Source organism: Microbacterium sp. LBN7, from assembly GCF_045690345.1.
Classification (GTDB): Bacteria; Actinomycetota; Actinomycetes; order Actinomycetales; family Microbacteriaceae; genus Microbacterium.
Genome location: NZ_CP147856.1, coordinates 3887312 through 3944612 on the forward strand (window position 1 = coordinate 3887312; position 57301 = coordinate 3944612).

The window sequence follows — 57301 nt, forward strand, 5'->3', positions numbered from 1 at the left end:
CAGGGTCCTGTGGGCGTCCGAAAATCGGGAACTTCATCATGCACTCCTCGTGTCGCCGCGGTCAGGCCAACGTACCGTGCCGACACGGAAGCCCGCCCCAGCGAGGCTGGGACGGGCTTCCGAGACGGTCTGCGAGGTGTCAGACGCCGAAGTACAGCTCGTACTCGAACGGGTGCGGGCGCTGGGCCATCGGCAGGATCTCGTTCTCGTACTTGTACGAGATCCAGGTCTCGATGAGCTCCTTGGTGAACACGCCGCCCTCGAGGAGGAACTGGTGGTCCTCCGCCAGTGCGTCGAGCGAGTCCAGCAGGGAGTTCGGGACCTGCGGGATGCCCTTGGCCTCCTCGGGGGGAAGCTCGTAGAGGTCCTTGTCGACCGGCTCGTGCGGCTCGATGCGGTTCTTGATGCCGTCGAGGCCCGCCATCAGCTGTGCGGCGAACGCGAGGTACGGGTTGCCGGAGGCGTCGGGTGCGCGGAACTCGATGCGCTTGGCCTTCGGGTTCGAGCCCGTGATCGGGATGCGGATCGCAGCGGAGCGGTTGCCGGCCGAGTAGACCAGGTTGACCGGAGCCTCGAAGCCCTTGACCAGACGGTGGTAGCTGTTCAGGGTCGGGTTCGTGAAGGCGAGGAGCGCCGGCGCGTGGGCCAGGATGCCGCCGATGTACCAGCGCGCGATGTCGCTGAGCTGTCCGTAGCCGGCCTCGTCGTAGAACAGCGGCTTGCCGCCATCCCACAGCGACTGGTGCGTGTGCATGCCGGAGCCGTTGTCGCCGTAGAGCGGCTTGGGCATGAAGGTCGCGACCTTGCCCCACTCGTCAGCCGTGTTCTTGACGATGTACTTGAACTTCAGGATGTCGTCCGCCGCGTGGACCATCGTGTCGAAGCGGTAGTTGATCTCCTGCTGGCCCGCGGTGCCGACCTCGTGGTGCGAGCGCTCCAGGATGAAGCCCGCCTCGATCAGCTTGAGCGTGATGTCGTCGCGCAGGTCTGCCGTCTTGTCGACGGGGGAGACGGGGAAGTAGCCGCCCTTGTACGGGGTCTTGTTGGCGAGGTTCCCGCCCTCTTCCTCGCGGCCGGTGTTCCACGCGGCCTCCTCGGAGTCGACCTTGTAGAAGCTCTCACCGGCGGTGACCGAGTAGCGGACGTCGTCGAAGATGTAGAACTCGGCCTCGGGGGCGAAGTAGGCCGTGTCGGCGATGCCGGTGGACGCGAGGTACTTCTCGGCCTTCTTGGCGACCTGACGCGGGTCCTTCGAGTAGATCTCACCGGTGCGCGGGTTGTAGATGTCGAAGATCATCACGAGGGTGCTCGCCTCGCGGAAGGGGTCGATGTACGCCGTCGTGACATCGGGGATGAGCTGCATGTCGGACTCGTGGATGCTCGCGAAACCGCGGATCGAGGAGCCGTCGAAGAGCTGGCCCTCCGTGAAGAACGCCTCGTCGACCGTCGCCGCAGGAATGTTGAAGTGCTGCTGCACACCCGGGAGATCGGTGAAACGGATGTCAAGGAACTTGACGTCGTTCTCCTTGATGTAGCTCAGAACCTCGGACGAATCTTTGAACATGTACGACTCCTGGATTGCGGATCGATGGCTTCACGGCCATTGTGCACAGTACGGCTGGGGCGTTTCCCCGGGGTGTCCGTATTGTTTCGGGCATGTTACAGGGGTCGCCTAGGCTGGAGCAGTGACGGATGCTGTGAACACGTACCCCGGTGAACGACTCGGACTGCCGACCTCGGGGCCAGGAAGCGTGGCCAGAGTCGGTCGCCGCATCGGTGCTCTCGCCATCGACTACGCCGCGGCGACGATCATCGCGACGGCCTTCCTCGGGTTCGACCAGTTCGCGCTGCCGACCGAGGCAGGGCTCTCTCAGTTCGCGCCGATGATGGTGTTCGCGCTCCTGCAGATCCTCTTCATCCCGACCGCCGGCGGCAGCCCGGGCCACCGGATCCTCGGCATGCGCGTCGTGCGCCTGGACGGCGCCTGGGTCGGCCTGTGGCGACCGATCGTGCGCACCCTGCTGCTGATCGTGGTCGTGCCGGCCGTGATCTGGGACGCGGATCAGCGCGGCCTGCACGACAAGGCGATCGGGACGGTCCTGATCCGCGCCTGAGTGCGCGTCAGATCCGGCCGCGGTTGCGGCGTCGTGCCTCTCGCGGCGCCCGGCCACCGAGGAACGAGCGCGCGGGGTCCACGATGTACCCGCGGCGCAGGGCCTCGCGCCCGATCAGCATCCGGAAGCCCATCTCGTCGCGATTGCTGAGCGTGACCTCCGCGAGCACCTCCCGATCGACGAGACGCACGAGGAGCTTCACGACCAGGCGCTCCTGCGCGTGTCCGGAAGAGCTTCGCACCGCGCGCCGGTCGTGGACGGGAGTCTCGACGACGACGGCATCCTCCTGGCTGTCCTGCCAGGGCTTGACGCGGAATCGGACCCAGTCCTCGCCCTCGCGCTCGAACTCGTCGACGTCGAACGCGTGCAGCGAGGATGTGCGGGCGCCGGTGTCGATCTTGGCTTTGAGCCAGTCGACTCCCAGATCCGGAAGGCTCACCCACTCGCGCCACCCCGTAAGGGTGTTTGAATGGGTAGACCTACTCACCTGATACATCCTGGCAGGAAATCCCCGTGAAGATCGCAGTGCTCTCCCGTGCGCCGCAGGCGTACTCCACCCAGCGACTGCGTGCGGCCGCGCTTCAGCGCGGTCACAACGTCAAGGTGCTCAACACGCTGCGCTTCGCGATCGACCTGACGGCAGATGAACCCGACCTGCACTACCGGGGGCGTCAGCTCAGCGACTACGATGCGATCCTGCCCCGCATCGGCAACTCGATCACCTACTTCGGCACGGCTGTCGTGCGGCAGTTCGAGCAGATGGACGTCTACACGCCGAACACGGCCAACGGCATCTCGAGTGCGCGGGACAAGCTGCGCGCCAACCAGATCCTCTCCCGTCACAACATCGCGATGCCGCCGACGGCCTTCGTCCGCAACCGCGCCGACGTGCGCCCTGCCATCGAGCGCGTCGGCGGTGCGCCGGTCGTGATCAAGCTGCTCGAGGGCACGCAGGGGATCGGCGTCATCCTCGCACCGCAGGTGAAGGTCGCCGAGGCGATCATCGAGACGCTGCACTCCACGAAGCAGAACGTGCTCATCCAGAAGTTCATCTCCGAGAGCCGCGGCCGCGACATCCGCGCGCTCGTCGTCGGCGACCGGGTCGTCGCGGCCATGCGGCGCTCCGCGGCCGGCGATGAGTTCCGCTCGAACGTGCACCGCGGCGGATCGGTCGCGGCGATCGAACTCGACCCGGTGTACGAGCGCGCGGCGGTGCGATCGGCACAGATCATGGGTCTGCGCGTCGCGGGTGTCGACATGCTCGAAGGGGAGGACGGGCCTCTCGTGATGGAGGTCAACTCCTCACCGGGCCTGCAGGGCATCGAGAGCGCCACCAAGCTCGACGTCGCGGGAGCGATCATCGACTACATCGCCGGCCAGGTCGCGTTCCCTGAGATCGATGTGCGGCAGCGGCTGACGGTCTCCACGGGCTACGGCGTGGCCGAGCTGATGGTCCACGGCGCTGTCGACCTCGTGGGGAAGACCCTCGGCGAGGCGGGCCTCTGGGAGCGCGACATCACCGTTCTCACGCTGCACCGTGGCGTCAGCGTGATCCCGAACCCGCGCAAGCACGTCGTCCTCGAGGCCGAGGACCGGCTCTTCTGCTTCGGCAAGCTGGACGAGATGCGCTCCATGGTCCCGGAGCGGCGTCGTCGCCGCGCCAAGGTGCGCCGCCTGCCCCGCCAGCCGCTCTCGGAGTGAACGAAAGCGCGGCCGCTCCTCGGAATGAGGGCGGCCGCGCTCGTCGTGGCGGATGCCGCGGGATCAGCGCGGACGCTGAGCGCGGACCTTCGTGGGGTCGATGCCCTTCGGGATCGGCAGCGACGACAGCGACTGCGAGACGGAGTCGATGCGTCGGATGACCGCGGCCATGGTGGTCTTGTCGATCGCCTTGGGGAGCTTCTTGATGGTCTTCGAGAGGTCCGCGATGGCGACCTCGTCCTCGCCGTGGCCGACGTACAGGACCGTGACGGGCACGCCGTGCGCGACGCGCTGCGCCTTGCTGCGCTCCTCGTTGATGAGACGGGTCAGCCGTCCACGGGCACCTTCGCCGACGACGACGATGCCGCCGCGGCCGATGGTGCGGTAGACCGCCTCCTGCGTCTTGGGGTTGATCCCGACGGGCGTCTCCGATGCCTGCCAGCTGCGGCCGAGGCTGGTGCTGAGAACGTGTCCCGTCGCACCGGGCATGCCGTCGATCTTCGAGTACATCGCCGACGTCGACAGCCGGGTCATCAGGAAGAGCGACCCGAGCACACCCAGCATCAGACCGGTGATGCCCCACAGCACGAGCGTCCAGATCTGGAACGGGGGGATCAGGTACCCGGCGACGAGGCCGAGGAGCACGCCGATGAGAAGGATGCCCACCTGGAGCCACGGAAGCCACGGGTAGACCTCACGGGTGAACCGGAAGAGGGACTTGATCTGGGAGAAGAACCCAGGACGCTTCTCGGGTTCGGGAGCACGCTTTGCCATGGGGACCAGCCTACCGAGTTCGCGGATGCCGTGATGCCGAGTTCGCGCCCAGCGGAGCGGGCTCCGGGCGACTGGTTCTGCACATTCGCCGAGCGCCATGAATTCCTCCACATCGTCCTCGATCGCCACCGCGTCGATCGCTGGTCCGCTCTGATGGGGACATGGCAGACGTCGAGATCGAAGACCGGGGCACCGCGCTCCTCCCGGGTGCGCATCGGGTGGTCCGGGCTCTCGATCCGACAGAAGGACCGTTCTCCGGCGTACTGGTCACTCGTGGGGACGCAGTGGCCGTGCGGGTGGATGCCACCGCTCTCGCCGGATGGCTGGGGTGGCGCTTCGCGGGAGCGGAGCATGTCGCGGGTCCGGTCGACGTCATCCGGCGTGCCGACGGACACGACGCGCTGCTGCCATGGTGCACCGACCGGGTGCTGGGGTTCCTGGTCCGCCGCGCGGCCGCCGGCTCCGCGTTGTCGTCGGGGGAGTGCAGCACGCTCGTGGTGAGCCTGCTGCGAGGACTCGACGAGCTCGGAGAAGGTGCCGCCGGGGTGCAGACGGGGGTGTGGTGGCTGACCGACGGCGGCCGCCCCATCCTCGTCCTCGGCCAGGGAGAGGACCCGCGGTCAGGAGCCGCGGAGATCATCGAGCGCCTCACGGAGCACTCCGGAGACAAGGCGCTGACCCGCGTCCTCGGCGGGGTGCAGCAGGGGCTCGTCAAAGCGCTTCCGCAGCCGCGCGTGCCGCGGCGGCTGCTGGAGGAGTGGGAGAAGGAGCTGCTTGCCATCGCGGCACCCCGTCCGATCGGCCGGGAGTCGCATGCCCCGGAGCGTGCACGCGACGTCGCTCGCACCGCTGTCGACGTCGACCGGTCCCTGACGCCTGTTCGCGGGATGAGGAGAGGCGGACTGCGGTCGCGTTCGTCGAGTGAGCGGCGGGAGAGGTCGCCCTTCGCTGTCGGGTTCGGCATGCTGCGGTCGATCGCATCCGGCATCCGCGCGCGTCTCGAGGGGCGGACCGGTGACTCCGCGGTCCGGCGGACGGCGGCGGAATCTGACGCCCCACGCTCGTCGTCTCGGCGGCGCGCGTTGATCGTCGCCGGCGGTGCGGCGGCCGTCGTGCTCGCCGGCGGCTTGCTCTGGCCGACAGGCGATGCGGCGGAATCGGCGGATGCCGCCAGGCGCACAGCTCCGCCGGTGTGGACATCCGACGACGCGACGGAGAGTCCGGGGCCGGGAGACGCGGGATCGGATGCGGCGGCCTCTCCGTCTCCGCCCGCAGACGACGGCGGACCCGAGGCGGCCGCCATCGCTCTGCTGGCGTTGGTCGCGGAGTGCCACACGACCGAGGACCGGGTCTGCGCAGACGCCGTCGCGGAGGGATCCGTCGGCGTGGTCGACGTGCTCGGCGACCGAGGAGAGGGCACGCCGACGGTCGAACTGGTGGACGAGTACGGCGACGTCGCCGTGGTGCGGCTCGGTCTTGCCGGCGGTCGTCCGGATGACGGTGCCGCCGACGCGACGACGGCGCCCGAGCAGATGCTGGTGCTCGAGCGCCAGAAAGAAAGATGGCTGGTCCGCGACGTCTACGGCGTCGCGGACCAGCCAGAGTGATGCGGAGTGTCAGGCTCCGAGCTGTGCGGCGAACTGCGCCGCCTCGAGACGAGCCTTCACCGCGCCGAGGAAGCGTGCGGCATCGGCGCCATCGATGATCCGGTGATCGTACGACAGTGCGAGGTAGACGTACGAGCGGACCGCGATCGCGTCAGCGCCGCCGACCTTCACCAGACCCGGGCGCTTGACGACCGTGCCGGTTCCGAGGATGGCCGACTGCGGGAGGAACACGACGGGCGTGTCGAACAGCGCGCCACGCGAGCCCGTGTTCGTCAGCGTGAAGGTGCCGCCCGCGAGCTCGTCCGGCTTCAGTTTGTTGTCACGCGTGCGCGCGGCGAGATCGGCGATCTCGTGTGCGATCTGCGCGATGTTCTTCGACGCCGCGTCACGGAGCACCGGCGTGAGCAGTCCGCGCTCGGTGTCGACCGCGATCGACACGTTCTCGCTCGCGGGGTAGACGATGTTCTCGCCGTCGACCGTCGCGTTCACGATGGGGAAGGCCTGCAGGGCCTCAGCGGTCGCGAGAGCGAAGAACGGGAGGAAGGACAGCTTGTCGCCGGTCTTCTCCAGGAAGGAGGCCTTCACGCTGTCGCGGTAGTCCGCGAGGGCCGTGACATCGACCTCGACGACCGTCGTCAGCTGCGCCGTCTGCTGCATGGACTCCACCGCGCGCTTCGCGAGGACCTTGCGCAGGCGAGACATCGGCTGCGTGGTTCCGCGCAGCGGCGAGACCTCGAGCGGTGCCGGAGCGGCAGCTGCCGGAGCGGCCGCGGCCGGGGCAGCAGCGGTCTCTGCCGCCTTCAGAACGTCTTCCTTGCGGATGCGACCGCCGACGCCGGTGCCGGTGACCGACGCCAGGTCGACGCCCTGCTGGGAGGCCAGGCGGCGAACCAGCGGCGTGACGTAGAGGTTGTCGTTCTCGGTCGGCAGGCTGAGCTTCGGCGCGTCAGGCTCGGCTGCCGGAGCAGCGGGTGCGGATGCGGCGGCAGGTGCCGGCTCAGCGGGTGCCGCAGCGGGTGCGGGAGCGACCGGTGCCGGCGCGGCCTCGGCTGCGGGGGCCTGAGCCACCGGTGCCTCAGCGGCAGGAGCAGCCGGTGCCTCAGCAGCCGGCGCCGGAGCGGCGGGTGCAGCACCCGAACCGACGCGAGCGAGAACGGCGCCGACGGCGACGGTCTCGTCTTCGGCGGCGACGATCTCCTGCAGCACGCCGGCGACCGGCGAGGGGATCTCGGTGTCGACCTTGTCCGTCGAGATCTCGAGGAGGGCCTCATCGACCTCGACGGTGTCGCCGACCTGCTTCAGCCAGCGCGTCACGGTGCCCTCGGTCACGCTCTCGCCGAGTTCGGGGAGGACGATGTCCTTCGCGTCGCCGGAGGGTGCAGCGGCAGGCGCGGCCTCTGCAGCGGGAGCAGGCTCGGCTGCCGGTGCCGCCTCGGCGACGGGAGCCTCAGCTGCCGGAGCGGCTTCCGCAGGTGCGGCTTCTGCTTCCGCGGGAGCGGCTTCGGTCGGAGCATCCGCGGCCGGGGCCGCAGCGCTGCCGTCGCCGATGCGCGCAAGCAGGGCGCCGACCTCGACGGTCTCGTCCTCGGCCACGAGGATCTCCTCGATCACACCGCTGACGGGGGACGGGATCTCGGTGTCGACCTTGTCGGTCGAGATCTCGAGCAGGCCCTCATCCGCCTGAACGGTGTCGCCCACCTGCTTGAGCCAGCGGGTGACCGTACCCTCTGTGACGCTCTCACCGAGAGCGGGGAGGACCACGGATGTGCTCATGACTGAGTCTCCTTCAAGAAGTTGTATGACGCGTATCTAGCTTAGTGACTCGGGCACCGGTTGGTGCTCAGAGGGCGTGCAGCGGCTTTCCGGCCAGTGCGAGGAAGGCTTCGCCGAGGGCTTCGCTCTGCGTGGGGTGCGCATGGATCAGCGGAGCGATGTCCTCCGGGTGCGCTTCCCAGGCGACGGCGAGCTGCCCCTCGGTGATGAGCTCGCCGACACGGTCGCCGAGCAGGTGGACGCCGACGACGGGCCCGTCCTTGAGGCGGACGATCTTGACCAGTCCGCTGGTCCCGATGATCTCGCTCTTGCCGTTGCCGGCGAGGTTGTACTCGTAGGCGACGACCGCGTCAGCGCCGTGCTCGGCGATCGCGGCATCCTCGGTCACACCGACGGAGGCGACCTCGGGGCTCGAGTAGGTGACCTTGGGGATCTGGGAGTCGGGGATGTTGACCGGCGAGAGACCGGCGATGCGCTCGGCGACGGCGATGCCCTGCTGGAAGCCGCGATGGGCGAGCTGGAGACCGGGGACGATGTCCCCCACGGCCCAGACGCCGGGAACGCCGGTGCGAAGATCCTGGTCGACGGTCACGAACCCGCGGTCGAGCTTCACGCCGGCCTCCTCGAACCCGAGGTCCGCGGTGACAGGTCCGCGTCCGACGGCCACGAGAAGGTAGTCGGCGGTGAACTCCTTGCCGTCTTCCAGCGTGACCGTGACCGAGGTCTCGTCCTGCGAGGCGGTCTGGAAGCGCACGCCGAGCGAGTACTGGATCCCGCGGCGGCGGAAGGCGCGCTCGAGACCCTTGCTGAGGGCGATGTCCTCGTTCGGGACGAGGTGCGGCAGCGCCTCGATGATCGTGACCTCGGTGCCGAAGGAGCGCCAGACGCTGGCGAACTCCACGCCGATCACGCCGCCGCCGAGGACGAGGACCCGCTCCGGGATGACGTCGAGAGCGAGAGCCTGCTCGCTCGTGAGGATGCGGCCGCCGATCTCGAGGCCGGGCAGCGATCGGCTGTACGAGCCGGTGGCGAGGATGACGTCGCTGCCGACGTACACGTCATCGCCGACGCTGATGCTGCGGTCCGCGTTGAGGCGGCCGAGTCCGGCCACGGTGGTGATGCCACGCGCCTTGACGAGCCCCTCGAGGCCCTTGAACTTCTTTGCGACGATGCCCTCGCGGTACGCGCGGACGCCTGCCGGGTCGATGCCCTCCAGCGTCGCCGTCACGCCGACGTGTGCCGCGTCCCGCACGTGCTCCGCCACCTCGGCCGCGTGCAGCAGCGCCTTCGTCGGGATGCAGCCGCGGTGCAGGCAGGTGCCGCCGACCTTGTCCTTCTCGATGAGGGCGACCGACTTGCCGAGTTCGCTGGCTCGGAGCGCCGCGGCGTAGCCGCCGCTTCCGCCGCCCAGGACGACGATGTCGAAGGTGTGGGTTGTCATGTGTCATGCCTCCTTGTGGGATGCTGCGGCCAGCGCGATGATCGTTCGGACCATCGCTCCGGTGGGGCCCTTCTCGGTGAAGCCGTATGCGGCGCCGGCGTGCTCGCCGGAACCCGCGATGTCGAGGTGCACCCAGGGGATGCGGGGTGCGTCCTCCGCGTCCGAGGTGCGCCCGACGAAGCGGCGCAGGAAGAGCCCGGCGTACGAGGCTCCGCCCATGCGATCGCTCATGTTCACGTTCTGGAGGTCGGCGATCGGAGACTCCATCGAGTCCTCCATGTACGACGGCAGCGGCATGTGCCAGGCGAGCTCATCGGCCTGCTCGGCCGCGGCGAGGAGCTCGGCGACCGTGTCGTCATCGCCGAACACTCCGGTGTGGCGGTGGCCGAGTGCCGCGACGATGGCGCCGGTGAGCGTGGCCACGTCGACGATCACGTCCGGGTGCTCGCGGCTCGCCGCGACGAGTCCGTCGGCGAGGACGAGCCGGCCCTCGGCGTCGGTGTTGAGCACCTCGACCGTCGTGCCGTCGAGGATGCGGACGACGTCGCCGGGGCGGAGAGCGCGACCGGACGGCATGTTGTCGGTGATCGCGAGCCACGCCGTGACCCGGACCGGGAGTGCCAGCGTCGCGATCGCGCGGAGGGCGGCGAGGCTCGTGGCAGCGCCCGCCATGTCGAACTTCATCCCTACCATCGAGGCCGCGGGCTTCAGGGAGAGTCCGCCGGTGTCGAACGTGATGCCCTTGCCCACGAGGGCGATATGGCGTGTCGCCTCGGCGGGGGAGTAGTCGAGTCGGACCAGGCGCGGCGGGCGGTCTGAGCCCTGCGCGACGCCCAGGATGCCGCCGAAGCCCTGCTCAGCGAGCGCGGTCTCGTCGAGGATCTCGACCGAGACGTCGAGGTCGGCGACGCTGTCCGCTGCGCTCTGGGCGAGCTGCGCGGGACTCTGCCACTCGGCAGGCACGTTCACGAGGTCCTTGATCAGCGCCACGGCCTCGCCGGTCGCCTGCGCCTTCGCGATCGACGCGTCGTCGATGTCGGCGTGCAGCAGGACCGCAGCAGCGCGGGACTTGCCCTTCTCGGACCGGTAGGTGTCGAAGCGGTACCCGCCGAGCACGGCGCCCTCGGCGGCCGCGGCGGCGAACGGCTCGAGTCCTGCGGCGAGTCCGACAGCCACGTTCTCGAAGCCGGTGAGCGAGCGCAACGCGGCACCGACGGCGTTGCGCACCGCGGTGTCGCTCGAGGCGGCGCCCGTTCCGACCACGGCGAACGGCAGCGATGTGACCTCGGGTGCGTACACGCGCGCGTAGGAGGAAGCGGATCCGGTGAACCCGATTCCGGCGAGCGCGTCGGCGAGGCCGGGGTAGGCAGCCAGCGACTCGGCCGATTCGGAGAGATCGGGGACGACGAGCACTGCGGCATCTGCAGCGCTTCCGGGGAACTGATCGGTGGTGTGCGAGAGCACGGGAAGCGTCATGCCTCCATCCTAGGATCCTCGCCGCTGCCCGGGTGCGCGGGGCCCGTCCGCGTGTTCGCTCTCAGCATGATGAGCCCAGCCCGGGCATCCGGACCTGCTCGTAGCATGGAGGCATGCCCTTCTCCGGTGAGATCCACGAACGCGTCGCGAATGCGCCGGCGGTGCCCCACGGCCTGCCCCTGGTCGTCCTCCTGACCGGGTTCACCGACGCCGGGAGCGCGGTGTCCGGTCTCATCGACCACCTGCGCGAGACCGCGTCGCCGGAGCCCGTCGTCGTCTTCGACAACGACGCGCTCCTCGACTACCGTGCGCGCCGTCCGGTGATCTCGTTCGATCAGGACCATCTCACGGAGTTCCGTCCGTCCCGGCTCGAGCTCTCGCTCGCGACCGACGCGCTCGGTCAGCCCTTCCTGCTGCTCGCGGGCTACGAGCCGGACTTCGCCTGGAACGCCTTCGCGGAGACGGTCCTCGACCTCGCCGCCGAGTTCGAGGTGTCCGGACTCAACTGGGTGCACTCGATCGCGATGCCGGTTCCGCACACGCGTCCGATCGGGACCACCGTCAGCGGCAATCGTCGTGAGCTCACGGTCGCGCACTCCGTCTGGCGCCCGCGCACGCAGGTCCCGGCGACCGCCGGTCACCTCCTGGAGTTCCGCTTCGTCGAGAGCGGACACCGCGCCGTCGGCTTCGTGCTGCTGGTCCCGCACTACCTCGCCGAGACGGAGAACCCGGATGCCGTGATCGCCGCCGCGGACAAGCTGATGGCGTCCACCGGACTCGTCTTCCTGGTCGACGCCGTGCAGGATCGCCGGGAGGACTACTTCACCCGCGTCGACGAGCAGGTCGCGGGGAACGAGGAGCTGCAGCAGATGGTGCACAACCTCGAGCGGCGCTACGACGCCTACATGGCGGGTCGCAACCCGGACGACGACACGTACGACGAGGGCGGGTTCAGCGAACGCGATCTGCCGAGCGCCGACGAGCTGGCGGCCGAATTGGAGCGCTATCTGGCGTCTCGTCCCTCCGGAGACGACGACAAGCCCGGTCGCGGCTGAGACGAATCGGCGTGAACTTCGCCGGAATGCATCCGCATCGCCACACGTATGCGATACTAGGACTCTGACCCGTTGTCAATCGGCGTTTTCGAACGCCGGACTTGACAAGGGTCTTACTAGTGTCCGAAATGTCCCGGGGCGGTCCCGCAGCCCCGTGAAAGGCGAAACGTGACTCCTGCCACGACGAAGAAAACACGGACGACGAAGAAGGCCGAAGAGACCGCCGTCGACGCCGAGGTCGAGGTCGACGCTCCTGAGAAGCCCGCGCCGCTGAGCGCAGCGAAGCGTGCGGCTGCCAAGCGCGCCCCCGTGAAGAAGAAGAAGTCGGATGACGTCGTCGAAGAAGACGAGGCTCCCGCTGTCGGCGCTGCCGAGGACGGCGACGACGAGGACGACGACTCCAAGCCGAAGTTCACCGAGCCGCTGCCGACCGGCGCGATCGTCATCTCGTCGAACGACGACGAGGACGTCCCGGTCTACTCGACGCAGATCACCGGTGCGACCGCCGACCCGGTCAAGGACTACCTGAAGCAGATCGGAAAGGTCGCGCTGCTGAACGCGGCCGAAGAGGTCGAGCTCGCGATGCGGATCGAAGCGGGCCTCTTCGCCGAGGAGAAGCTCTCGGCGATGACCGCAGCGGAGAAGACCGGTCAGCTCGGGCTCGACCTGCAGTGGGTCGCCCGCGACGGCCAGCGCGCCAAGAGCCACCTGCTCGGCGCCAACCTCCGCCTCGTGGTCTCGCTCGCGAAGCGCTACACCGGCCGCGGCATGCAGTTCCTGGACCTGATCCAGGAGGGCAACCTCGGTCTCATCCGCGCGGTCGAGAAGTTCGACTACACCAAGGGCTTCAAGTTCTCGACCTACGCCACCTGGTGGATCCGTCAGGCGATCACGCGCGCCATGGCCGACCAGGCCCGCACCATCCGCATCCCGGTGCACATGGTCGAGGTCATCAACAAGCTCGCCCGCGTGCAGCGGCAGATGCTGCAGGACCTCGGTCGCGAACCCACTCCGGAAGAGCTCAGCCGCGAGCTGGACATGACGCCGGAGAAGGTCGTGGAGGTGCAGAAGTACGGCCGCGAGCCGATCTCGCTGCACACCCCGCTCGGCGAGGACGGCGACAGCGAGTTCGGCGACCTCATCGAGGACACCGAGGCGGTCGTCCCGGCTGACGCCGTGGGCTTCACCATGCTGCAGCGTCAGCTCGAGCAGCTGCTCGACTCGCTGTCCGAGCGCGAGGCCGGCGTGATCCGGATGCGCTTCGGCCTCGGCGACGGCCAGCCCAAGACGCTCGACCAGATCGGCGACACCTTCGGCGTGACCCGCGAGCGGATCCGTCAGATCGAGTCGAAGACGATGGCGAAGCTGCGGCATCCGAGCCGTTCGCAGTCGCTGCGGGACTACCTCGAGTGATGCAGGCGAACGAGGGCAAGGCGCTGGAGACCAGCGTCGATGGAAAGAGCTTCGCGCGGATTCCGCTGCGCACCCGTGTCGTCATGCCGAATGACGACCTCGACGCCGTCATCACGGAGTACGCGAAGGACGCGGTGCGTCCTGGCGACCTGCTCTTCGTGACGGAGAAGATCGTCGCCATCACTCAGGGCCGGTCGTACCGTCTCGACGAGATCAAGCCGCGCAAGCTCGCGCTCTTCCTGTCGAAGTACGTGACCCGCACGCCGTACGGCATCGGACTCGGCATGCCCGAGACGATGGAGATGGCGCTGCGCGAGTGCGGCACGCCGCGCATCCTGGTCGCCTCGGCGGTCGCCGCCGTGACCAAGGCGTTCGGTCGTCGCGGAGACTTCTACCGGATCGCGGGCGACAAGGCCAGGGCGATCGACGGTCCGACCAGCCACACGATCCCGCCGTACAACGAGGCGGTCGTGCTCGGTCCGAAGGATCCGCGCGGTGTCGCGGCGCACCTGAAGGCGCTGCTCGGCGGCGATCTCGAGGTGGCCGTGGTCGACATCAACGACCTCGGCGGCAACATCCTCGGGTCCACGCTCGACAGGAACGGCGAGCGCCGTCTCGTCAAGATCCTCGGAGACAACCCGCTCGGACAGGGCCGCGAGTCCACGCCACTCGGGATCGTCCGCGAGGTCTGATCCCTTCGACACACTCAGGGACTCGTCGATCGAGGCAGGACCCGTCGACCGAGGCAGGACCCACCCATGCAGGAGGCCCGGATGCTCGGCATCCGGGCCTTCTGCGTTCCTGCGGCAGACATTCCCGACGAACCCGGAAGCTAGGCTGGAACGCGTGTGTGAGACGACTTCCAGCGCCCTGCCGCGTGCCGTGATCTCCCGCTCGGCACTCGCGGCCGCGGCATCCGCTGCGGTCCGCGCGGGCGGACGGACGGCCGACCTGCGGCGGGATGCGTGGGGACACGGGGTGCTGTCGGTGGCGCAGGCGGTCGCCGCCGCCGGCGCCGACCGGGTGCTCGTCGACTCGCAGGGCGAGGTCGACGCGCTGCGCCCCGAGGGGATCGACGCCGTGACGTCGGGGGCTGCGGACCTCGATCCTCATCTGCTCTACGGACTTCCCGACGATGCCGGGACCTCGACGCTGCAACCGGTCATGCGGCTCACCGGTCGGATCCTGTCCACCAAGCGCCTGCGCGAAGGCGACGCCGTGTCCTACGGCTACACGTATCGCGCGCCGGCGGACACCACGGTGGCGCTCGTGACCGGCGGGTACGCGCAGGGCATCGTCCGCGCGCTCGGGAATCAGGCGCACGTCGATGTCGAGGGCATCGCCCGCCCGATCGTCGGTCGTGTCGCGATGGACGTGTGCGTCATCGACCTCGAAGGGCACGACGTCGCGTCCGGCACCGAGGTCACGTACTTCGGCGGAACCGGATCGGCGGCGTCCGCGCTGAGCCGATGGGCGCAGATCACCGCGATGTCCGTCGCCGAGCTCGTCACTGTCGCCGGTGCCCACGCCGCTCGGGGGTGGGAGGCGTGACCCGCCCGGAGCTGCGGATCAGCAGCGCGGCGTTCCGCGCGAACATCGAAGCCGTCCGAGCCCGCATCGAGCCGTCGACGCTCATGCTGGTCCTGAAGGACGACGCCTACGGGCACGGCTTGCGCTGGGCCGTCGAGACCGCCGTGCAGACCGGCGTCCGGTGGTTCGGCAGCTACGACATCCGCAGCGGTCTGGAGGTGCGTCGCATCGCCGGCGGCGACGTGCGCATCTTCGCCTGGGCGACGTCGACGGATGACGAGATCGACGAGGCGCTGGCGCACGACATCGACCTCGGCGTCGGCACGACGGAGTACCTGGAGCGCGTCATCGCCCGTGCCGCCGTCCTCGGCGCATCCGCGCGTGTGCACCTCAAGATCGACACCGGACTGCATCGCAACGGCGTGCTCCCGGAGGAGTGGCCCGCCGCGGTCGCGGAAGCACGCGCGGCGGAGCGGCTCGGGCATCTCGAACTCCTCGGCGTGTGGAGCCACATCGCCGAGGCGAGCGACGCGGAGGACGACGAGGCGCAGGCCGTCTTCCTGGATGCCGTTCGCATCGCCGGCGAGTCCGGAGCCGCACCGGCGCTCCTTCACCTCACGGCATCGGCCGCGTCGTGGTGGCGTCCGGAGCTTCGCGGAAGCGTGTCGCGCATCGGGGCGTTCTGCTACGGCATCCGCTCCGCGGACGGGCCCGATCTCGATGGCGTCCGGCCGGTCGCATCGCTGAGCGCGCTCGTCGAGGATGTCGTCGAGGACACCGCGGTGATCGCGATCGGGAGCTTCGACGGTCTGCCGTCCACGCTGTCCGGGATGCCGGTCGGCACGCCGGGCGGCACGCGCACCCTCCGCGTGATCGGTCAGACGACATCGGTCGTCGACGGGTGGCCGGGGATGCGCGTCGGCGACGAGGTCATGCTGTTCGGCGCGGGGGAGTCCGGTGAGGTCAGCGCGACCACCCTGGCGGAGCGGATCGACACCGTCGGCGAGGAGATCCTCACCCGGTTGACCCCTCGCGTGCGCCGTATCGTCCGGGAATGAGAAAGACTCCGGACCGCGCGAACGCGCGACCCGGAGTCGGAAGTCGGCCGGAGCCGGTGAGCAGCCTGCGTCAGACGGTCTCGACGAGGCGAGCGCTCTCGTCGTGCCAGCTGGTGGCGATGCTGCGGAGCTTCTCTTCGTACTTGCGGCCGTGGTGGGCGCAGAACAGGAGCTCGGATCCGTTGACCTCTGCGGCGATGTAGGCCTGAGCGCCGCATGAATCGCAGCGATCCATGGCGGTCAGGCGGAACTCGATGGCGGAAGCCTCACGTTCGGTCGTTGCATTCATCTCGGTGCCTCCTCGGGTGTCGGCCTCGCTGTGGGTCGTGCTCAATACAACCACGCTGCACCTGTGGGCATGCCCGGATCACGGCGTGTTTCGCTCAGCGCGTACGCGATCCGCGCGGGGTGGATCCCGCTGGGGAGTGTCTGCCGGCCGAAGCGGGGCGGCGAGAATAGACTCGGAGATTGTGACCGCCGAGTATTCCGCCCATCATCTCCAGGTGCTTGAGGGGCTCGAGGCTGTCCGCAAGCGCCCAGGCATGTACATCGGGTCGAACGGATCGCCCGGGCTCATGCACTGCCTCTGGGAAGTCATCGACAACTCCGTCGACGAAGCCGTCGCCGGCAACGGCGACAAGATCGACATCATCCTGCACGACGACGGCAGCGTCGAGGTCCACGACAAGGGTCGAGGCATCCCGGTCGACATCGAGCCGCGCACCGGTCTGAGCGGTGTCGAGGTGGTCTTCACCAAGCTGCACGCCGGCGGGAAGTTCGGCGGCGGCTCGTACGCGGCGTCGGGCGGTCTGCACGGAGTCGGAGCCTCCGTCGTGAACGCGCTCTCCGAGCGGCTCGACGTCGAGGTGGACCGCGGTGGCAAGGTCTACGCGATGTCGTTCCATCGCGGCGAACCCGGGATCTTCACCGACACGGGCGAGAAGCGGCCCGACGCCCCCTTCCGTCCCTTCGAGGACAAGAGCGAGCTGCGCGTCATCGGCAAGGCTCCCCGGGGCGTGACCGGCACCCGGATCAGGTATTGGGCCGACCGGCAGATCTTCACGAAGGATGCCGCCTTCCAGCTGAAGGACCTCGAGACGCGCGCCCGTCAGACGGCGTTCCTCGTGCCCGGACTCGAGATCCTGGTCCGCGACGACCGCGATCGCGGACCCCAGACGGCCTCGGCATCCGCAGAAGGCGTGCTGGCCGCCGTCGTCGACGAGGTGCCGCGCGAGATCTCCTACCGCTACGAGGGCGGCATCTCCGAGTTCGTCGACTATCTCGCGACCGATCCTCCTGTCACCGACAACTGGCGCATCCAGGGGGAGGGCACCTTCAAGGAGACCGTCCCCGTGCTGCAGGCCGACGGCCACATGATCGCCACCGAGGTGGAGCGGGTCTGCGCCGTCGACATCGCGCTGCGCTGGGGCACCGGCTACGACACCACGGTGCGCTCCTTCGTCAACATCATCGCGACGCCCAAGGGCGGCACGCACCAGCAGGGCTTCGAGCAGGAGCTCCTGAAGGCTCTGCGCGCGCAGGTCGAGCAGAACGCCCGCCGGCTCAAGGTCGGCAACGACAAGCTCGAGAAGGACGACGTGCTCGCGGGTCTCACCGCCGTGCTCACGGTCAACGTGCCCGAGCCGCAGTTCGAGGGCCAGACGAAAGAGGTGCTCGGGACGCCCGCCGTGCGGCAGATCGTCGCGCAGGTGCTCCGCAAGGATCTCGCGCAGCGCTTCACCTCGACCAAGCGCGACGACAAGAACCAGGCGTCGCAGCTGCTCGACAAGATCGTCTCCGAGATGAAGGCGCGTGTCTCGGCGCGTGCGCACAAGGAGACGCAGCGTCGGAAGAACGCTCTGGAGTCCTCCACGCTGCCGACCAAGCTCGTCGACTGCCGCACCAACGAGGTCGAGCGCAGCGAGCTCTTCATCGTGGAGGGCGACTCGGCGCTCGGCACCGCCAAGAACGCCCGCAACAGCGAGTTCCAGGCGCTGCTGCCGATCCGCGGCAAGATCCTCAACGTGCAGAAGGCCTCGGTCAGCGACATGCTGTCGAACGCCGAGTGCGCATCGATCATCCAGGTGATCGGAGCCGGCTCCGGCCGCACGTTCGACATCGACGCCGCGCGGTACGGCAAGGTGATCCTGATGAGCGACGCCGACGTCGACGGTGCGCACATCCGGACTCTCCTTCTGACGCTGTTCTTCCGGTACATGCGTCCGCTGATCGAAGATGGTCGCGTGTTCGCCGCCGTGCCGCCGCTGCACCGCGTGATCGTGATGAACCCGGGCTCGAAGCCGAACGAGACGATCTACACGTACAGCGAGCAGGAGATGCACGCGCTGTTGGCGAAGCTCCGCAAGTCGGGCAAGCGCTGGCACGAGCCGATCCAGCGCTACAAGGGCCTCGGCGAGATGGATGCCGAGCAGCTGGCCAACACGACCATGGATCGTTCGGGGCGCCTGCTGCGCCGGGTGCGGATGGAGGATGCCGAGGCGGCCGGTCGCGTCTTCGAGCTGCTCATGGGCAACGAGGTCGCCCCGCGCCGCGAGTTCATCATCGATTCCTCCGGGCGTCTGTCGCGCGAGGCCATCGACGCCTGATCGCGTCAGCGGACCGTCGCGAGGGCTGCCTCGTAGACGCCGACGAGTGCGGCGCGATGCGTGGTCTGCGCGACCTGCGGGCGATGCGCGACGGCGGCGGCGCTGAGCCTGGTCACCTCGGCGGGATCGTCGCGCAGCCCTGCCAGGGCGACGGCGAGGCCCGCGGCGTCCGGAGTCGGCGTCACGATCCCGCCGCCCGGTGGCAGGGTCTCCTCCAGATCGGGATCGGTGACGATCACGGGAAGACCGGAGGCGATCGCCTCGAGCAGCACCATCGGCTGGTTGTCGAAGTCGAGCGAGCTCGAGACCAGGACGTGCGCCCGACGCATCGCCGCGAGGACCTCGGACTGCGGGACCGGGCCGTGCACGTGGACGCGACCGTCGGCGCCGCCCGCCGCCCGCCGCGACACCGCACCTCGGGAGATCCCGTCGCCGTACAGGTGCGCCACGACGCCCGGCACCCGGGCGACGGCGTCGAGGAAGACCTCGGGGCGCTTCTCGGGTGACAGCCGTCCGCACCACATGACCTGCAGATGCTCGCCCGGGGCGACCGTGCGCGCGACGGGCTCGCCGATGTCGTCGAGCACGGACGCCTCGAGGCCGTTCGACAGCACCGTGATCGGGGTGTCGACGCCCTGGGCGAGGAGCTTCTCCGCGAAATGCGCGGACGGAACGATCACCCGATCGGCATGGTTCGCCTGACTGACCATGAGCCGCCACATCCGCCGGGCCGTCCGCGTGCGGGTGTACGAGGACGTGACGTCGACCCGCGCACGCTCGTGGCTCATCCGCCGGCGGTGCATCCCGGCCAGCAGCGCCGTGGTCACGCTCGGCAGCGGGAGGACCGAGCGCGTGTAGACGTCGATCCGGCCGTGCATGGTCTGCACGATCGGGATGCCCGACGCCCTGGCGGCCTCGAACCCCGCCAGCGCGGCGAACATCTCGGTGTGCACGTGCACGACGTCGACCGCGCGGCGGCGCAGCTCGTCCTGCAGGAACGCGGCGGCGCCCGAGGGCGTCCAGGTGAACGGGTAGCCGTCGGGGGCGAAGCCCCGGGCGGTCGGAAGCCGGACGACGGCGGGATCGGAGCTCGGCGCGGAGAGCGGGGCGAAGACCAGGACGTCGTGTCCGTCCCGCTCCAGCTCCTCCCGGTGCGCCTTGATCACGGTCTGCACCCCGCCGAGCGTCGGCAGGTAGTAGTCGGTGACCATGGCGATGCGCACCCCCTCAGACTAGGGCCGCTATGGTGAGGAGCATGTCCGGAGCCCGTGTGCTGGTGACGGGGGCGAGCGGGTTCCTCGGCGGTCACGTCGTGCGTGATCTGCAGGCACATGGGTTCGAGGTGTTCGCCGCCGGACGCGATGCTGCCGCCCTCGCCGCGGTCGCCGACGGGGAGCACCGCGTCATCGGCGATCTGGCGTCTCTCGCGTCTGCGGAGCTCCCGGTCGACGCGGTGATCCACTGCGCCGCCCTCTCGACGCCCTGGGGGCCGTGGAAGGCGTTCCGCGAGGCGAATATCGAGGGCACCGCGCACATCGTCGAGTTCGCCCGCCGCAACGGCGTGCGCCGCATCGTGCACGTCTCCTCGCCGAGCGTCTACGCGGCGCCGCGCGATCGCCTCGCCATCCGCGAGGACGATGTGGACCCCGGCAACCGCCTCAACGGATACATCCGCTCGAAGATCGCCGCCGAGGGCCTTCTCCAGGATGCTCGCCGCGCGGCCGCGTTCCCCGAGCTCGTGATCGTGCGACCCCGGGGGCTCATCGGCGCCGGCGACCCGAGCCTGGTCCCGCGTCTGCTCGACGTGCATCGTCGTGTCGGGATCCCTCTGTTCGACGGGGGAGGGAACCTGATCGACGTCACGGCTGTCGAGAACGTGGCGACCGCCCTCCGGCTCGCGCTCGACGCCGGCGATCCCGCGGGCGGCGTGTACAACATCAGCAACGACGATCCTCGTCCGTTCCGCGACCTGCTCGCCGAACTGCTGCGGCTCGTGGGGGAGACGCCCCGGATGCGCCCCATGAGCAGACGGTTCGCGTGGGTGCTGGCGGCGGTCCTCGAGGCCGTCTTCCGGGTGGTGCCGGGTCGCCCGGAACCGCCGCTCACCCGCTACACGCTCAGCACGATCGCGTACTCGCAGACACTCGATCTGACGCGGGCGAAGGCCGAGCTCGGCTACCGACCGCTCGTCTCGCTCGACGAGGCGCTCGCCCGTGCGGCGGCCGATCAGAGGACGCCCGCATGAGCGCGCGGCTGCGGCACTACGTCTGCGGGAGCACGGCGCACGACCTCTCCGCCATGTTCCGCGGCGGCGCGCACGAGTCGCGCGAGTTCCCCTCCGGTGTCTTCCTCTTCGACGGACCGGACGGTCGCCGCATCCTCTTCGACACGGGCTATGCGCCGGGAGCATGGGACACCGGGTGGCGGGGCGCCGCGTACCGCCGTCTGCTCCCGCCCCAGGTCGCACCCGACGACGACATCGCTCGACAGCTGGCCGACGACGGCGTCGATCCGGCATCCGTCACCCACGTCGTGCTCTCCCACCTGCACCCCGATCACATCGGCGGGATCCGGCGATTCCCGGGGGCGACGTTCGTGATCACCGCCGGGCACCGCAGGTCGCTGGCGGCACCGCGGCTGCGTGCCGGCATCCTCACCGGACTGCTCCCGGACTGGTTCGACGATGCGACGCGGATCGTCCTCCACGACGCCGACTTCCCCGTGCGGCACGTCGGCGGCATCGCGCTGCGGGGCGCCGACCTCTTCGGAGACGGATCCTATCTCGTCGTGGATCTCCCCGGACACGCGGACGGGCACATCGGCGCCCTGGTGGACGGGCGCGTCCTGCTCGCCGGCGATGCCGCCTGGGGGCGAGACCTGCTCGGGGCGACCGCCGACCTCCGCACGATCCCTCGAGCCGTGCAGCACGATCACCGCGCCTATCGCCGCACGGCGGCACTGCTGGAGGATGCGTCCGCCGCCGGCATCCGCATCGTCTGCAGCCACGACCCCCTCGGCGCGAAGGAGCTTCTGGACTGATGTCGACGGTGCGCATCCTGCGGGAGTTCGTCGCTGTGCGGTGGGTGCGGCGTCTGCGCACGCGCGCCGCGGTCGAACAGCGCCAGGCGAGGCTCCTGCGGCGTCATCTGCGTTTCCTGCGCCGCCGATCGCCGTACTTCGGACGACTGCTCGAGACGCACTCCTTCGCGCAGCTCCCGCTCATGGACAAGAGCGTGATGATGGGCCGCTTCGACGAGATCAACACGGTCGGCGTGCAGCGCGACGAGGCGCTGGCCCTGGCGATCGCGAACGAGCGGTCCCGGGACTTCGATGCCGACCTCGGGGCGAACTCGGTCGGCCTCTCCAGCGGGACCAGCGGACATCGCGGGCTCTTCATCGTCAGCCCCCAGGAACGGGACGCCTGGGTCGGCACCGTGCTCGCGCGGACGCTGCCGCGTGGGCGGCTCACGGGCCATCGCATCGCGCTCTTCCTGCGCGCGGACAACAGCCTGTACGAATCGGTCGGCTCCAAGGCGGTGTCGTTCTCCTACTTCGACGTGTACGCCGACATGGAGGAGAACATCCGCCGCCTCGAGGCCTTCCGGCCGACCATCCTCGTCGCACCGCCGTCTGTCCTCCGCCTGATCGCCCGTGCGGCGGATGCCGATCGCCTCGGGACCGTTCCGCAGAAGGTGTACGCGGTCGCCGAGGTGCTCGAGATCGCGGACGAGGCGCGCATCGCCACGTCGCTGCGCCAGCCGAGGATCCACCAGCTCTATCAGTGCACCGAGGGCTTCCTCGCGCACACCTGTGAGGCGGGCGTGATCCACCTGAACGAGGACAGCGTCCTCGTCGAGCGCGAGCAGCTCGACGACCGGCGGTTCACGCCGATCGTCACGGATCTCCGCCGCCGCGCGCAGCCGATCGTGCGCTACCGTCTCGGCGACGTGCTCCGTGCCCGCACCGAGCCGTGTCCGTGCGGGAGCGCCCTCGCGGCGATCGAGCGCATCGAGGGACGGGAGGGGGACACCCTGGTGTTCCGCGGGCACGACGGCCGCCGCGTCCCCGTGTTCGCCGACGTGATGTCGCGCGCGCTGCTCTATGCCGAGGGCTTCGACGAGTATCGGGTGGTGCAGACGAACGCGTCGCTCCTCGAGATCTCCCTGGACGTGCTCGATGATCGGACGACGGGCAGCGTCACCGCCGAAGTGCAGGCCCTCGCCGAGCGACTGGGCTGCGAGCGGCCGGAGATCGTCTTCCTGCCGTACACGCGGGACGGATCGGTGAAGCTGCGCCGAGTGGCGCGGACCTGGAGGGGGGATGCCGATGAGGAGCTGTGAGATCGTCGGCTGGGGCAGCGTGCTGCCGCAGCAGACCGTGCGCTTCGGCGACGAGGTGCGCTATCGCATCGCGGAGGACGTGTCGCATCTGGACATGCTGGCCGGCGCGTGCGAGCGGGCGCTGGCTCGCGCCGGCATCGGCATCGAGGACGTGGATCTCGTCCTCGGGGCGTCGGCGGCGGGCGTCCAGCCCATCCCGTGCACGGCGGCACTGGTCCTCGAGCGGCTGACCCTCGAGGGGCATGCGGCGGCATTCGACGTGAACTCGACCTGCACCAGCTTCATCACGGCGCTCGACGTCGCGTCGCGGTACCTCGACTCCGGCGACCACGAGACGATCCTCGTGTTCTCGGGAGACGTCGGGACACGGTTCCTGAATCCCGCGCAGCGCGAGAGCTACGAGCTGTTCAGCGATGCCGCCGCGGCGGTCGTGCTGCGCCGATCGGACGACCCGTCGCGGGGCGTGATCGCCAGTGCTCAGCAGACCTGGCCGGCCTATGCGCACGACACGGAGATCCGTGGCGGGCTGTCGCGCTCACCGGCGCAGCTCTATGCGGAGGCCGACCCCGGCGACTACCTCTTCGACATGGACGGCCGTCGTGCGCTCCTCGGCATGATGCGCGTCCTGCCGGGATTCTTCGAGCGGTTCCATGACCGCCACGGCATCGACTACGACGACGTGGCGCTGTGGGTCCCGCATCAGGCCTCTGCCGCGCTCGGACCCATGCTCGACCGTCTCGGCATCCCGGCGGAGCGCCGCGTCGACGAGGTCGCCGCGTTCGGGAACATGGTGTCGGCCTCGGTGCCGTTCATGCTGACCCGGGCTCTCGAGGCGGGCCGTGTGGGCGCCGGCGACATCGTGATCCTCTGCGGAACCGCCGCCGGGCTCACCGCGAACGTGCTCGCGCTGCGTCTCTGATGCCGAGGGCGTCGCCCATCGGTCAGACGATCGTGCGGCCGATGCTGCCGATGACCCCGTCGATCGGCTGACCGGAGGCGTCGCGACGTGCGCCGGGCTCGGGGAGCTTGCGCACCGCGCCGGTCGGGTCGACGGCCTGCGCGGGGTTCGGCCCGACCCAGGCGACCGTGAGACGGTCCTCGCCCTTCAGGAACGAGTGCGCCCGAACGCCGCCGGTCGCGCGTCCCTTCGCCGGGTACTCGGTGAACGCCGAGACCTTGGCCCGACCGGGGTCGGTGCCCGGCAGGATGCTGTCGCCGCCCGAGACCGTCGCGACGACCGCGTCGGAGCCCGCGGCGACCACGCCGAAGAAGAGGACGGAGGCACCGGCGGAGAGCTTGACGCCCGCCATTCCGCCGGCAGGGGCACCCTGCGGACGGACCGCGGACGCCGCGAAGTGCAGCAGCTGCGCATCGGTCGTCACGAAGACGAGCTCGGCATCGTCCGCTGCCTCCGCCGCACCGACCACCGTGTCACCGGGCTTCATGCCGATGACCTCGAGCTCGGGGCGGACCGGGAGGGCCGACGGGACGATCCGCTTCACGGTGCCCTGAGCCGTGCCGAGCGCGATCGGCGTCTCGCTGTCGAAGCGCACGAAGCCGATGATCCGCTCGTTCTTCGACAGGAGGCCGAGATAGTCGCGCAGAGGCGTCCCCGCCGCGAGCTGCACCGATGTCGCCGGCACGGACGGCAGGTCGACGGGGGAGAAGCGCATGACACGCCCTGCGCTGGTCAGTGCGCCGAGCTCCGCGCGCACCGTCGTCTCGACGGTCGTCAGGATCGCGTCGTGCTTGCTCCGACGGGCCGGAACACTCAGCTCCTGCCCCTCGACGAGATCGACGCGCACGGCGCGGCCGGTCGTGGAGAGCACGAGCACGGTCGGGGCGTCGGCGATCTGCAGATCGACCGATCCCTTCGTGGCGCGCGGCTTCGGGGGAGCGGCGTTCATGAGGAGGGTGCGACGCGGGGTGCCGTAGGCATCGGCGGCGGCATCGAGCTCCCGGGCGACGACCGCTCGGAGGAGCACCGGGCTCTCCAGCAGTTCGCGCAGCGCGGCGATCTCCGCGAGCAGGGAGTCCCGCTCCGCCTCCAGTTCGATGCGGGAGAACTTGGTGAGTCGACGCAGGCGCAGCTCGAGGATGTACTCCGCCTGCAGCTCGCTCAGGTCGAACACCGAGCGCAGCCGGGTGCGGGCCTGCTCGGAGTCGTCGGACGAGCGGATGACCTGGATGACCTCGTCGATGTCGAGGATCGCGATGAGAAGTCCCTCGACCAGGTGCAGTCGCTCCTCGCGGCGCGCCAGACGGTAGCGGCTGCGACGCGTGATGACCTCGAGACGGTGGCCGACGTAGACGCTCAGCATCTCCTTGAGGCCGAGTGTGCGCGGCTGCCCGTCGACGAGGGCGACGTTGTTGATGCTGAAGGAGTCCTCCAGCGGCGTCAGCCGGTAGAGCTGATCGAGGACGGCGTTGGGGTCGAAGCCGGTCTTGATGCCGATCGCGACGCGCAGTCCGTGGTTGCGGTCGGTGAGGTCGGTGACGTCGCTGATCCCCTGCAGCTTCTTCGCCTGGACCGCGTCGCGGATCTTCTCGATGAGGCGCTCCGGGCCGACCATGTAGGGCAGCTCCGAGACGATGATGCCGGTCCGCCGCGGACCGAGCGGCTCGACCGAGACCTTGCCGCGCACCTTGAGCGCGCCGCGGCCGTTCGTGTACGCGTCCTTGACGCCGTCGAGGCCCATCAGGATGCCGCCGGACGGGAAGTCCGGACCCGGGACGAACTCCATGAGCTCCTCGGTGGTGGCATCCGGGTTCTCGAGCAGGTGCGTCGCGGCGGCGACGACCTCGATGAGGTTGTGCGGCGCCATGTTGGTCGCCATGCCGACGGCGATGCCGCTGGCGCCGTTGACGAGGAGGTTCGGGAAGGCCGCCGGCAGCACCGCCGGCTGCTGGAACTGCCCGTCGTAGTTCGGGATGAAGTCGACGACGTCCTCGTCGAGGTTCTCGGTCAGAGCCATCGCGGGGGCTGCGAGGCGGGCCTCGGTGTATCGCGCGGCGGCCGGGCCGTCGTCGAGCGAGCCGAAGTTGCCGTGCCCGTCGACCAGCGGCACGCGCAGCGCCCACTCCTGGGCGAGCCGCACGAGGGCGTCGTAGATCGCGGTGTCGCCGTGGGGGTGCAGCTTTCCCATGACCTCGCCGACGACACGGGCGCTCTTGACGTGGCCGCGATCGGGACGCAGGCCCATCTCGGCCATCTGGTACAGGATGCGGCGCTGCACGGGCTTCAGACCGTCGCGCGCGTCGGGCAGGGCGCGCGAGTAGATCACCGAGTACGCGTACTCGAGGAACGAGCCCTGCATCTCGCTTCCGAGGTCGATGTCCTGGATGCGTTCCTCGACGGGCTCGGGCGGCGGGGTTTTCGGCATGGACTTCCTGGGGGCGTAGAGGAGCCTGTGTCAGACTGGCTCGGATGTCCTTCATGCTACCGTCCGAGTCGCCCGGAGCCCGGAGCATCGTCGGGGTGGCGGGCGACCTGTTCGCCGCGCTGCGCGGCGAATCCGACCTGCTGCCGCGCGCGGACTCCGTGGTGCTCGTCGTGATCGACGGCCTCGGCGCGATCAGCCTCCGCGCGCACGCCGGCCACGCCAGGGCGCTGACGTCGGGCATGGCGAAGCGCGACGTCGCGCACTCGGTCTTCCCCTCGACGACGGCCGCGGCGCTCACGAGCATCGTCACGGGGGCGTGGCCGGGCGAGCACGGTCTCGTCGGGTACCGCGTGCTCGATCCGAGCCGTGACGTGCTGGTCAATCAGCTGAGCGGCTGGGAGACCGACGGGATCGACCCGCTGGTCTGGCAGCCCGCGGAGACGATCTTCGAGCGCGCGGCCGCGCGAGGACACGGGAGCTTCGCGGTGGGGGTCGCGGCCTACGCCCGCAGCGGCTTCACCAGGGCCACACTGCGCGGCGCCGAGTTCGTCTCCGCCACGACTCCTGCGGATCGCGTGGCGACCGCCTACGACCTCGCGCAGCGGCATCCGGGGTCCCTCGTGTACTGCTACCTGCCGGAGGTCGACAAGGCCGGGCACAAGCACGGCGTCGACTCGCCCGAATGGGTGACCGCGCTGGAGGACATCGACGCGGCTCTCGCGGTGCGTGCACCGGCGGGCGTCGGGGTGCTGGTCACCTCCGACCACGGGATGGTCGATGTCCCGGCGAATCGTCAGATCGTTCTCGAGGAGGAGCATCTCGTCGGCATCCGCCACGTGGGGGGAGAGCCGCGGATGCTGCACGTCTACCTGGAACCGGATGCCGAACGCGCCGCGGTCACCGCGCGCTGGCGCGCCGATCTGGACGGCGCGGCCGATGTCATCACGCGCGACGAGGCGATCGGACACGGTCTGTTCGGCCCGACGGTCAGCGTTGCGGCGTCATCACGGATCGGCGACCTGCTGGTCGTGCCACGCGGTGCGGGCGCCCTGTATGACGGGACGGCGGCGGATCAGCGCGGCCGCGGGATGGTCGGACAGCACGGCGGGCTCACGCCCGAAGAGCGTCAGGTTCCGCTGATCCGGCTCGGAGCCTTCGCCCGCTGAGATCCGACGTCACTCGTCGGTGCGGGCGCCGAAGACGATCTCGTCCCACGACGGCATCGCGTTGCGACGTCGACGACGTGCACCGCCATCGGTCGCATCGGCGCCGGACGGCTTGGGAGTCGGGGCTGCGGGCTCCGGCTCGTCGGCCGGCTGATCGAAGGCGTCGAACAGCGAGATCGGGCTCTGTCCGCCGTCGGACTCGTCGACGTCGTCGATCAGGGGAGCGGTCTCGCGCTGACCGCGCCGGCGCCGGAGCGCCTCGAGCAGGTCGGCGGTCTCGGGATTGGTCCTCGGGGATTCCGGCGCGCGGTTGATCGCCGCGTCCTGAGCCGCGGCGTCGGAGCGCTCGGGCAGAGACGGGTCCTCGACGCCGCCGTCCGGAGCGGGGAGCAGTCGAGGGCCGAACGCTCCGGAGTCGAACCTGCTCTCGTCCTTGTACGGCGAGGTGGTGCGCTCGGGATCCACGGCTCGCAGCCGGGGGATGAGTCCTTCGGGCAGCGAGCCCTGGCGCGAGAGCTGAGTGGCGTCGGCGTTGAGCGGCGCCAGCGCGCTGCGACGGGGGTCGAAGCTCCAGCGCGCGTCATGGTCGACGTCGTTGGCGGTGAACTCCAGCTTGATGACCCAGCCGGACTCCTCCTTCCAGCTCGCCCAGCGCTCGGAGGACGCGGCGACGTCGGCGAGCTTGTCGCGCACGGCGGCGCCGAATGTCGGCTGCGCGTCGGGCTCGACCTCGCTCCCGATCAGGACCGGCACGGCGAGCGCCTGCCCGATGATGTGCTCGCGCTCCGCGAGGACCGGACCTTCGAAGCGTGCGACATCGTCGACGCTGATCCCGAGGAGCTCGGAGACCTCGGTCGCGGTGAGTCCGGCGCGGATCTGCGCCTGGATGTCCCGAGGACTCGCGGCGAGCCGCTGACCCGCCGGCTCGGCCTGGCGAGTGGCGCGTCGGATCTCACGCTGCAGCACGTCGTCGATGGGCAGCGCGAAGCGCTCGCCCGACTCGGTGGCGAGTACGAGCACTCCTGCCTCTGTGCCGACGATGGTGACGTTTTCCATGCGAATGCCCCTCTGATGGGTGTGCGTTCATGGTGCCACGCGACGGCCGCTGCGACCGGGAATAGCCTGGGCGTGCCGTGAGTTTGGTATGTCGCACGGACCGGCATTTGCTTATTGCGTTCGGGTCGTGCAAACTATGGCCGCCGATTACCCGACGGCGCACCACCCACTCGCACCATGAAAGTGGAGATCTACCGCATGGCAACCGATTACGACGCTCCCCGCAAGAGTGAAGACGACTCCGAGTCGATCGAAGCCCTCAAGGAGCGTGTGCCGGACAAATCCTCCGGCTCAAGCGGGGACGAAGACTCCGACAACCCGTCGAACTTCGACCTGCCCGGTGCCGACCTCTCCGACCTCGAGCTCGACGTCGTCGTGCTGCCCGCGCAGCAGGACGAGTTCACATGCATGAGCTGCTTCCTCGTGAAGCACCGCTCGCAGCTCGACCACGAGGGCGCATCCGGGCCCATCTGCAAGGAGTGCGCTGCGTAGCAGCCCTCTGAGCGACGTCTCACGCGCCCCCGATCACTCCGATCAGGGGCGCGCTGTCGTCTGCGGCGCGCTTCTCAGCGTGCAGCGCGGATGGCGGCGGCGAGGCGGTCCGGCGTCCTGCTGGAGATCGTCCAGGCCTCGACCGGGTCGTCCTGGTCGGTGTTCGGCACGACCACGATGCCGTCGATGCCCCCGCGGATGAGGTGCCAGCCGCGTGCCGGGAGGCCGGGGCCGCGGGCCTGCCGGGCATCCGCTCCGGTCAGCGCGACGGGATCGCCGAGGAAGCGGGCATCGATGTGCGCGCGGCCGACGCGCAGCGTCGTGCCCTCGACGGAGACCACCGGGGCGGCGGCGATGAAGGCCGTCACGAGGAGCGCCGAGACGGCGGCTCCGGCGATCAGCGCGACGGTCGAGCCGACCGGCACGAAGATGAGCGAGACCATGGGTCCGGCGAGGGCGACGGTGACGAGCAGCCAGAGGCTGGGAGCGAGCCGTTCACGGTAGCGCGGACGTGCGTCTGTGGCGGTGTTCTGCATTAGCCTCATGGGGTGACCGATTCCGTTGATGTCCCCATTATCGCCGCTGTGGTCCCCGGATACGCCCACCCGGGCGACGCCGGTGCCGACCTGGTGGCTGCGGAGGCCGTCCGTCTGGAGCCGGGAGAGCGCGCCCTCGTCGCCACCGGCGTGCGCATCGCGCTGCCCGACGGGTACGCCGCGTTCGTCGTGCCGCGGAGCGGACTCGCGGCGAAGCACGGCATCTCGATCGTCAACTCACCCGGCACCGTCGATGCCGGGTACCGCGGTGAGATCAAGGTGAGCCTGATCAACACCGACATCCGGAACGCGTACGATGTGGCCGTCGGCGATCGCATCGCGCAGCTGATCGTCATGCCCGTGACACGCGCCACGTTCATCCCGGTCGACGAGCTGCCCGACAGCGTCCGCGGTGACGGGGGCTTCGGCTCCACCGGATACCAGGCAGGGCTCCACCAGAACGAAGCAGGACAAGGCTGATGACAGACAACAACGCGACTCCCTCGAAGTCGGCGCCGGACGATCGCGCCACCGAAGGTCCCTTCGACGACTCCGAGGCGAACCCGGTCCGGCCCTACATCGACCTCGGCGGGATCAAGATCCTGCCGCGCGAGGGGCTGAACCTGCGCCTCGAGGTCGAGGAGCAGTCCAAGCGGATCGTGGCCGTGGGCCTCGACTATGCGGACTCCTCGCTGCAGGTGCAGCCGTTCGCGGCGCCGCGATCCGGCGGGCTCTGGGACGAGACCCGCGTGCAGCTGCGCGACCAGGTCAAGGCGCAGGGCGGGCGGGTCGAGGAGCGCGAGGGCGCCCTGGGCAAGGAGCTGCTGGCCGAGGTGCCGGCCACCGCGAACGAGGGATCGGGCCTCCGGCTCGCCAGGTTCATCGGGATCGACGGACCGCGCTGGTTCCTGCGCGGTGTGATCGGCGGGGCCGGTGCATCCGACCCGGAGGCGGCGGCCAAGGTCGAGGACCTCTTCCGTTCGATCGTGGTCGTCCGCGGCAGCGCCCCCATGCCCCCGCGCGACCTGATCCCCCTGAAGATGCCGGCGACGCCGGGATCCGCGTGACCGAGCCGGGACCCGACGCCCAGCGCGAGCAGAGCGCGTCGGAGATCCTCGGCGCCGCCCTCGGCGGTGCTGCGCGCCGCGCCGGTCTGGATCCGGCCGAGAGCGCGACCACCCACAAAGTTGTCTGGTCCGCGATCGGCGGATGGCGCGGCATCCTGGAATCCGTCCTCCCCAGCCTGGCGTTCGTGATCCTCTTCACGATCAAGCCGGAGCCGCTGATCCTCGCCCTCGGGGTGTCTGTCGGCCTCGCCGCGGTCTTCACGGTCGTGCGCCTGCTGCAGAAGTCCCCGCCCTCGGCCGCGCTCGGCGGCCTCATCGCCGCCGCCGCTGCGGCGGCCCTGGCGCTGTGGACCGGGCGCGGGCAGGACAACTTCGTCCCCGGTCTCATCACGAACGCGGCCTACGGCACCGTGATCCTCGTCTCCGCCTTGATCGGCTGGTCGCTGATCGGGATCGCCGCGGGCTTCCTGATGGGCGAGGGGACGGCCTGGCGTGCCGATCGGCGCAAGCGCAGGGCGTTCTTCTGGCTCGGCATCGCCTGGGCGGCGCTGTTCTTCGCCCGTCTCGCCGTGCAGCTGCCGCTCTATCTCACCGAGCAGGTCACGGCACTCGGCACTCTGAAGCTCATCATGGGTCTCCCGCTGTTCGCGCCGCTGATCGCGGTCACCTGGTTGGTGGTCCGCGCGCTCTATCCGCGCGCGTCGGGGAACGACGAGCCCGCCGAGGCATGATAGATTTATCTTGACATCAAGATAAATTGCAGGCTTTCGCCGGCGACTCCCGCGGGGCAGACTGGTTAGGTCCGCCTTCCTAGCCGCAGGGGCTCACTGGCGAGCAAGATGGAGGCGCCTGTCGCTCCCATCCGAATAGAAGGAGACGGATTCGTGTCCACGGTGAACAGCTTCGGTGCCAAGAGCACCCTGACGGTCGGCAGCACCGACTACGAGATCTTCCGCATCGACACGGTGCCCGGTTTCGAGAAGCTCCCCTTCAGTCTCAAGGTCCTCCTGGAGAACCTGCTCCGCACCGAGGACGGCGCGAACGTGACGAAGGCGCAGATCGAGGCGCTCGGGTCCTGGGATGCCGCGGCGGAGCCGAACACCGAGATCCAGTTCACGCCGGCCCGCGTGGTCATGCAGGACTTCACGGGTGTTCCGTGCATCGTCGACCTCGCCACCATGCGTGAGGCCGTCACGGCTCTCGGCGGCGACGCGAACAAGATCAACCCGCTCTCGCCGGCCGAGATGGTCATCGACCACTCGGTCATCGCCGACCTCTTCGGCTCCGAGAACGCTCTCGAGCGCAACGTCGAGATCGAGTACGAGCGCAACGGCGAGCGCTACCAGTTCCTCCGCTGGGGTCAGACGGCCTTCAGCGACTTCAAGGTCGTCCCCCCGGGCACCGGCATCGTCCACCAGGTGAACATCGAGCACCTGGCGAAGGTCATCTACGACCGCACCGTCGACGGCGTGCTCCGCGCGTACCCCGACACCTGCGTCGGCACCGACTCGCACACCACGATGGTCAACGGACTGGGCGTGCTGGGCTGGGGCGTCGGCGGCATCGAGGCCGAGGCCGCGATGCTCGGTCAGCCCGTGTCGATGCTGATCCCGCGCGTCGTGGGCTTCAAGCTCAGCGGCGAGATCCCCGCCGGCGTCACCGCGACCGACGTCGTCCTGACGATCACCGACCTGCTGCGCAAGCACGGCGTCGTCGGCAAGTTCGTCGAGTTCTACGGCGAGGGCGTGGCATCCGTCCCGCTCGCCAACCGCGCGACCATCGGCAACATGTCGCCCGAGTTCGGCTCCACCGCCGCGATCTTCCCGATCGACGACGTCACCCTCGACTACCTGCGCCTCACCGGTCGCAGCGAAGAGGCCGTCGCTCTCGTCGAGTCGTACGCCAAGGAGCAGAAGCTCTGGCACGACGCGTCGCACGAGCCGACCTTCAGCGAGTACCTCGAGCTCGACCTCGGCACCGTCGTCCCGTCGATCGCGGGACCGAAGCGCCCGCAGGACCGCATCCTCCTCTCGGAGGCGAAGTCGCAGTTCGAGCAGGACATCCTGGCCTACGCGTCGGCGTCGACCTCGGACTCCGTCGTCGATCTCGAGTCGAAGCACTCCTTCCCGGCATCCGACCCGGGTTCTGTCCCCGGCGAGGAGGAGCCCACGACGACGCGCCCGGTGCACATCAACAGCGGTGCACCGGCCAACGCCTCGAAGCCCGTGCCGGTCACGACGCCGTCGGGGGAGAAGTACATCCTCGACAACGGCGCGGTCACGCTCGCGGCCATCACCTCGTGCACGAACACCTCGAACCCCTCGGTCATGATCGCCGCCGGCCTGGTGGCCCGCAAGGCGCTCGAGAAGGGCCTGAAGCAGAAGCCGTGGGTCAAGACCACGCTCGGCCCGGGTTCGAAGGTCGTCACGGACTACTACGAGAAGTCCGGCCTCGACAAGGACCTCGAGGGTCTCGGCTTCTACACGGTCGGCTACGGCTGCACGATCTGCATCGGAAACTCCGGACCGCTGATCGAAGAGGTCTCCGAGGCGATCAACTCGCACGACCTGGCCGTGACCGCCGTGCTCTCCGGAAACCGCAACTTCGAGGGCCGCATCAGCCCCGACGTGAAGATGAACTACCTCGCCAGCCCGCCGCTGGTGATCGCCTACGCTCTCGCGGGCTCGATGCACTTCGACTTCGAGAACGACGCGCTGGGCAAGGGCACCGACGGCGAGGACGTGTTCCTCCGGGACATCTGGCCCACGCCGGCCGAGGTGCAGGAGCTCGTCGACTCGTCGATCTCCCGTGAGCAGTTCATCAAGCAGTACGCGACCGTGTTCGACGGCGACGAGCGCTGGAAGAGCCTGCCGACCCCGGACGACGCGATCTTCCAGTGGGACGACAACTCCACATACGTCCGCAAGGCTCCGTACTTCGACGGCATGACGATGGAGCTCACCCCGGTGCGCGACATCGAGGGCGCCCGGGTGATGGCGACGCTCGGCGACTCGGTCACGACCGACCACATCTCGCCGGCCGGCAACATCAAGGCCGGCACCCCCGCGGCGCAGTACCTCACCGAGCACGGCGTCGACCGCAAGGACTTTAACTCCTTCGGCTCGCGACGCGGCAACCACGAGGTCATGATCCGCGGCACCTTCGCGAACATCCGCCTGAAGAACCTGATGGTATCGGCGGTCAACGACGGCCAGGTCGTCGAAGGCGGCTACACCCGCGACTTCACTCAGCCGGGCGGCCCGCAGTCGTACATCTACGACGCGAGCATGAACTACCAGGAGCAGGGCACCCCGCTCGTCATCTTCGGCGGCAAGGAGTACGGCTCCGGCTCGTCGCGTGACTGGGCTGCCAAGGGCACGAGCCTGCTGGGCGTCAAGGCGGTCATCACCGAGAGCTTCGAGCGCATCCACCGCTCGAACCTCATCGGCATGGGCGTCGTCCCGCTGCAGTTCCCCGCAGGCGAGACCTGGGAGTCCCTCGGCCTCGACGGCACCGAGGTCGTCTCGATCACGGGTCTCGAGGAGCTGAACGAGGGCGTCACGCCCAAGACGGTGCGTGTGACCGCGACCCCGAGCGAGAACTCGCCCGAGGGCAAGCAGACCGTGGAGTTCGACGCGGTCGTCCGCATCGACACCCCCGGTGAGGCGGACTACTACCGCAACGGCGGCATCCTGCAGTACGTGCTGCGCTCGCTCGTCTGAGCATGGTCCGAGAGAGGGGCCCGCGTCTTCGGATGCGGGTCCCTCTCCGCATGTCAAGGGGTCTCCGCTCTCCGAGCTTTCCCGGTCGGGCGCGATAGGATCGAGAGGACGCCCGGCCCCTGTCGGACGGCACGGAAACAGCCTGTGAGGAGGTGCAGATGCCCATTCTTCCGAGCATCTCAGGACCCCGTGATCTGGACGCGCTGTCCACCGAACAGCTGGACGAGCTCGCTGCGGAGATCCGCACGTTCCTCGTCGAGAACGTGTCCCGCACGGGAGGGCACCTCGGACCGAACCTCGGTGTGGTCGAGCTGACGATCGCTCTCCACCGCGTCTTCTCCTCGCCGGACGACCCGTTCATCTTCGACACGGGTCACCAGTCCTACGTGCACAAGCTGCTCACCGGGCGGCAGGACTTCTCGGGCCTCCGCGTCCGCGGCGGACTCGCAGGGTATCCGCAGCGCAGCGAGAGCGCGCACGACGTGGTCGAGTCCTCGCACGCCTCGAGTTCGCTCAGCTGGGCTGACGGCATCTCCCGCGCTCTGACGGCGACGGGACGGGCCGACCGTCACGTGGTCGCCGTGGTGGGTGACGGCTCCCTCACGGGGGGGATGACCTGGGAGGCGTTGAACAACATCTCCGACGACAACGACCGCAACCTCGTGATCGTGGTGAACGACAACGGCCGCTCCTACGCGCCGACCATCGGCGGCATGTCGCGCTATCTGAACCGGGTGCGCACCGCTGCGGCCTACAAGGAGCTCCATCACAAGTCGGACCGTCTGTTCCGGGCCTTCGGACCCGTCGGGCGCGCGGTGTTCCGCGGTGTCCGCGGCGGCACGCACGGCTTCCTCTCGCGCTTCACCAACAACGAGGCGCTGTATTCCAATCTCGACATCAAGTACCTCGGTCCGGTCGACGGGCACGATCTCCCCGCCCTGCTGGAGACTCTCGAGCTCGCGAAGTCCTACGGGGCCCCGGTCATCGTGCACGCCATCACCGAGAAGGGCCGCGGCTACCAGCCCGCCCGCGATGACGAGGCCGACCAGTTCCATGCGGTCGGACGCATTGATCCGGCCACAGGCGAGGAGCTCTCGTCCGGGGGACGCAGCTGGACCGATGTGTTCTCCGACTCGCTCGTCTCGATCGGAGAGCGCCGCACCGACGTCATCGCCATGACCGCGGCGATGCTCCGGCCGACGGGTCTCGCGCCGTTCGCGGAGCGCTTCCCCGACCGCGTCTACGACGTCGGCATCGCCGAGCAGCATGCCGTCGCCTCCGCGGCAGGGCTGGCCTTCGGCGGCCTGCACCCGGTGGTGGCGCTGTACGCGACTTTCATGGGCCGCGCTTTCGACCAGGTGCTGATGGATGTCGCCCTGCACCGCGCCGGCGTCACGTTCGTGCTCGACCGTGCCGGCGTGACCGGGCCGGACGGCCCCAGCCATCACGGCATGTGGGATCTCGCGATGCTCCAGATCGTGCCGCACATCCGGATCGCCGCGCCTCGAGACGCCGCGCGGCTCGCCGAAGCCCTCGAGGAGGCGGTCGAAGTCGACGACGCACCGACCGTGATCCGGTTCCCGAAGGGAGAGGTCGCGAAGGACATCCCGGCCATCGAACGCCGGGACGACGGCGTCGATGTGCTCGCCCGCGGCGAGTCCGAGGACGTGCTGATCGTCGCGATCGGACCTTTCGCCGCGCTGGCCATGGACGTCGCCGACCGGCTCCGCGCACAGGGGATCGGCGCGACGGTGATCGATCCGCGCTGGGCGATCCCGGTGCAGCCGTCCGTCGTGAGCCTCGCCGCGCAGCATCGTCTGGTGATCACGCTCGAGGACGGCATCCGTGTCGGCGGCATCGGCACACGCGTGCGCCAGGTGCTCCGCGAGGCCGGGATCGACACCGCGGTCGACGAACTGGGCCTGCCGGACGAGTTCATCGACCACGCCTCCCGCGATCAGATCCTCACGGATGCGGGGCTGACGTCGTCGAAGATCGCGCAGGACATCGTCTCTCAGGTGCTCGGCACCCGGATCCCGGTGGCGCGTCAGACGGGTGAGACCGAGGCGATCGATCTGCCGCTCCGCGAACGGCGCTGAGCGGGTTTCCGCGCACGACCGGCGCGGCTTCAGTTCAGGGCGTGCAGGGCGGCGACGACCTCGGGCGCGCTGTCGGTGCCGCGGATGGCCTGCGACAGCAGGTAGCCGTCGGTGAGGGCGTCTCCGGTGATGAGCACCTCGACGACCTCGACACCGCACGCCGCACGGACCTTCTCGCCGCACATCGCCAGCACCGTGGTGCTCAGCTCGTCGTTGCGGGGGAGCTCGGCTCCCTCGAGTGAGCGCACCGCGTCGCGCAGCGCCGCGGAGATGATGTTGGCGGCGCGCTCGGTGACGTTGACGACGTCGAGCTCGAACACCCGCAGGTCACGTCCCGACACGACGGGTCGCCATTCGAACGACGCATGCACGAGGTGCTGATGCCCGGAGGCCGCGGTGAGCTGCCGGGCGGGCAGGTCTGTCGCGCGGCACCGCACGTCGATGAGCTTGTACCAGTAGAACAGCGGGAAGGCGCCGTGCGAGCCGGGCGTGAGCACGACGACCTCGCCGACGCCGGGAGCTGCGGCCTTGCCCAGGCGTGCGCGGCGGATGATCGGTTTGCCGTTGCGCGTCCGGATCGCCGCCCAGCCCTCATCGACGGTCACGATGAACAGCTTCAACATGGCCGGAACCACGAGGAGGACCGTGAGGACCGCCGTCCCGGTCTTGACCAGTCCGCCCATCGCGCCACCGCTGCTGAAGATGCTGAAGATCGCGTCCACGCTCATACTCTGCACGTCCTGACGACGTCCGAGCCCCCGTGAAGCGTCCGCGCACCCGATGTTCACGTGGATTTCGCGGCCGATTCCTCTCCTGGTCTTCTCAGTCGATCTGTGCCAGCGTCTGCGCGACGATCTCTTCGACGGCGTGCCTGCTGCGGTCGCGATCAGCGTCGACGAGCCCGATCCGCGTCCGTCGCTCCATCACGTCGTCCACGGTCATCGCGCCCTCGGCCCGCACGGCGAACTCGATCTCCGCCCGGGTGATCGCGATGCCCTCCGCGACTTCGGCTCCCGCGTCCGCGATGCGGGCGCGGCCCACCACATCGTCCTCGATCAGACGGATCGACGCCGAGCGGCTCGGCGCGGGACTCAGACCGCGCGTTCGCACCGCCAGGTCCACGGCATCCTCGGCCATCCGCCGGTAGGTGGTGAGCTTGCCGCCGAGGACGGTGACGAATCCGCCGTCGGAGACGGCGACCAGATGCCGTCTCGAGACATCGGCGGTGGTGTCAGCGCCGTTGTCGACCAGGGGGCGCAGACCGGCGAAGGCCCCGCGCACCTGATCGCGACGGATGGGCGTCGACACCACGCGGTTGAGGGTGGAGAGGAGGAAGGCGATCTCGGGCTCGGTGGCCTCCGCGACCCGGGGCACGGGTCCGGGTGCGCTCTCGTCGGTGAGCCCCACGATGACGCGGCCTCCTCTCTGGGGGAGCGCGAACACGTAGCGGCTGATCGAGCCCTCGTGCGGGATGGTGAGGGCGGCGGACGGATGCCCGAGGTCCGCCGCATCGAGCACGATGTGCGTTCCTCGGCTGGGACGCACGGAGATGGCGTCGTCGAGCGTACCCGCCCAGACGCCGGTCGCATTGATGACGCTGCGCGCGCGGATCTCGAATCGTTCGCCGGTAAGCTCGTCGGTCACGGCGGCCCCGTCGGATCGCAGCTGCTCCGCGCGAACCCGGGTGAGGATGCGCGCGCCCATTCCGGCCGCCGTCCGCGCAACCGTCACGACGAGCCTTGCGTCGTCGACGAGCTGCCCGTCGTAGGACAGCATTCCGCCGCGGAGTCCCCGTGCGTCGAGCGCGGGGAAGAGTCGCCGTGCGGTGCGGGCGGCGACCGGACGAGGTGCCGGGAGCACCGACCGCGACGTGCGCGCCTGCATGCGCAGGAGGTCGCCGAGTGCCATGCCCACCGCGCCGGCGCTCCGCTGCCGCCAGGTCACGCCGGGGCGGAACGGCAGCAGCTGGGCCAGCGGACGGATGAGGTGCGGTGCGATCGTCGTCATGAGCAGATGGCGCTCCTGCGCGCTCTCTTTCGCGGTGGCCACATCGCCGGTCGCGAGGTAGCGGAGCCCGCCGTGCACGAGCTTCGAGCTGAACCGGCTGGTGCCGAAGGCGAGGTCCTCGGCTTCGATGAGAGTCACACTCAACCCGCGGGACGCGGCGTCGAGCGCAACCCCTGCTCCGGTGATACCGCCGCCGACCACGAGCACATCGGCCACCTCGAGCGAGGACTCCTGCAGCTCTCTGCGACGGCGGCGAGGATCGAGATCGGGCGACGAGTGGCTCATGCCCGCAGATGTCCGTCGAGCGCCGCACGCAGTTCGCGCTCCCAGGCGGCTTCATCGATCAGGTCGGCGACCGTGCCGTGCGAGATCACGGCGGACTGAGCGATCAGGAGCAGCATCACCGCGATCTCCTGCGGCTCTCCCGCACGCACCGAGCCGTCGTCCTGCGCGGCTGCGATGGCGGCGGCGAGCCACTGGAGGATCATGCGCTGGCTGGAGCCGACACGCTGCAGCGTGTAGCGGGTGAAGGCCTCGGGCTCGTCGTCGAGCAGGCGGCTGTATACCGCGTCGGTCCGGAAGAGGGCGGTGAACCGCATGACGTCATCGACCAATGCCGCGCGGGTGCGAGCCGGAGCCGGGAACTGATCGATGAGTCCGATCACGCGACGCAGAAGTGCGGAGCGAACGACGTCGTCGGCATCGTTCCAGCTGCGGTAGATCGTCGGTCGACTCAGTGACGACTTCCGAGCGAGCTCGGCGATGGTGACGCCGTGGACTCCGCGTCGGCTGATGAGGGCGTCGGCGGCGTCGAGGACACGCTCCTGCGTCGCGTCCCAGTGCGGACGATCGGTGAGGAGAGCGGAGCTTCCTGGTTGACGTTCTTCCATGATCTGTCACACTGTAACGCATGGAGCAAGAGAACGGCAGAGGCGCCGACGCCGGGCCGATGCAGTGGAACGGATGGGGAGATCCCGCAAAGGCCCACGATCTGCCTCGCGCAGTGCGGGCCCTTCTCCCGCTTCTGCTGGGCCGCCTCCGCCGCCCGCCTGCCGCGGTCGAGCTGGATCACGTCCGTATCGCCGACAGCGCTCTGACAGCGGATGACCTCGCGAGCTTCGCCGCAGTCGTCGGACTCGGCGAGGTCGATGCGAGCCCCGAGGCGCGGATCCGACACGCCGGGGGCCGTTCGACTCCCGATCTCCTCCGCCGCAGGCAGCCCGGTCAGCAGGTGCCGGACGCGGTCGTCCGCCCGGGGAGCCACGACGAGGTGCGTGCCTGCCTCGTCGTCGCCGCCGATCGTGACATCGCGGTCATCCCCTTCGGCGGCGGCACGAGCGTGGTCGGCGCGCTCGACCCCGAGCGTGGCGCACACCACGCGGTCGTCAGCCTGGATCTCCGGCGCCTCAGCGGGCTCCTCCAGCTCGACGAGGTCAGCGGCGAAGCCGTGCTCGCCGCGGGGACCACGGGCCCCGAGGCTGAGGCGCTGCTGTCGAGGCACGGCCTCGAGCTGGGGCACTATCCGCAGAGCTTCCGCTATGCGACGATCGGCGGGTTCGCCGCCGCACGCTCGTCCGGACAGAACTCGGCCGGATACGGCCGCTTCGACACGATGGTGACCGGCATCCGCGTCGCCACGCCCACCGGGGACGTCGAGCTGGGCCGTTCACCGGGTTCCGCTGCGGGGCCGGACCTCGTGCGTCTCTTCCTCGGCTCGGAGGGGATCTTCGGCGTGATCACCGAGGTGCGCGTGCGCGTGCACCCGGTGCCGAAGGACAGGGTGTTCGAGGCCTGGTCGTTCCCCGACTTCGCGAGCGGTGCGGAGGGACTGCGCCGGGTCGCGCAGCAAGGCGGGGGACCGACCGTGATCCGGCTGTCCGACGAGGCGGAGACCGCGGTGAGCCTGGCGCAGGTCGGCCGCATCGGGAAGGCGCTCGCGAAGGGCGCGAGCGTCGTGACCGTGTACGAGGGCGATGGCATCGGCGAGAGACGGGAGCGCACCGCGGCGCTGCTGGCCGCGGCCGGCGGGACCTCGTCCGGCCAGGGGGCAGCGGAGGACTGGCTGTCCGGTCGCTTCGACGGACCCTATCTCCGCGACTCCCTCCTCGATGCGGGCGTCTTCTGCGAGACGCTGGAGACGGCGACGACCTGGGCGAACCTGCATGCCCTGCGAACCGCGGTCACGGACGCGCTGCGCACGGGCTTCGCGGATGCCGGTGCGAAGTCCTCCGTGATGTGTCATGTCTCGCACATCTACCCCACGGGGGCCTCGCTGTACTTCACCGTGCTCGCCGGGATCCGCTCCGATCCGCTGACCGTCTGGGAACCGGTGAAGGCGCGGACGAACGACGCGATCCTCGCGGCCGGCGGCACCATCAGCCACCATCACGCCGTGGGACGCGATCACGCACCGTGGTTGGCGCAGGAGATCGGCGAGACAGGGGTCCGCATCCTGGCGGCCGTCAAGCGGGAGCTCGACCCGCGCGGCATCATGAATCCCGGAGCCGTGATCGGCGCGCAGCCGCACACCGAGAGGATCGGCTGACGTGGGGCATATCGCACTCCTCTCGAACCCGTACGCCGGGAAGGGGCGGGGCGGTCAGGCCACGGATGCCGCCGTGTCGCACCTGCGCTCGCGCGGATCGGAGGTGCGGGTCTACACCGGCGACTCCGCGTCGGCGACCGTCGAGCTCGCTGCACGAGCCGTCGACGAAGGTCCCGACGTGCTGGTCGTCGTCGGGGGAGACGGCACGCTGTCCGGAATCCTCGACGTGGTGTGCGCCGCCTCCGTGCCCGTCGCGCTCGTCGCCGCCGGCACGGGCAACGACCTCGCCCGTGCGCTGGGGCTGCCACGGCACGATCCTGCAGCGGCGGCGGAACTCGCACTGACCGGGACGGGTCGCGTGCTCGACGTCGGCGAGGTGACGACCGCCGACCACTCCGCGCGGTTCCTCACGGTCGCGGCGTTGGGATTCGACGCGAAGGTGAGCGACCGCACGAACCGGCTGCGCTGGCCGCACGGGGCCCTCCGCTACTATCTGGCGCTCGTCATCGAGCTCGTTCGCCTCCGGCCTCTGCGCTTCACGGTCGCCGTGGACGGCGAGACGCCGGAGACAGCGCTCGGCACGCTCGTCGCCGTGGGCAACACGGCGAGCTACGGGGGCGGCATGCCGGTGTGCGCGGGCGCGACGCCGGATGACGGGATGCTCGATCTGGTGCAGGTCGCACGGCTCGGGCGTCTGCGGCTCCTGCGGCTGTTCCCGCTGCTGCTGCGCGGACGGCACCTCTCACGACCGGAAGTGCGTCATCGTCGAGTGCGGACGGTGACGGTGAGCGCGCCCGGTCTCGTGGTCTACGCCGACGGCGAGCGTCTCGGCGAGGACGAGTGCACCATCTCGCTGCGTCCGGCAGCGTTCACCGTCCTGACCCCGGCCGAGGGAGTTCTCGCGTGACCGGGTTCGATGAGGACGTCGTGATCGTCGGATCCGGGTTCGGCGGCGCGGTCGCCGCACTCCGGCTCACCGAGAAGGGACATCGGGTGCGGGTGTTCGAGGCGGGACGGCGCTTCGAGGACGAGGACTTCGCGAAGACGAGCTGGGACGTGCGCCGCTACCTCTGGGCGCCGGGCCTCGGATGCTTCGGCGTGCAGCGCATCCACCGCCTGCCGCACGTGATGATCCTCGCCGGGGCCGGTGTGGGCGGCGGTTCGCTCAACTACGCGAACACCCTCTATCAGCCCGGCGGAGCGTTCTTCGCCGACCGGCAGTGGGCAGGGATCGCCGACTGGGAGACCGAGCTCGCACCCCACTACGCGACGGCGAAGCGGATGCTGGGCGTCGTCGAGCGCTATCCGCACAGCGGACCCGTGGAGCGGATCATGGCCGGGGCCGCCGAGGATCTCGGGGTGGGCAGCACCTTCCGTCATGCGCCCGTCGGCGTCTGGTTCGGGAAGCCGGGGGAGCGCACCGCTGATCCGTTCTTCGGCGGGAAGGGACCGGAGCGCACCGGATGCACGCTCTGCGGCAACTGCATGGTCGGATGCCGGGTCGGCGCGAAGAACACCCTGATGAAGAACTACCTCGCCCTCGCCGAGCGCCGTGGCGCGATCATCGAGCCGCTGCGCACCGTGACCGAGGTTCGGGCGCTCGCGGGCGGTGGGTTCGCCGTCACCACGCGCCGCAGCGGCGCGTGGCTGCGACGCGGGCAGCGCACCGTGACCGCGCGTGAGGTCGTGCTCGCCGCCGGCACCTGGGGCACGCAGCAGCTGCTGCACCGGATGAAGCACACCGGGGCGCTCCCGCACGTGTCCGATGCCGTGGGCCGGCTCACCCGCACCAACTCCGAGGCGCTGGACGGCGCCGTGGCGACCAGGGTGCCGGAATCCCTCGCCCTGGCCAGCGGAGTGGCGATCACGACGTCGTTCCACGTGGACGAGCGCACCCACGTCGAGAACGTCCGCTACGGGCCGGGCTCGAATCTGATGGGCGCGCTCGCGACCGTGATGGTGCCGGGCGACCGTTCACTCGCCCGGAGGCTCGGCGGCGTCGTGGTCCGGGCTCTGCGGTCGCCGATACGCCAGTTCCGCCTGGGGTCGCTGCGGCGTTGGAGCGAGCGCGGCATCATCGCTCTGGTGATGCAGACCGCCGACAACTCGCTCACGCTCTCCCTGCGGCGTCGGTTCGGGCGTCTCACGATGACCAGCGCTCAGGGGCACGGTGAGCCGAATCCGAGCCATCTGCCTCAGGCTCATCGCGCAGCACGCGCCATCGCCGCCCGGATGCGCAGCGAGGGCGGCGTTCCCGCCGAGGCTCGAGGATCGTGGCCCGAGGTGTTCGGCATCCCGCTCACCGCGCACTTCCTGGGCGGCGCAGTGATCTCCGCCTCGCCGGCGGACGGGGTGATCGATTCCTATCACCGCGTGTGGGGTCATCCCGGACTCCACGTGGTCGACGGTGCCGCCGTGCCGGCGAACCCGGGTGTGAACCCCTCGCTGACCATCACGGCGCTGGCGGAGCGGGCGCTGTCCTTCTGGCCGCGCGCGGGGGATGACGACGAGCGTCCGCCGCAGACTCCTGTCGCCGGCTGATCGGCCGGTGAACCGAGAACGCCCCTCCGACGCTCGCGCGTCGGAGGGGCGTTCCCCGTCGGTCGTACCGCGCTCAGCGGCTCTCGATGCCGCGGATCTGCGGGGTGTGGAACGAGCCTCCGAAAGCCCGGTCGGACGCGCCTTCGCGGTCGAGGTACGGCGAGGCGCCGCCGTCGATGAACGGCCAGCCGGCGCCCAGGATCAGACACAGATCGATGTCCTCGACCTCGGGCACGACCCCTTCGTCCAGCATGAGCTTGATCTCGGTGGCGAGGCCGTCCTGCACGCGCTGCAGGATCGTCGCGGCCGAGGCCGGCGCCTTGCCGACCGCCGGCTTGAGCACCTTCTCCGCCTGCTTCGTCCAGCCGGTCACGCGACCACCCCTGTCCTTCTCGACCACCGCATCCAGCTCGGCGAGGGCGTGGAAGTTCTCGTTGGCATAGAAGCGGTCCGGGAAGGCATGCACCATCGTGTCCTGCACGTGAGCTGCGACCTTCCACCCGACCAGATCGATCAGCTGGAACGGACCCATCGGGAGCCCGAGCGGACCGAAGGCCTTCTCCACCTCCGCGATCGGCGTTCCCTCGTAGACGGCCCGCGCCGCCTCGCCCATGACCTTGGCGAGCAGGCGGTTCACGACGAAACCCGGTGCGTCGGCGGTGAGCACGGCGTTCTTGCCCAGATTCTTCGCGACGACGAAGGCGGTCGAGAGTGCGGCATCCGCCGTCGCCGGCGTCTTCACGATCTCGATCAGCGGCATCACGGCCACCGGGTTGAAGAAGTGGAAGCCGACGAGGCGCTCGGGGTGCGCCAGCTTCGATCCGATCTCCTCGACCGAGAGCGACGAGGTGTTGGTGGCGAGGATCGCGTCCTCGGCGATGATCTTCTCGATCTCCCCGAACACCTGCTGCTTGACGCCGACCTCTTCGAACACGGCCTCGATCACGAAGTCGCAGTCCGCGTACAGGGTCTTGTCGGTCGTGCCGGTGACCAGCGCGCGCAGCTTGTTCGCGGCGTCGGAGTCGAGCCGGCCCTTCGCCTCGAGCTTGCCGATCTCCTCGTGGATGTACGCCACGCCCTTGTCGACGCGTGCCTGATCCAGATCGGTGATCAGCACCGGGACCTGGAGCTTGCGCACGAACAGCAGCGCGAACTGGCTGGCCATGAGGCCTGCGCCGATGATGCCGACCTTCGTGACCTTCTTCGCGAGCTCCTTGTCAGGAGCGCCGACGGGGCGCTTCGCCCGCTTCTGCACCAGGTCGAACGCGTACATCGAGGCGGCGAACTGGTCGCCCGTGACGAGCTCGGCCAGGGCCTCGTCCTCGCGGGCGAAGCCCTCGGCCTTCGTGCCGCTCTTCGCCTTGTCGAGAAGGTCGAGCGCCGCGTAGGGGGACTTCGGAACGGTGCCGATCTTCGACTCCAGCATGCCGCGGGCCATCTTGATCGCGATCGGCCACTTGGTGAGGCGCTCGATCTTGCCCGGCTCGTTCCTGCGCTCGACCTTCTTGCCGCCGAGGACCGCGTCGGCCCACGCCAGCGAGTTCTCGAGATAGTTCGCCGCGGGGAAGATCGCGTCGACGATCCCCAGGTCGAACGCCTGCTGCGGCTTCAGCATCCGGTTCTGCTTGAGCGGGTTCGAGATGACGACCTCGAGAGCGTTCTCGATGCCGATGAGGTTCGGCAGGAGGTAGGCACCGCCCCAGCCGGGGATGATGCCGAGGAAGACCTCCGGCAGCGCGATGGCCGCCGCCGACGCGTCGACCGTGCGGTACGACGAGTTGAGCGCGATCTCCAGACCGCCGCCGAGAGCGAGGCCGTTCACGAAGGCGAACGAGGGGACTCCGAGCTCGCTGAGCTTGCCGAGCACCTTGTGCCCCAGCTGGGCGATCAGGCGTGCGTTGTCGCGCGACCCGACCTTGCTGATGTCGGACAGGTCGGCGCCGGCGGCGAGGATGTACTGCTTGCCGGTGATGCCGACCGCCTGGATCTCGCCGGCAGCTGCTCGCGCCGTGAGCCCGTCGAGGGTCTCGCCGAGCTCGGTGAGCGTGGCAGGACCCAGCGTGTTGGGACGGTTGTGGTCGCGACCGTTGTCCAGCGTGATCAGGGCGAGGGTCTTGCCGGAGGCGAGGCGGATGTCGCGCACGGGGGAGTGCGTGACGACCTCTCCCTCGGTGAGAGCCTGGATGGGCGAGAAGTCGACGTCTTCGTAGCTCACTACTTCTTCTTCTTTCCGTCGTAGTGCGGGTTCTCCCAGATGACCGAGCCGCCCTGGCCCAGCCCGACGCACATCGCCGTCAGGCCGTAGCGGACGTCAGGGCGCTCGGCGAACTGCGCCGCGAGCTGGATCATCAGACGCACACCGGAGGCGGCGAGCGGGTGTCCGAGGGCGATGGCACCGCCCCACTGGTTGACTCGGGGGTCGTCGTCGGCGATGCCGAAGTGGTCGAGCAGGGAGATCACCTGGATGGCGAAGGCCTCGTTCAGCTCGAACAGTCCGATGTCGGAGATCTGCAGACCCGCCTTCTTCAGCGCCTTCTCCGTCGAGGGGATCGGTCCGATACCCATGATCTCGGGCTGGACACCGGCGAAGGCGAACGAGACCATCCGCATCTTCGGGGCGAGACCCAGCTCCTTGACGGCGCCGCCCCCGGCCAGCAGCGACATGGTCGCGCCGTCGGTGAGCGGCGAGGAGGTTCCTGCGGTGACGCGTCCGTGGGGACGGAACGGGGTCTTGAGCGCAGCCAGGTCCTCCATGGTCGTCTGCGGGCGTCGCCCCTCGTCCTCGGTCGCGAGACCCCAGGCGCCGTCGGCGCCCTTGATCGCGACGGAGACCAGGTCGGGCTGGATCTTGCCCGCGTCGTATGCCGCCTGCACCTTGTGCTGGCTGAGCATCCCGAAGCGGTCGGAGCGCTCCTTCGTGAGGTGCGGGAAGCGGTCGAAGATCCGCTCGGCCGTGACGCCCATGTTGAGGGCTCCGGGGTCGACCATCTTCTCGGCCACGAACCGCGGGTTCGGGTCGGCGTTGCCGCCGATCGGGTGGTGGCCCATGTGCTCGACGCCGCCCGCGAGGGCCAGGTCGTACATCCCGACGCCGATCGATGCGCCCATGGTGGTCACGCTGGTCATCGCACCGGCGCACATGCGCTCGACGGCGAGGCCGGGGACGGTCTGCGGGAGCCCCGCGAGGATCGCCACGGATCGCCCGAGAGTGAGGCCCTGGTCGCCGGTCTGACTCGTCGCGGCGATCGCGACGTCATCGATGCGATCCGCCGGGACGGCCGCGTTGCGCTCCATGAGGCCGATGGTCGCCTTCACGGCGAGGTCATCAGCGCGGGTGTTCCAGTACATGCCCTTTTCGCCGGCGCGCCCGAAGGGGGTGCGCACTCCATCGACGAAGAAGACGTCCGAGATCTCGGCCACTCTGCCTCCAAGTTTGTGCGGTCGCCTCAGTCTATGAACGGGCGGAAACCGGGAGGAATCGGTTGGATCGAACCTACGAAGCGGGTGCGGGGGTGGTGTCGGGCGATTGCGCCGCCTCTACAAAGGCAGTCGCGATCTTCTGTGCGGTCTGTGCAATCTGCCACGGACGTGCGCCGAGCGCCGAGAGGGCGCCGCCGATGTCTTCGGCGGTCTCGCCCGGCGCGTCCCACGCCACGCGGCGCAGGAACTCCGGGGTCAGCAGATTCTCGGTCGGCATGCCCAGTTCCTCGGCGACGGCTTCGACCACCGGGCGCGCGGCCTTCAGACGTGCGTCGGCCTCGGGATTCCGGTCGGACCAGGCACGCGGCGGCGGCAGCGCGTCGCTCGGAACCCGTTCGCGGGGGAGTTCCTCGGTGGCACGACCGTCGACGATGGCCTGCCACCAGCGGTCCAACTGCGTGCGGCTCGCGCGCCCCTGGAACTCCTTGATGCCGGCGAGCGCCTGCTTCGACTGCGGGTTCGCCATGACGGCGGCGACGAGCGAGCGGTCCGGAACGAGTCGCCCGGGGGAGACGTCCTGCTCCTGCGCGAAGGTCTCGCGCGCCTGCCACAGGGAACGGGCGACCGCGAGATTGCGGGCGCCGCGCACCTGGTGCAGTCCGCTGAGACGGCGCCACGGATCCTCGCGCGGAGGCTTGGGCAGCCGGGTCAGGGTGGCGGCGAACTCCTCGGCGGCGAACTCGGTCTTCTCCTGCTCCGCGAGCTCCGCAACGAGGGCGTCGCGGACGTCGATCAGGTGCAGCACGTCGAGCGCGGCGTAGTCGAGCCACGAGTCCGGGAGCGGGCGCGTCGACCAGTCAGAGGCGGAGTGCTCCTTCTTGAGAGTGATCCCGAGGGTGTCCTCGACGACGGCCGCGAGGCCGACACGGTCGTGCCCGAGCAGGCGCGACGCGAGTTCCGTGTCGAAGATCGACGGCGGCTCGAGATGCAGCTCGCGGAGTGAGGGAAGGTCCTGGCTGGCGGCGTGGAACACCCACTCGGCCTGGCCGATCGCCTCCTGGAGCGGTGAGAAATCGCCGAGCTCGGGCGGATCGAAGAGGAACACGCCCGCGTCCCGCCGGAACACCTGCACGAGGTACGCGCGCTGCGAGTAGCGGAAGCCCGACGCGCGTTCGACATCGACGGCGACCGGCCCGGTGCCCGCCGCGAGCGCAGCGCACGCTGCGCGGAACTCCTCGACATCCGAGATCACGGAGTATTCAGTCACGTACTGCCTTTCGAGCGCCGAACACGGCGATGCCCTCGGAGCCCGGCGGAAGTCCCGCCAGCATTCCGACCAGCTCGGCCCATGCTTCGACGTGCGGTCGGAACGGGCCTTCCGGAGTCCAGGACGCCCGCAATTCTATCTGTGCGCCGTCGCCTTCGACGGCGAGAGCGCCGAATCCCTTCGACAGCGTCTTCGTGGAGGTGCCGGATGCCGAGTGGTAGATCGCGTCGCGGGAGTCGAGCGCGTCGACCAGCCAGGACCACGTGACGTCCGCCAGGAGGGGGTCGGTGCCGATCTCGCTCTCGAGCGGCGCCTGCGCGAAGATCACGATGCGCCATGCCCCGCCCCAGGCTCCCGGTTCGTCCGGATCGTGCAGCAGCACGAATCGACCGGTGCCGTAGACCGACTCTCCGTCGCCCCCTGGTCGCACGTCGGCGGCGAGCGCGATGGCGAAGGGAGCCAGGCCCTGAGGCGTGGAGATCTCGCGCACCGTGATGTCGTCGCGGAACGCGGTCTCGCGCAGTTCGGCCATCGCGCTGTCGAAGGGGGTCCCGGCATCGGGGTGTGCGGTCACGGCAACAGGCTAGAGTCAGGAGGCGATGAAGAGTCTCAGGCACGCCGTTGCACTCCTTGTCCCCGCTCTGCTCGCACTCGGGGCCGCCCTGTCGTTCCTCGTGTTCGGCGTGGCTCGTCGCGTCGTCACCCCGATGCGCCGACCGGTCGACACGCAGATCCTCGCGGTCGACACCGGTGCGCAGACCATCGAGCTCGAACGCACGGTCGACACCGAGCTTCCTGGACGTTACGGGCTGTTCACGACAGGCACCTACGGCTACGTGAAGCTCGGCGCCGTCCTCGGCGTCGATGCGACCAGCGTGCGGCGCAAGCTGCTGACGAAGATCGAGACGGGGGCCAGGGTCGATCGGGGGGCGGGATTCAGCGGCTACTACTACTCGTCGCCGAGTGAGCTGCATCTGTCCTGGCAGAACGTGCTGATCGGATCACCCGCGGGGCCCTGCCCTGCCTGGTTCTTCCCTGCGACGTCGACGACGTGGGTGATCCAGGTGCACGGGCGCGGAGCCACGCGGGTGGAGTGCCTGCGGGCGGTCCCGGTTCTGCATGCCGCCGGATTCCCCAACCTCGTGGTGTCGTACCGGAACGACAGCGAGGCGCCGCGCAGCCGGGCCGGTGCCTACGCCCTCGGGACCGCGGAGTGGCGGGACGTGGATGCGGCGATCGCCTACGCACTGCGCCACGGCGCCGAGCGGGTGATCCTGATGGGCTGGTCGATGGGAGGCGCCGTCTCCCTGCAGGCGGCGGTCAGCTCGAGCTATCGGGAGCGCATCGTCGGTCTGATCCTGGAGTCCCCGGTCGTCGACTGGCGCACCGTGTTGCGCTTCCACGCCCGGATCGCGGGTGTCCGCGCACCGCTCCCGGAACTGGCGATGAGCGCCCTGCAGCGCCCCCTCACCGCACGGATCAGCGGCGCGGACGACGCGATCTCGTTCGACCGGCTCGACATGGTCGCGCGCGCCGGCGAGCTGACAGCGCCGATGCTCATCCTCCACAGCGTGGACGACGGATTCGTGCCGATCGACTCGTCGGTGGCCCTTCAGCAGGCACGACCGGATCTCGTGACCATGCCCGAGTTCAGCGTCGCCCGGCACACGAAGATCTGGAACTACGATCAGCCCGGCTGGACCGCGGCAATCACCGACTGGGTCGAGGCGCAGGGCTTCAGCGCTTCTGCCTGACCTGCTTCTTCGCGCGCATCAGCATCCCGGTCATCCCACCGATCCGCAGCGGCGAGACCGCCTTCGTGAGTCCGATCGACTGCGGGTAGTCGTCGGGGATGGCGAGCACCTCGTCGGATGTGAGTCCGGTGATGCCCTGCACGAGGATGCTGGCGAACCCGCGGGTGGTCGGCGCCTCCGGCGGTGCGGTCGCATGCATCGTGACGATGTCGTCGTTCACCTCGACGTAGATGTAGACCGGCGACTGGCACTCCGCGACGCGCTCGCACATCTCCGGATGGTTCGCGACCTCGTCGGAGACGGGGGGAAGCTCGTCGGAGTACTCGAGCAGCAGCAGGAGCCGATCCGACTCGGGGGTCTCCAGGAAGCCGTCGCGGATGTCGGCGAGGATGTCAGGAAGGTCGCTGGCGCTCATCCCTGACATCCTCCCATGTTCAGAGCGAGCCGGGCTCGGCACCCGTCACGATCGGAACCCGCACGGCGCTGCCCCACTCGGTCCAGGAGCCGTCGTAGTTGCGCACGTTCTCGAAGCCGAGCAGGTGCTTGAGCACGAACCAGGTGTGGCTGGAGCGCTCTCCGATCCGGCAGTACGCCACGACGTCGTCGCCGTCCTTCAGGCCGGCGCCGTCGCGGTAGATCGCGTCCAGCTCCGCCCGGCTCTTGAAGCCGCCGTCCTCGGCCACCGCCTTCGCCCACGGCACGCTCTGCGCGGTGGGGATGTGCCCGGCGCGCAGCGTGCCCTCCTCGGGGTACGCGGGAGCGGTCGTGCGCTCTCCGCTGTACTCCTCGGGGGAGCGGACATCGATCAGCGGGTTGCCGATGTGCGTGAGGACGTCTTCCTTGTAGGCGCGGATCACGGAGTCGTCGCGCTCGACGACCGGGTACGCCGTCGCGGGGCGGGTGGTGGCGTCGCGCGTGAGCTCGCGTCCCTCGGAGATCCAGCGGTCGCGGCCGCCGTCGAGCAGTCGCACGTCCTCGTGTCCGAAGAGGGAGAACACCCAGAGGGCATAGGCCGCCCACCAGTTGTTCTTGTCGCCGTAGATGACGACCGTGTCGTCGCGGGCGATGCCCTTGCGGCTGAGCAGCTGGGCGAAGCCCTCGCCGTCGACGTAGTCGCGCACGACCGGGTCGTTGAGCTCGGTGTGCCAGTCGACCTTCACGGCACCGGGGATGTGGCCGGTCTCGTAGAGGAGCACGTCCTCATCGGACTCGACGACGACGAGACCGGGCTGTCCGAGGCGCTCCGCCAGCCATTCGGTCGTCACCAGACGGCCGGGTTCGGCGTACTCGGCGAACTTGGGGGAGGAGGAATCGATCTCGATGGCCATGGGTTCTCCGAAGCATTGAGCGGGCGAGGGTGCGGTGGCGGACGGCGTAGTGTGGAGCCGTCCCTTCGACGATAGATCCCCTCAGTGCGCCCTGCACCCGATTCGTAAGACTTCGACACAGGTGCGCACCCGATTCAGGACCGTGATGACCGACACGACCAGCCGCACGGGAATCGTGCACCTCACCGAGCGCCAGCCCGCCGTCAGCGGACCCGAGATGCTGGCCAGTCTGGTGCCGCCGCCGCAGTTCGACACGGCCACGTTCGACAGCTATCGCGCGGATCCCGCCTACCCCTCTCAGGAGGAGGCCAAGGAGACGCTGATCCGCTTCGCCGGTCGCGGCGGCCCGGTCAAGCGCGGCGGGTTCTTCAGCCGGGCGAAGAAGGAGCCCGAGGTCAAGCCGGGGGTGTACCTGGACGGTGGCTTCGGCGTGGGCAAGACGCACCTTCTCGCGTCGATCTATCACGCGATGCCCGCACGCAGGAAGTACTTCGGGTCGTTCATCGAGTACACCGCGCTCGTGGGCGCACTCGGCTACAAGAACACGGTCGACCTGCTCAAGGGCGCCGACCTCCTCTGCATCGACGAGTTCGAACTCGACGACCCGGGCGACACCATGGTCATGACGCGTCTGCTCGGCGAACTCGTCCCGACGGGCACCCGCCTCGCCGCCACCTCGAACACCCCGCCGAACGCTCTCGGCGAAGGACGCTTCGCGGCGCAGGACTTCCTTCGCGAGATCCACGCGATGTCGGACAGCTTCCAGACGATCCGGATCGACGGCGTCGACTTCCGGCAGCGCGCTCTGGACGGCCATGCCGTCGTGCTCGACGACGAGGCCTACCACAGCGCGCGTGAGGCGAGCGCGACCGCCGGCACGGCATCCGATGACCGCTTCGATGATCTGATCCGTCATCTGGCCCAGGTGCATCCGTCCCGCTACATCCGCGTGATCGACGGACTCGACCAGGTCGGCCTCCGCGGCGTCCGCCAGCTGACCGATCAGTCCGAGGCGCTGCGGTTCGTCGCGTTCGTGGACCGGGTGTACGACGCCCAGATTCCGATCATCGCCACAGGCCTCGGTCTGGACGCCGTGTTCTCCGATGAGATGCTCGCCGGCGGATACCGCAAGAAGTACCTTCGCGCCATCTCCCGACTGAACGCGCTGACGCATTCTGCGTGACCCTGCAGGCCCGTGTAACGCGATGTTCACACCCGGAGCCCTTCTGTAACACCGGAGAAACAAACCTCACGCATGCGCGAAACCGCGCGTCGTCACACTGAAGCTCTCAATTACTTCGGATGTGAGGTTTTCCTATGGATGCTCCCGGCAACATCTCGTGGGCGATCACCGCGACAGCGCTGGTCCTGCTCATGACGCCTGGCGTCGCCTTCTTCTACGGCGGTCTCGTCAAGGCGAAGAGCGTCGTCAGCATGATGATGATGAGCTTCGGCTCGATCGGCCTTGTCGCCGTGCTGTGGATTCTCTTCGGCTTCTCCATGAGCGCCGTCGACAGTCCGACCGCCTTCGCCGGCAACCCCTTCGCCGACTTCGGGCTCTCGAGCCTGGCCTCGGGTGAGGGATCGAACGTCGCCCTTCTCGGTGTCGCCTACGGCGCGACGTTCGCGATCATCACGGTCGCCCTGATCTCCGGCGCCATCGCCGACCGCGCGAAGTTCGGCAGCTGGCTGATCTTCGCCGGTGTCTTCGCCACCGTCGGCTACTTCCCCGTCGCCGCATGGGTCTGGGGCGGCGGCTGGATCATGAACCTCGGCACCACGCTGTTCGGTGAGGACAGCGGGATCGGCGTCATCGACTACGCCGGCGGTACCGCTGTGCACATCAACGCGGGCGCTGCGGCCCTCGCCCTCGCGATCGTCCTCGGAAAGCGCATCGGCTTCCAGAAGGGCATCCTCAAGCCGCACAACGTGCCGCTGACGCTGCTCGGCGCTGCGCTGCTGTGGTTCGGCTGGTTCGGCTTCAACGCCGGTGCGGAGTGGCTCGCCGAGGACATGGGCGGTGTCGGACTCATCGGTCTCAACACGCTCGGCGCCACGGCTGCTGCCATCCTCGGCTGGATCCTGATCGAGAAGATCAAGGACGGAAAGCCCACCTCGGTCGGCGCCGCATCCGGTGCGGTCGCCGGTCTCGTCGCCATCACCCCGGCGTGCGCCAACCTGACGCCCGGCTGGTCGCTCCTGCTCGGCGCCGTCGCCGGTATCGTCTGCGCTCTCGCGGTCGAGCTGAAGTTCCGCCTCGGTTTCGACGACTCGCTCGACGTGGTCGGCATCCACCTCGTCGGCGGCCTGATCGGAACCCTGTACCTGGGCTTCTTCGCCACCGGCACCGGCCTGTTCGTCGGCGGCGACGCCCGCCAGCTCGCCGTCCAGGTGATCGCCGCTCTGGGTGTGCTCATCTACTCCTTCGTCGTCGCCTTCATCATCGGCTTCGCGATCGAGAAGACGATCGGCTTCCGCGTCACGAACGAAGACGAGATCGCCGGTGTGGACCAGGTCGTGCACGGCGAGGAGGGCTACGCTCTCGCGGACGCATGACAGCGGTTAGGGTGACCGTGTGAGCAATACCGACGGCATCCTGGCGACACTCGCGCAGATCCTGCAGAAGCTGCTGGGGTCGGACCGGGCGTCTCGGACAGAACATCGTCCGAGGCGCCCGGTCGCGCGTCTGCGGCCCTCCTCCGGAGGGCGGGTGCCGGTCGATGCCCCGCAGGATCGGGGGAGCGCAGGGGGCACTGCCACCATCCGGATCGACCCGGAGCGCATCGAGGATCTGCTCGTCGCCTACGCTCCCGAACGCGACGGAGCCCCGGACGCCGGCGAGATCGTCTGGACCTGGGTGCCCTATGAGGAGAACGACGGTCGAGGCAAGGACCGACCGGTGCTCGTCATCGGGCGCGCCTCGGCGGATCGCGTGTACGCCGTGCGCATGACCAGTCGGGCCCACGACGGCGACCGCGACTTCCTCACGATCGGTGCCGGCTCCTGGGACTCGCAGGGACGCGAGTCCTGGGTTGACATCGAGCAGCTGTACAGCGTGCACGAGCACGGCCTGCGGCGTGAGGCGGCTGTGCTCGACCGCGGGCGTTACGACAGGGTCGCGAGCGCGCTCACACGCCGCTACGGCTGGGCTGCAGCGGGCTGAGCGACGGGAACGCCTGCAGCACCATCTCGACGAGCTCGGTCAGCGGGCGCGTCAGGGGATCGGTGGCCGGGAGCCCCAGGCTCAGTTCGATCTCGTCGATCGACGCGCTGAGCTGAGCCTCGGAGAGGTTCTCGTGGTTCACGGTGATCCCGATGACCCTGGTGTCGGCGAAGGCCTCGATGAGCGCGACTTCGCTCTCCACGGTGGGCATCGCGACCATCGGGAAGTCCCCGAGATTCTCGCGGCCGGGGGCGTGCTGCACGATGACGCCCGCCGGCTGGCTGCCGCGGAGGATGTGCGCGGAGGTGATGTACGCCGGGTGGCTGAGCGCTCCCTGGCCCTCGACGATGATCACGTCGGGGTCTTCGCCCTCGAACGCGGCGACGACCTGGTTCTCGACCTCGCCCGAGCAGAACTGAGGGACGAGGGCGTCCAGCGCCACTCCGTACTTCCCGCCCTGGATGATCGTCGTCTGACCGGTCCCGACCATCACGGCATGGATGCCATGCTCGTTCAGCGCGCGCACCAGCAGGGTCGCGGTCGTGCGTTTGCCGATCGCTCCATCGGTTCCGAGGATGGCGATCCGGGGGCACGTGACGTCGAAGATGCGCCCCGAGAAGAGGTGCAGATCCTTCTTCTCCTTGGGGCGGCGGATGTCGGTGATGGTGACACCGGCGAGCAGGCTCGCCGCGACGAATTCCGCGTCATCCGTCAAGAACTCGTGCAGGCCGTTGATGATGTGCATCCCGCGCGCGATCCCATCCAGCAGCACGGTGCGCTGCCCGGGCGAGAGCAGGCCGTCGGCGGGCGCAACGCCGCAGATGAGGTAGTCGGGAACATGCCCGGCGTGAGCGATCGCGGCGGTGAGGCCGTCGAGGACCGGGATCCCGACCGCCGTGCCGTCGAGCAGCATCCCGGCATCCGCCCCCGCGTGCGTGCTGTCGATGACGCTGAGGATCTCGTACTTCTCGGAGTGGCGGACGAGCCCGTTGGCCGTCTTGCCGTCCTGCTCGCCGAACTGGCCCTCGCAGTAGATGACTGCGGTCGTGCCCGTGGGGAGCTGCGGCTCCGACCAGGAATGGGCGGAGGAATCGCTCGAAGCAACGGGCAGGGATGGGTGAGACATGGCTCTCCTCTGATCGCACAGAGGAGGCGACGGAGAACGAAATGGCCGAGAACGGCCCGTTGGTCGACAAGAAGTCTTCCCTGATACCGGCAAGATGCCGGTTTCCTCACCGTAGCAGGGCGGTCTGGGACTCAGCCGCGAGTCGAGCAATCCGATTCGGCGGGCGCGCCGAATCAGATGTGAGCCGCGACCGCGGCGAAGCACAAGGAGGAATCATGCGTTTCATTCCCACCAAGGTCCACGGAATCCTCGACTACATCGTCGGTGTGGCTCTCATCGCTGCGCCGTGGCTCTTCGGATTCGCCGGCATGGGCGGCCCTGCCGTCGTCATCCCGATCGTGCTCGGAGTCGGCCTGATCGTCTACAGCCTGTTCACCAAGTACGAGTGGGGCCCCTTCGGGTTCATCCCGATGCCGGTCCACCTCGTGTTCGACATCGTCGCGAGCCTGTTCCTCGCCCTGTCGCCGTGGATCTTCGGGTTCTCCGGTGAAGCGCTGAACGTCTGGCTGCCGCACGTCGTCGTCGGCGCCGCGGTCATCGTGGTCGTGCTGTTCTCGCAGCCGCAGCCGGAGACCGCTCGCGGCCGTGCCGCCACGGCCTGATCCCATGCCACAGAGGCGCTCCCGGCCACAGCCCGGGGGCGCCTCTGTCACGCCCGGAGAGCCTCGCTGAGCCATCGCGCGTAGAGCTCCCAGGGGTCGCCGATGCTGCGGAGACGCGCGATGTGGGCACGCAGCTCATCGTCGAGCGTGAACCACTCACCGCCTTCGCGCTGCGCCGCATACTCGCGGTGCCGCTGCTGTTCGACCGGCCGGCCGCCTCGCTCGAAGGCGAGGAGCTCGTCATGTCGGATGCTCGCGAGGCGCTGCCGAGGGCGTCGACTCGTGCCGATCTTCACGCGCCGGTCGTATCGCAGGTAATAGACCACCTCGATCTGAGGCAGCGGCAGATCGCTGTCGGGAACATCGCCGTACCGCCAGCCGCAGGTGCCGCAGATCCAGGCGCTGCCGAGGCGCGCCCCTGTGCGGCCTCCGCAGAGGTGGCAGGGACCGGGCAGGTCGTGACTCGACGGCACAGCTCGAGCGTACGAGCAGGTGCCGACACGGCTCGGCGTGCGGTGTCACCCGAGGGTACCGAGGAGCGGAGCGGCCGCATAATGTCGAAGTCAGCGTGAGGGGAGAGGCGATGACGACCACGACAAGACGGTGCATCTGCGCGGGCGTGGCGGCATCCGCTGTCCTCGCACTGACGGCCTGCACGAGCGAGCCAGCCCCGCGTCCGCCCTCCGCGACGAGCGCAGCGCCGTCGTCGGTGGAGCCGGCGGATGCGACGGTCGTGGCGCAGGACCTCGACGCGCCATGGTCCATCGCCTTCCGTGATGATGTGGCGCTGATCAGCGAACGCGACTCCGCCCGCATCCTCGAGCTCTCCGACGACGGCGAGGCTCGGGAGGTCGCGGTCATCGACGGTGTCGCGCCGCGGGGAGAGGGCGGACTTCTGGGGATCGCCGTCCATGAGGACTACCTGTACGTCTATCTCACGGGTGCCGACGAGAACCGCATCGAGCGCTTCGAGCTGACCGGGTCGGCCGGTGACCTCGCGTTGGGACGGGCGGAGACCGTCATCTCCGGAATGGATGCCGCCGGCAACCACAACGGCGGACGCATCGCGTTCGGTCCCGACGGGCTGCTCTACGCGACCGTGGGGGACGCGGGGGACCCCTCGAGCGCGCAGGATCTCG

The 57301-nt window shown here is 69.3% G+C and carries 52 protein-coding genes (2 of these 52 cut by a window edge); 29 read left to right on the forward strand and 23 right to left on the reverse strand.

Going from position 1 to position 57301, the window contains the following annotated elements:
- Together LBN7_RS18865 and glnA are read right to left on the reverse strand one after the other, a co-directional pair.
- On the reverse strand, positions 1-37 hold the 5' end (the start) of the coding sequence (locus LBN7_RS18865) for an AI-2E family transporter (RefSeq protein WP_407360493.1). It extends 1115 nt beyond the left edge of the window; only the first 37 of its 1152 coding nucleotides appear in the window; the start codon lies at positions 35-37; its stop codon lies off the left edge, out of view.
- Between the two features lie 102 nt (positions 38-139).
- The gene (glnA, locus tag LBN7_RS18870) at positions 140-1564 is read right to left on the reverse strand and encodes a type I glutamate--ammonia ligase (protein WP_116634844.1); all 1425 of its coding nucleotides are present in this window, start codon (positions 1562-1564) and stop codon (positions 140-142) included.
- Positions 1565-1685: 121 nt separating this feature from the next.
- On the opposite strand from glnA, the gene LBN7_RS18875 reads away from it, so the two are divergent.
- Positions 1686-2114: an RDD family protein gene (locus LBN7_RS18875; RefSeq protein ID WP_165808033.1), complete on the forward strand. Its 429-nt coding sequence runs from the start codon at positions 1686-1688 to the stop codon at positions 2112-2114.
- 7 nt (positions 2115-2121) lie between these two features.
- On the opposite strand, the gene LBN7_RS18880 is transcribed toward LBN7_RS18875, so the two are convergent.
- Positions 2122-2610, reverse strand: coding sequence for a RimK/LysX family protein (locus LBN7_RS18880; protein ID WP_116634846.1), 489 nt, complete (start codon positions 2608-2610; stop codon positions 2122-2124).
- Positions 2611-2627: 17 nt separating this feature from the next.
- Between LBN7_RS18880 and LBN7_RS18885 the strand changes: the two genes are divergently transcribed.
- Entirely contained in the window at positions 2628-3815 is a 1188-nt protein-coding gene (locus tag LBN7_RS18885; RefSeq protein WP_116634847.1) for a RimK family alpha-L-glutamate ligase, read from the forward strand.
- Positions 3816-3878: 63 nt separating this feature from the next.
- Here the strand turns inward: LBN7_RS18885 and LBN7_RS18890 are convergent, their stop codons facing one another.
- Positions 3879-4589 (reverse strand): DUF4191 domain-containing protein, encoded by a 711-nt coding sequence (locus LBN7_RS18890; RefSeq protein WP_407360494.1) that lies wholly within the window; start codon positions 4587-4589, stop codon positions 3879-3881.
- 161 nt (positions 4590-4750) lie between these two features.
- Between LBN7_RS18890 and LBN7_RS18895 the strand changes: the two genes are divergently transcribed.
- Positions 4751-6196, forward strand: a complete 1446-nt coding sequence (locus LBN7_RS18895) for a hypothetical protein (RefSeq protein WP_407360495.1) — start codon at positions 4751-4753, stop codon at positions 6194-6196.
- Between the two features lie 9 nt (positions 6197-6205).
- On the opposite strand, the gene sucB is transcribed toward LBN7_RS18895, so the two are convergent.
- The 3 genes from sucB to LBN7_RS18910 form a co-directional block, all read right to left on the reverse strand.
- A complete protein-coding gene (gene sucB, locus LBN7_RS18900) occupies positions 6206-7969 on the reverse strand; it encodes a 2-oxoglutarate dehydrogenase, E2 component, dihydrolipoamide succinyltransferase (RefSeq protein WP_407360496.1) in 1764 nt (587 codons plus the stop codon).
- 67 nt (positions 7970-8036) lie between these two features.
- Positions 8037-9410, reverse strand: a complete 1374-nt coding sequence (lpdA, locus tag LBN7_RS18905; RefSeq protein WP_407360497.1) for a dihydrolipoyl dehydrogenase — start codon at positions 9408-9410, stop codon at positions 8037-8039.
- A 3-nt stretch (positions 9411-9413) separates the two neighbouring features.
- Positions 9414-10886 carry a leucyl aminopeptidase gene (locus LBN7_RS18910; protein WP_341945338.1) on the reverse strand — a complete coding sequence of 491 codons (1473 nt, stop codon included), beginning with the start codon at positions 10884-10886 and terminating at the stop codon, positions 9414-9416.
- 113 nt (positions 10887-10999) lie between these two features.
- Between LBN7_RS18910 and LBN7_RS18915 the strand changes: the two genes are divergently transcribed.
- The 5 genes from LBN7_RS18915 (at position 11000) to LBN7_RS18935 (ending at position 15942) form a co-directional block, all read left to right on the forward strand.
- Entirely contained in the window at positions 11000-11941 is a 942-nt protein-coding gene (locus LBN7_RS18915; RefSeq protein ID WP_116634852.1) for a proteasome assembly chaperone family protein, read from the forward strand.
- Between the two features lie 168 nt (positions 11942-12109).
- Positions 12110-13354 carry an RNA polymerase sigma factor gene (locus LBN7_RS18920; RefSeq protein WP_407360498.1) on the forward strand — a complete coding sequence of 415 codons (1245 nt, stop codon included), beginning with the start codon at positions 12110-12112 and terminating at the stop codon, positions 13352-13354.
- Positions 13354-14046 carry a coenzyme F420-0:L-glutamate ligase gene (locus LBN7_RS18925; protein ID WP_207769933.1) on the forward strand — a complete coding sequence of 231 codons (693 nt, stop codon included), beginning with the start codon at positions 13354-13356 and terminating at the stop codon, positions 14044-14046. Before LBN7_RS18920 ends, LBN7_RS18925 begins: the two co-directional genes overlap by 1 nt.
- A 154-nt stretch (positions 14047-14200) precedes the next feature.
- Entirely contained in the window at positions 14201-14905 is a 705-nt protein-coding gene (locus LBN7_RS18930; protein ID WP_407360499.1) for an alanine racemase, read from the forward strand.
- Entirely contained in the window at positions 14902-15942 is a 1041-nt protein-coding gene (locus LBN7_RS18935; RefSeq protein WP_407360500.1) for an alanine racemase, read from the forward strand. Before LBN7_RS18930 ends, LBN7_RS18935 begins: the two co-directional genes overlap by 4 nt.
- A 70-nt stretch (positions 15943-16012) precedes the next feature.
- Here LBN7_RS18935 and LBN7_RS18940 read toward each other — a convergent pair whose 3' ends face one another.
- Entirely contained in the window at positions 16013-16231 is a 219-nt protein-coding gene (locus LBN7_RS18940) for a hypothetical protein (protein ID WP_116634856.1), read from the reverse strand.
- Between the two features lie 181 nt (positions 16232-16412).
- Between LBN7_RS18940 and LBN7_RS18945 the strand changes: the two genes are divergently transcribed.
- Positions 16413-18548, forward strand: a complete 2136-nt coding sequence (locus LBN7_RS18945) for a type IIA DNA topoisomerase subunit B (protein WP_407360501.1) — start codon at positions 16413-16415, stop codon at positions 18546-18548.
- Between the two features lie 5 nt (positions 18549-18553).
- Here LBN7_RS18945 and LBN7_RS18950 read toward each other — a convergent pair whose 3' ends face one another.
- Complete coding sequence (locus LBN7_RS18950) at positions 18554-19771, reverse strand: glycosyltransferase (protein WP_407360502.1); 1218 nt, start codon at positions 19769-19771, stop codon at positions 18554-18556.
- A gap of 32 nt (positions 19772-19803) precedes the next feature.
- Here LBN7_RS18950 and LBN7_RS18955 point away from each other — a divergent pair, with 32 nt between their 5' ends.
- Genes LBN7_RS18955 through LBN7_RS18970 form a run of 4 tightly spaced genes read left to right on the forward strand, consistent with a single transcriptional unit; the run spans position 19804 to position 23807 of the window.
- Positions 19804-20793 (forward strand): NAD-dependent epimerase/dehydratase family protein, encoded by a 990-nt coding sequence (locus LBN7_RS18955; protein ID WP_407360503.1) that lies wholly within the window; start codon positions 19804-19806, stop codon positions 20791-20793.
- On the forward strand, positions 20790-21587 hold the full coding sequence (locus LBN7_RS18960) for an MBL fold metallo-hydrolase (protein WP_407360504.1): 798 nt from the start codon (positions 20790-20792) through the stop codon (positions 21585-21587). Before LBN7_RS18955 ends, LBN7_RS18960 begins: the two co-directional genes overlap by 4 nt.
- On the forward strand, positions 21587-22888 hold the full coding sequence (locus LBN7_RS18965) for a F390 synthetase-related protein (RefSeq protein ID WP_407360505.1): 1302 nt from the start codon (positions 21587-21589) through the stop codon (positions 22886-22888). The genes LBN7_RS18960 and LBN7_RS18965 overlap by 1 nt, the downstream gene beginning before the upstream one ends.
- A complete protein-coding gene (locus LBN7_RS18970) occupies positions 22875-23807 on the forward strand; it encodes a 3-oxoacyl-ACP synthase III family protein (RefSeq protein WP_407360506.1) in 933 nt (310 codons plus the stop codon). Before LBN7_RS18965 ends, LBN7_RS18970 begins: the two co-directional genes overlap by 14 nt.
- 22 nt (positions 23808-23829) lie before the next feature.
- On the opposite strand, the gene LBN7_RS18975 is transcribed toward LBN7_RS18970, so the two are convergent.
- Positions 23830-26271 carry a DNA topoisomerase (ATP-hydrolyzing) subunit A gene (locus LBN7_RS18975; protein ID WP_407360507.1) on the reverse strand — a complete coding sequence of 814 codons (2442 nt, stop codon included), beginning with the start codon at positions 26269-26271 and terminating at the stop codon, positions 23830-23832.
- Between the two features lie 44 nt (positions 26272-26315).
- Here LBN7_RS18975 and LBN7_RS18980 point away from each other — a divergent pair, with 44 nt between their 5' ends.
- Positions 26316-27437: an alkaline phosphatase family protein gene (locus tag LBN7_RS18980; protein ID WP_165808036.1), complete on the forward strand. Its 1122-nt coding sequence runs from the start codon at positions 26316-26318 to the stop codon at positions 27435-27437.
- A gap of 9 nt (positions 27438-27446) precedes the next feature.
- Here LBN7_RS18980 and sepH read toward each other — a convergent pair whose 3' ends face one another.
- On the reverse strand, positions 27447-28493 hold the full coding sequence (gene sepH / locus LBN7_RS18985) for a septation protein SepH (RefSeq protein WP_116634862.1): 1047 nt from the start codon (positions 28491-28493) through the stop codon (positions 27447-27449).
- A 198-nt stretch (positions 28494-28691) separates the two neighbouring features.
- Here sepH and LBN7_RS18990 point away from each other — a divergent pair, with 198 nt between their 5' ends.
- A complete protein-coding gene (locus LBN7_RS18990; protein ID WP_105725536.1) occupies positions 28692-28985 on the forward strand; it encodes a DUF4193 domain-containing protein in 294 nt (97 codons plus the stop codon).
- A gap of 74 nt (positions 28986-29059) precedes the next feature.
- Here the strand turns inward: LBN7_RS18990 and LBN7_RS18995 are convergent, their stop codons facing one another.
- The gene (locus tag LBN7_RS18995) at positions 29060-29521 is read right to left on the reverse strand and encodes a DUF3093 domain-containing protein (protein WP_341945348.1); all 462 of its coding nucleotides are present in this window, start codon (positions 29519-29521) and stop codon (positions 29060-29062) included.
- A gap of 12 nt (positions 29522-29533) precedes the next feature.
- Here LBN7_RS18995 and dut point away from each other — a divergent pair, with 12 nt between their 5' ends.
- From dut to dxs, 5 genes are all read left to right on the forward strand, one after another.
- On the forward strand, positions 29534-30001 hold the full coding sequence (dut, locus tag LBN7_RS19000) for a dUTP diphosphatase (protein ID WP_165808037.1): 468 nt from the start codon (positions 29534-29536) through the stop codon (positions 29999-30001).
- Entirely contained in the window at positions 30001-30588 is a 588-nt protein-coding gene (locus tag LBN7_RS19005) for a DUF3710 domain-containing protein (protein ID WP_116634865.1), read from the forward strand. Before dut ends, LBN7_RS19005 begins: the two co-directional genes overlap by 1 nt.
- Positions 30585-31319, forward strand: a complete 735-nt coding sequence (locus LBN7_RS19010; protein ID WP_207769936.1) for a DUF3159 domain-containing protein — start codon at positions 30585-30587, stop codon at positions 31317-31319. The genes LBN7_RS19005 and LBN7_RS19010 overlap by 4 nt, the downstream gene beginning before the upstream one ends.
- 153 nt (positions 31320-31472) lie before the next feature.
- Positions 31473-34310 (forward strand): aconitate hydratase, encoded by a 2838-nt coding sequence (locus LBN7_RS19015; RefSeq protein WP_407360508.1) that lies wholly within the window; start codon positions 31473-31475, stop codon positions 34308-34310.
- Between the two features lie 158 nt (positions 34311-34468).
- Positions 34469-36409 carry a 1-deoxy-D-xylulose-5-phosphate synthase gene (gene dxs / locus LBN7_RS19020; RefSeq protein WP_407360509.1) on the forward strand — a complete coding sequence of 647 codons (1941 nt, stop codon included), beginning with the start codon at positions 34469-34471 and terminating at the stop codon, positions 36407-36409.
- A 29-nt stretch (positions 36410-36438) separates the two neighbouring features.
- On the opposite strand, the gene LBN7_RS19025 is transcribed toward dxs, so the two are convergent.
- The 3 genes from LBN7_RS19025 to LBN7_RS19035 all read right to left on the reverse strand — a co-directional run bounded on the left by LBN7_RS19025 (position 36439) and on the right by LBN7_RS19035 (position 39306).
- Entirely contained in the window at positions 36439-37137 is a 699-nt protein-coding gene (locus LBN7_RS19025; RefSeq protein WP_407360510.1) for a hypothetical protein, read from the reverse strand.
- A gap of 94 nt (positions 37138-37231) precedes the next feature.
- Entirely contained in the window at positions 37232-38701 is a 1470-nt protein-coding gene (locus LBN7_RS19030; protein WP_407360511.1) for an FAD-dependent oxidoreductase, read from the reverse strand.
- Positions 38698-39306: a TetR/AcrR family transcriptional regulator gene (locus LBN7_RS19035; RefSeq protein ID WP_407360512.1), complete on the reverse strand. Its 609-nt coding sequence runs from the start codon at positions 39304-39306 to the stop codon at positions 38698-38700. The genes LBN7_RS19030 and LBN7_RS19035 overlap by 4 nt, the downstream gene beginning before the upstream one ends.
- 20 nt (positions 39307-39326) lie before the next feature.
- Here LBN7_RS19035 and LBN7_RS19040 point away from each other — a divergent pair, with 20 nt between their 5' ends.
- The 3 genes from LBN7_RS19040 to LBN7_RS19050 are packed head-to-tail and all read left to right on the forward strand — an operon-like array spanning position 39327 to position 43502.
- The gene (locus LBN7_RS19040; protein WP_407360513.1) at positions 39327-40961 is read left to right on the forward strand and encodes an FAD-binding oxidoreductase; all 1635 of its coding nucleotides are present in this window, start codon (positions 39327-39329) and stop codon (positions 40959-40961) included.
- 1 nt (position 40962) lies between these two features.
- Positions 40963-41868 carry a YegS/Rv2252/BmrU family lipid kinase gene (locus LBN7_RS19045; RefSeq protein WP_407360514.1) on the forward strand — a complete coding sequence of 302 codons (906 nt, stop codon included), beginning with the start codon at positions 40963-40965 and terminating at the stop codon, positions 41866-41868.
- A complete protein-coding gene (locus LBN7_RS19050; RefSeq protein WP_407360515.1) occupies positions 41865-43502 on the forward strand; it encodes a GMC oxidoreductase in 1638 nt (545 codons plus the stop codon). The genes LBN7_RS19045 and LBN7_RS19050 overlap by 4 nt, the downstream gene beginning before the upstream one ends.
- A 73-nt stretch (positions 43503-43575) precedes the next feature.
- On the opposite strand, the gene LBN7_RS19055 is transcribed toward LBN7_RS19050, so the two are convergent.
- The 4 genes from LBN7_RS19055 to LBN7_RS19070 all read right to left on the reverse strand — a co-directional run bounded on the left by LBN7_RS19055 (position 43576) and on the right by LBN7_RS19070 (position 48763).
- Positions 43576-45717: a 3-hydroxyacyl-CoA dehydrogenase NAD-binding domain-containing protein gene (locus tag LBN7_RS19055; protein WP_243408870.1), complete on the reverse strand. Its 2142-nt coding sequence runs from the start codon at positions 45715-45717 to the stop codon at positions 43576-43578.
- A complete protein-coding gene (locus LBN7_RS19060) occupies positions 45717-46922 on the reverse strand; it encodes a thiolase family protein (RefSeq protein ID WP_341945357.1) in 1206 nt (401 codons plus the stop codon). Before LBN7_RS19060 ends, LBN7_RS19055 begins: the two co-directional genes overlap by 1 nt.
- Positions 46923-46995: 73 nt before the next feature.
- The gene (locus tag LBN7_RS19065; protein WP_407360516.1) at positions 46996-48189 is read right to left on the reverse strand and encodes a ribonuclease D; all 1194 of its coding nucleotides are present in this window, start codon (positions 48187-48189) and stop codon (positions 46996-46998) included.
- Positions 48182-48763 (reverse strand): DUF3000 domain-containing protein, encoded by a 582-nt coding sequence (locus tag LBN7_RS19070; RefSeq protein ID WP_279303204.1) that lies wholly within the window; start codon positions 48761-48763, stop codon positions 48182-48184. The genes LBN7_RS19065 and LBN7_RS19070 overlap by 8 nt, the downstream gene beginning before the upstream one ends.
- 25 nt (positions 48764-48788) lie before the next feature.
- Here LBN7_RS19070 and LBN7_RS19075 point away from each other — a divergent pair, with 25 nt between their 5' ends.
- Complete coding sequence (locus LBN7_RS19075; RefSeq protein WP_407360517.1) at positions 48789-49943, forward strand: alpha/beta hydrolase family protein; 1155 nt, start codon at positions 48789-48791, stop codon at positions 49941-49943.
- On the opposite strand, the gene LBN7_RS19080 is transcribed toward LBN7_RS19075, so the two are convergent.
- Positions 49927-50358: a SufE family protein gene (locus tag LBN7_RS19080; RefSeq protein ID WP_116634875.1), complete on the reverse strand. Its 432-nt coding sequence runs from the start codon at positions 50356-50358 to the stop codon at positions 49927-49929. The two genes, LBN7_RS19075 and LBN7_RS19080, sit on opposite strands and share 17 nt — an antisense overlap.
- Positions 50359-50377: 19 nt before the next feature.
- Positions 50378-51271, reverse strand: coding sequence for a sulfurtransferase (locus tag LBN7_RS19085; RefSeq protein ID WP_407360518.1), 894 nt, complete (start codon positions 51269-51271; stop codon positions 50378-50380).
- Between the two features lie 145 nt (positions 51272-51416).
- Between LBN7_RS19085 and zapE the strand changes: the two genes are divergently transcribed.
- The 3 genes from zapE to LBN7_RS19100 all read left to right on the forward strand — a co-directional run bounded on the left by zapE (position 51417) and on the right by LBN7_RS19100 (position 54434).
- Positions 51417-52454, forward strand: a complete 1038-nt coding sequence (gene zapE, locus LBN7_RS19090; protein WP_407360519.1) for a cell division protein ZapE — start codon at positions 51417-51419, stop codon at positions 52452-52454.
- A gap of 134 nt (positions 52455-52588) precedes the next feature.
- A complete protein-coding gene (locus LBN7_RS19095; RefSeq protein ID WP_341945359.1) occupies positions 52589-53827 on the forward strand; it encodes an ammonium transporter in 1239 nt (412 codons plus the stop codon).
- 19 nt (positions 53828-53846) lie between these two features.
- Positions 53847-54434: a type II toxin-antitoxin system PemK/MazF family toxin gene (locus tag LBN7_RS19100; protein WP_407360520.1), complete on the forward strand. Its 588-nt coding sequence runs from the start codon at positions 53847-53849 to the stop codon at positions 54432-54434.
- Here LBN7_RS19100 and LBN7_RS19105 read toward each other — a convergent pair.
- Positions 54400-55560 (reverse strand): DUF1611 domain-containing protein, encoded by a 1161-nt coding sequence (locus tag LBN7_RS19105; protein WP_116634880.1) that lies wholly within the window; start codon positions 55558-55560, stop codon positions 54400-54402. The two genes, LBN7_RS19100 and LBN7_RS19105, sit on opposite strands and share 35 nt — an antisense overlap.
- Positions 55561-55775: 215 nt before the next feature.
- Here LBN7_RS19105 and LBN7_RS19110 point away from each other — a divergent pair, with 215 nt between their 5' ends.
- Positions 55776-56162: an SPW repeat protein gene (locus tag LBN7_RS19110; protein WP_116634881.1), complete on the forward strand. Its 387-nt coding sequence runs from the start codon at positions 55776-55778 to the stop codon at positions 56160-56162.
- A gap of 47 nt (positions 56163-56209) precedes the next feature.
- On the opposite strand, the gene LBN7_RS19115 is transcribed toward LBN7_RS19110, so the two are convergent.
- The gene (locus LBN7_RS19115) at positions 56210-56635 is read right to left on the reverse strand and encodes a GIY-YIG nuclease family protein (protein WP_116634882.1); all 426 of its coding nucleotides are present in this window, start codon (positions 56633-56635) and stop codon (positions 56210-56212) included.
- A 110-nt stretch (positions 56636-56745) separates the two neighbouring features.
- Between LBN7_RS19115 and LBN7_RS19120 the strand changes: the two genes are divergently transcribed.
- Positions 56746-57301 carry the 5' portion of a PQQ-dependent sugar dehydrogenase gene (locus tag LBN7_RS19120; protein WP_407360521.1) on the forward strand. The gene runs 527 nt beyond the window's last position, so 556 of the gene's 1083 nt are visible here — the first part of the coding sequence; it begins with the start codon at positions 56746-56748; the stop codon falls past the right edge of the window.

What these genes read in the sequence shown, in the direction of transcription:
- glnA (WP_116634844.1), bottom strand. Translation starts at nt 1,564, where the DNA reads ATGTTCAAAGATTCGTCCGAGGTTCTGAGCTACATCAAGGAGAACGAC.
- LBN7_RS18880 (WP_116634846.1), bottom strand. Translation starts at nt 2,610, where the DNA reads ATGTATCAGGTGAGTAGGTCTACCCATTCAAACACCCTTACGGGGTGG.
- LBN7_RS18890 (WP_407360494.1), bottom strand. Translation starts at nt 4,589, where the DNA reads ATGGCAAAGCGTGCTCCCGAACCCGAGAAGCGTCCTGGGTTCTTCTCC.
- LBN7_RS18895 (WP_407360495.1), top strand. Translation starts at nt 4,751, where the DNA reads ATGGCAGACGTCGAGATCGAAGACCGGGGCACCGCGCTCCTCCCGGGT.
- sucB (WP_407360496.1), bottom strand. Translation starts at nt 7,969, where the DNA reads ATGAGCACATCCGTGGTCCTCCCCGCTCTCGGTGAGAGCGTCACAGAG.
- lpdA (WP_407360497.1), bottom strand. Translation starts at nt 9,410, where the DNA reads ATGACAACCCACACCTTCGACATCGTCGTCCTGGGCGGCGGAAGCGGC.
- LBN7_RS18910 (WP_341945338.1), bottom strand. Translation starts at nt 10,886, where the DNA reads ATGACGCTTCCCGTGCTCTCGCACACCACCGATCAGTTCCCCGGAAGC.
- LBN7_RS18915 (WP_116634852.1), top strand. Translation starts at nt 11,000, where the DNA reads ATGCCCTTCTCCGGTGAGATCCACGAACGCGTCGCGAATGCGCCGGCG.
- LBN7_RS18925 (WP_207769933.1), top strand. Translation starts at nt 13,354, where the DNA reads ATGCAGGCGAACGAGGGCAAGGCGCTGGAGACCAGCGTCGATGGAAAG.
- LBN7_RS18940 (WP_116634856.1), bottom strand. Translation starts at nt 16,231, where the DNA reads ATGAATGCAACGACCGAACGTGAGGCTTCCGCCATCGAGTTCCGCCTG.
- LBN7_RS18955 (WP_407360503.1), top strand. Translation starts at nt 19,804, where the DNA reads ATGTCCGGAGCCCGTGTGCTGGTGACGGGGGCGAGCGGGTTCCTCGGC.
- LBN7_RS18960 (WP_407360504.1), top strand. Translation starts at nt 20,790, where the DNA reads ATGAGCGCGCGGCTGCGGCACTACGTCTGCGGGAGCACGGCGCACGAC.
- LBN7_RS18965 (WP_407360505.1), top strand. Translation starts at nt 21,587, where the DNA reads ATGTCGACGGTGCGCATCCTGCGGGAGTTCGTCGCTGTGCGGTGGGTG.
- LBN7_RS18970 (WP_407360506.1), top strand. Translation starts at nt 22,875, where the DNA reads ATGAGGAGCTGTGAGATCGTCGGCTGGGGCAGCGTGCTGCCGCAGCAG.
- LBN7_RS18975 (WP_407360507.1), bottom strand. Translation starts at nt 26,271, where the DNA reads ATGCCGAAAACCCCGCCGCCCGAGCCCGTCGAGGAACGCATCCAGGAC.
- LBN7_RS18980 (WP_165808036.1), top strand. Translation starts at nt 26,316, where the DNA reads ATGTCCTTCATGCTACCGTCCGAGTCGCCCGGAGCCCGGAGCATCGTC.
- sepH (WP_116634862.1), bottom strand. Translation starts at nt 28,493, where the DNA reads ATGGAAAACGTCACCATCGTCGGCACAGAGGCAGGAGTGCTCGTACTC.
- LBN7_RS18990 (WP_105725536.1), top strand. Translation starts at nt 28,692, where the DNA reads ATGGCAACCGATTACGACGCTCCCCGCAAGAGTGAAGACGACTCCGAG.
- LBN7_RS18995 (WP_341945348.1), bottom strand. Translation starts at nt 29,521, where the DNA reads ATGCAGAACACCGCCACAGACGCACGTCCGCGCTACCGTGAACGGCTC.
- LBN7_RS19005 (WP_116634865.1), top strand. Translation starts at nt 30,001, where the DNA reads ATGACAGACAACAACGCGACTCCCTCGAAGTCGGCGCCGGACGATCGC.
- dxs (WP_407360509.1), top strand. Translation starts at nt 34,469, where the DNA reads ATGCCCATTCTTCCGAGCATCTCAGGACCCCGTGATCTGGACGCGCTG.
- LBN7_RS19025 (WP_407360510.1), bottom strand. Translation starts at nt 37,137, where the DNA reads ATGAGCGTGGACGCGATCTTCAGCATCTTCAGCAGCGGTGGCGCGATG.
- LBN7_RS19030 (WP_407360511.1), bottom strand. Translation starts at nt 38,701, where the DNA reads ATGAGCCACTCGTCGCCCGATCTCGATCCTCGCCGCCGTCGCAGAGAG.
- LBN7_RS19035 (WP_407360512.1), bottom strand. Translation starts at nt 39,306, where the DNA reads ATGGAAGAACGTCAACCAGGAAGCTCCGCTCTCCTCACCGATCGTCCG.
- LBN7_RS19040 (WP_407360513.1), top strand. Translation starts at nt 39,327, where the DNA reads ATGGAGCAAGAGAACGGCAGAGGCGCCGACGCCGGGCCGATGCAGTGG.
- LBN7_RS19075 (WP_407360517.1), top strand. Translation starts at nt 48,789, where the DNA reads ATGAAGAGTCTCAGGCACGCCGTTGCACTCCTTGTCCCCGCTCTGCTC.
- LBN7_RS19080 (WP_116634875.1), bottom strand. Translation starts at nt 50,358, where the DNA reads ATGAGCGCCAGCGACCTTCCTGACATCCTCGCCGACATCCGCGACGGC.
- LBN7_RS19085 (WP_407360518.1), bottom strand. Translation starts at nt 51,271, where the DNA reads ATGGCCATCGAGATCGATTCCTCCTCCCCCAAGTTCGCCGAGTACGCC.
- zapE (WP_407360519.1), top strand. Translation starts at nt 51,417, where the DNA reads ATGACCGACACGACCAGCCGCACGGGAATCGTGCACCTCACCGAGCGC.
- LBN7_RS19095 (WP_341945359.1), top strand. Translation starts at nt 52,589, where the DNA reads ATGGATGCTCCCGGCAACATCTCGTGGGCGATCACCGCGACAGCGCTG.
- LBN7_RS19105 (WP_116634880.1), bottom strand. Translation starts at nt 55,560, where the DNA reads ATGTCTCACCCATCCCTGCCCGTTGCTTCGAGCGATTCCTCCGCCCAT.
- LBN7_RS19110 (WP_116634881.1), top strand. Translation starts at nt 55,776, where the DNA reads ATGCGTTTCATTCCCACCAAGGTCCACGGAATCCTCGACTACATCGTC.